Here is a 57,061-nt window from a genome sequence, read left to right as displayed (position 1 = left end):
TTGTTGCCTCAATGGTCAGTGCATAATCAAGTCGGTGCTTTGTCGAGCACCCGCTTAGGTGGTTACTCAAAAGCGCCTTTTGATGAATTTAACTTGGCATTTCACGTGGGTGACAGGCCAGATGATGTTAAGCGTAATCGTAGGTGCCTGGAGAATTTTCTTCCTGCAACACCCACCTGGGTCAACCAAGTACATGGCACGAACGTACTGGTGGTTGACTCGAGCACACCGATTGAGAACACATTCAGTGCAGATGCTTTATATACACAGATAAGAAAGCGACCTTTAGCAATCATGACGGCAGATTGTTTGCCCATTTTATTGGCAAGTCGTCAAGGTGATGAGGTTGCTGCTATCCATGCAGGATGGCGTCCACTGGCTGGTGGCATTATCGCAAATACGTTAAAGTGTTTTCGTGCTCAGCCAAGCGAGATAGTGGCTTGGTTTGGGCCTGCAATTGGACCTACTGCGTTTGAAGTGGGGGCTGAAGTAAAAGATGCCTTCATAGAAAAATTACCAGCACAAGCTCAAGCATTTGCGCCTAAAGGTGGACACAAGTTTCTCGCGGATATTTTTTTATTGGCTCGTATTCAATTAAATGCGTTGAATATAAACTATATTTATGGCGACGAACTTTGTACTTACAGTGATAGTGAGCAGTTTTTTTCATATCGCCGTGATGGGCAATGCGGACGCATGGCAACCGTGATCTGGCGCAAATAAATTCTCTTCCCTACTTGAACATATTCACCAAAGGACCCACTTAAAGAAGTAGTTTAGAATACTTAGGTGTGGAGTCTCATGCGTTTAGATAGATTTACTAGCAAATTCCAAAGTGCGTTGTCAGACGCTCAATCCCTTGCATTGGGTAGAGATCATCAATTTATTGAACCAGTCCATTTAATGTATGCGCTGTTACAGCAAACGGGTTCGAGTGTCAGGGCGCTATTTGCGCAAGCTGGTGTGAGTGCAGACGAGCTCAACACTAAGTTATCTCAGTCTATAGAGCGACTTTTTAAAGTTGAAGGTGTTGGCGGTGATGTACAGCTATCTAACAACCTGATTTCCCTTATTAATTTATGTGATAAATACGCACAAAAGCGTAAAGACAAATACATTTCCAGTGAAGTGTTTGTATTCTCAGCGTGTGAGGATAAAGGCGAATTAGGTGATATCTTTCGCGCCCTCAATATTACCCAAGACAAGGTTGAAAAAGCCATCAAAGCCATTCGAGGCGGGCAAAAAGTCGATGATCCAAACGCCGAAGAAACACGTCAGGCACTTGAAAAATATACAATAGATTTAACTGAGCGCGCTGAGCAGGGCAAATTAGATCCAGTGATAGGCCGCGATGATGAAATTAGACGTACGATTCAAGTCCTGCAGCGTCGAACTAAAAATAATCCGGTGCTGATCGGTGAGCCTGGGGTCGGTAAGACAGCCATTGTAGAGGGGCTTGCGCAACGTATTATCAATGGTGAAGTACCTGAAGGACTCAAGCATAAACGTGTGTTGTCTCTAGATTTAGGGGCATTGGTCGCGGGTGCTAAGTATCGAGGCGAATTCGAAGAGCGCTTAAAATCTGTGTTGAATGAGCTAGCCAAAGAAGAAGGCAGTGTAATTTTATTCATTGATGAGATCCATACCATGGTTGGTGCAGGTAAAACGGATGGTGCAATGGATGCGGGGAATATGTTGAAGCCAGCACTTGCACGTGGTGAGCTGCATTGTGTTGGTGCAACGACACTGGATGAGTATCGTCAATATATTGAGAAAGACGCTGCACTTGAAAGGCGTTTTCAAAAAGTCTTTGTCTCAGAACCTACAGTTGAAGACACAATTGCGATTTTACGTGGCTTAAAAGAGCGCTATGAATTGCATCACTCTGTAGACATTACCGATCCTGCAATTGTTGCCGCGGCAAATTTATCGCATCGTTATATTAGTGATCGTCAACTACCAGATAAAGCCATTGATCTTATTGATGAAGCAGGTTCATCTATTCGTTTGCAAATCGACTCTAAGCCAGAGCAGCTAGATAAGCTTGAAAGACGCATCATTCAATTAAAATTAGAAGACAATGCCTTGGCGAAAGAGAAAGATGAAGCCAGTCAAAAGCGCCGCACAGAGATGCAGTCACTAATTTCACAATTAGAGACTGAATATACAGAGCTGGATGAAGTATGGAACGCTGAAAAAGCTTCTTTACAGGGCACGCAAGTAATTAAAGCTGAACTTGAACAAGCTCGTTTGGACCTTGAGGTGGCGCGCAGAGCAAGTGATTTACAACGTATGTCTGAATTACAATATGGCCGTATTCCAGCGCTTGAGCGTAAGCTCGACTTAGCATCTCAAGCTGAAATGCAAGAAATGAGCTTGCTTAAAAACCAAGTGTCTGAAGATGAAATCGCGGAGATCCTCTCTCGTTGGACCGGTATCCCTGTGGCGAAGATGCTGCAAGGGGAGCGAGAAAAACTCTTGCATATGGAAGATGAATTACATCAGAAAGTAATCGGACAGGACGAAGCGGTTAATGCTATTGCTAACGCTATCCGCCGCTCACGTGCTGGTCTTGCCGATCCTAACCGCCCAATCGGTTCCTTCTTATTTTTAGGCCCAACGGGGGTGGGTAAGACTGAGCTGACAAAAGCGTTGGCTAATTTTATGTTTGATACAGAAGATGCCATGGTACGAATAGATATGTCTGAGTTCATGGAAAAACACTCAGTCGCGCGTTTAGTCGGTGCACCTCCTGGTTATGTCGGTTATGAAGAAGGTGGGTATTTAACAGAAGCAGTGCGCCGCAGACCTTATTCTGTTGTGTTACTAGATGAAGTAGAAAAAGCGCATCCGGATGTATTTAATATTCTTCTACAGGTGCTAGATGATGGTCGTTTAACCGATGGCCAAGGTCGAACGGTTGATTTTAAAAATACCGTTATCATCATGACTTCAAACTTAGGATCAGATGTTATTCAAGAGCAGGCAAGCAGTAATGATTATGCAGGTCTGAAAAACAAACTGATGGACGTGCTGACGACTCAATTTAGGCCGGAGTTCATAAATCGTATTGATGAGACCGTTGTATTCCATCCGCTGGTCACTGAACATATCAAGCAAATTGCACGGATCCAGCTTGATAAATTATCCAGCCGCCTAAAAGACAACGGGTATATGTTTGAAGTGAGCGAAAGTGCACTTGAAAAAATTGCACAGAGTGGGTTTGATCCAGTGTTTGGTGCACGGCCCTTAAAGCGGGCTATTCAACAGTACATCGAAAACCCATTGGCGCAAAGCTTGCTGCAGGGCGACTTTAGTGGGTTTAATGCGATTAAGGTTGATGTTAACGAGGATACAATTCAATTTACCGGTCAGTAATCAGTTTGTTTTGATGCGCGAATACATCTGATGATATTTGTTATGAACCCCCTAAAGAACACGATGAAGTTGTTTGGGGGGTTTTGCTTTGATATGTTAAATTCAATGGCTATTTAGTCGTTCCGGATGGCATAACGTGAATAAAAATTACAAACAGGCGGGTGTCGTACATTTTGGTCCTGCTGAGACACTTGAAATCAAGCACATTCCTAAGCCCGTACTTGAACACGGACAAGTTTTTATTCGTATTACCTCATCTTCTATCAATCCCATTGATGTGAAAACCCGTAGTGGTCTAGGTTACGTTGCACAGGCCAAAGCGGACGATGCTTTTTTACCATTAGGCTATGATGTACTTGGTGTTGTTGAAGAGATTAGTGAAGGTGTGAGTGATTTATCAGTAGGGGATTCAGTGTTGGGTATGGTGGGCTTCCCTGCAACGCCTGGGTGTTATGCAACGCATGTGATAGCACAGCATGAAGAACTTATTGTCGTCGATACGAAAGTTTCTGAAGAGTTAGCAGGTCTAAGTTTGGCGGGGTTAACAGCATTACAGTCTTTGGAAAAATTGGATGCAAATGCGGGTACCCTATTTGTTAATGCACCTACTGGAGGTGTTGGTCACTTGGCACTTCAGCTTGGAGCATTAAAAGGGTTTGATGTCGTTGCTGTGACAACGCGAAAGTCGCTGATTGAGTCGCTAAACTTTGATATCGCAGTTATGTCTTATGAAGAGTTTTTTAGCGAATCTAGGTCAGGGCAACTATTAGACTTGGTTGGTGGGGAACTTGCCTGTAAAATGTTATCAAACTTGATGACTGACACAAAGTTTGTGACTGTGCCTTCAATCACCAAAGATACAGTGATAAAGCATGGTGAATCACTTGGTGCTCAGGGGGAAGGAATTTTAGTTCAAACTAATCTGAATCACCTCAATGAGCTGTATAAAGCTGTCGCGTCGCAGCAAGTGAGTCTTGTTGTGAGCAAAAAATTTAAGCTAGATGATATTGCCATGGCTCATCGATATGTTGAGCAAGGCGAGCACTTTGGCAAAGTCATTATTGTGGCTTGAGTATTATAAATTTGCCCCCATTGAATGTGGCATAACTTAAGCTTGATCCGAGCCTCGAGGTATTTTTTTGAAACACACTAATTTAGATAGCAAGTTAGAAACACTTGCCAACACTGCGCTTGTCCCTTCTTTAACAAATATTCAGCGTGGTATTGAACGAGAAGCTTTACGGATCCAGCCATCCGGCGAAATTGCTAAAACACCTCACCCTGCAGGTGTTGGACACCCATTGACACATAATTCGATAACAACTGATTTTTCAGAGTCACTGCTTGAGTTTATTACTCCAGTCAGTACATCGGCTGAGCAAACGTTGTCTCAATTGAGAGATCTGCAAAAGTATACGCTGGCGAGTATGGGCGATGAAATGCTTTGGCCTATGAGTATGCCATGCTTTATTGAAGATCAAGATGATATTGTGCTGGCGCAATTCGGCAATTCCAATATTGGCAAAATGAAAACACTCTATCGAGAAGGCTTAAAAAATCGCTATGGAAGTATGATGCAAGCGATTGCTGGTGTGCATTTTAACATGTCATTTCCAGATACATTCTGGGGTGCTCTAAAATCCAGTGAGCGAGATGGTAGCTCGTTACAAGACTTTATTTCGAATAAATACCTTGGCCTTATTCGTAACTTCAAACGTGAACTCTGGTTGATCAGCTATTTATTTGGCGCATCCCCCGCGTTATGTCGGTCTTTTTTACAGGGAAAACAGAGTGAATTACCCTTTAAAGAGTCTGGTAAAGGGACTTTATATTTGGATAAAGGAACCGCATTGCGTTTGGGTGATTTGGGTTATACCAATAGTGCTCAGTCGTCACTTAAAGTGATGTACAACAGCTTGCCTGAATATGTGAAAGGGCTGCAAACAGCAATTCGCTGTCGATCTGACTTGTATGAAAACATTGATGATTATCAGACTGAAGCGCCTAAGCAGCTTAATAAGAATATTCTTCAGATAGAAAATGAGTTTTACTCACCAATTAGGCCAAAACGAAATGCGACCTCACAGGAAACGCCAACACAGGCGCTTGCTCGTGGTGGCATCGAGTATATTGAAATCCGCGCGCTGGACGTAAATCCGTTTTCTGAAACAGGTATTAGCTTGGAACAGATCCGGTTTTTAGATGTCTTTTTGACTTATTGCTTGTTAAAAGACTCACCCGAGATGGATTGGGATGAACAGCAAGTATCAGATCAAAATCTACAACGTGTTATTAGTAGCGGTCGTGAAACTGCCACACACTTACAGCAGCAAGATGCGAGTATTTCGATAAAAACGTGGGCTAAAAATATATTTGGTGATTTAGCGAAGGTTGCGGCACTTTTTGACAGCGCATATGGTAATAGAATCTACTCAGATACAATCGAGCGCCTAGCTACATGGGTAGACAATCCAGGTGATACTTTTTCAGGCCAAATCGTTGCGGCCTTAGTGGGGCAGGATACTGACTCTGCTGAACAAGCATTAGTATTGGCAAAGCAATATAAGCAATCACATTTACAAAGCGACTATCAGTATTATCAAGAGTCCGCTTTGAATGAACAAGTAACACAATCATTTTTGGATGAACAAGCGATTTGTAAAGCGGATAAAAAATCACTGAAAGATTTCTTGCAAGATTACTTCGAAAAGGCATAAAAAAACGCAGCCCATGGGGCTGCGTAAAAATATATCAGGGATGAAACAATGCTAAACTGCTGCATTCAAGTAGTATGACCGTAGCAAAATAAAAAAGTTCAGGCGAGTTCAAAAAAAAATGAGAAAAAAAATATTATTTTTACCACTGTTACTTGCATTAACGGGTTGTGCGACAGCTCCTCCGAAGCAACCTAATGATATTTGTAAGATTTTTGAAGAAAAAGACGATTGGTATTACGACGCACGTGATGCTCAAGAAAAGTGGGGATCACCAAAACATGTGTTAATGAGCATGATGTATCAGGAAAGCTCATTTAGGCATGATGCAGCTCCTCCGATGGAGTATTTTTTAGGTTTTATACCCATTGGTCGTGTTAGCTCAGCGTATGGTTATTCTCAAGCTAAGACCATGACTTGGAGTGATTATATTCGAGAAACGGGTAATTCCGGTGCCGACAGAGATGATTTCGAAGATGCGATAGATTTTATGGGGTGGTTTGTTTACAAAACTCATAAAGTAAATGGTGTGTCAAAATGGGACGCCTATGCGCAATACTTAAATTACCATGAAGGCTGGGGTGGATATCGGCGCGGCACTTACAAGCAGAAAAAATGGTTGATGAAAGTTGCGAATAAAGTGAAACACAGAGCATCTCGCTATGGTGCACAGCTTAAAAAATGTGAAGATGACTTAAATAAAAGTTGGTTTGAAAGATTGTTTTCATAGGGTAACCTTAACATCAGCATTAAAAAAGGGTTTAGCTTGAGCTAAACCCTTTTTTATTAAGCGTGCTTTTGAGGTTTTTGCTGAAGTGGAAAAATCTTCACTATTTTGATCATGTTTTCTTTTACTTCTATGACTTCCATTGGATAGTTAGCGATTTTCAAACTCAGTTGACTTTCAGGAATATCTTCCAGGTATTCAACAATTAAGCCACTAAGTGTTTTAGGACCCTCAGTGGGTAGCGCCCATCCCATCTCTTTATTTAGGTCTCGAATGTTAGCGCTGCCATCAACTAAAACAGAACCATCACTTTGCACTGTAACTTCATCACTGGGTGTAGGTGTTTGAGTCGTGGTAAAGTCGCCGACCACTTCTTCTAAAATATCTTCTAGCGTAACCAAGCCCTGAATGTCACCGTATTCATCAACTACAAGGCCTATACGCTCTTTGTTTTGCTGAAACTTGAGCAGCTGGGTATTTAGCGATGTGCCTTCAGGAATAAAGTATATTTCTCTTACTGCACGCAGTAGTGAAGGCTTATCAAACTGCTCTTTGGTTAATAAGCGCAGTGCATCGCGTGAGTGAATAAAGCCAACGGCATCATCAATTTGGTCACGGTATAAAAGCACGCGTGTGTGCTGCGCGTTTGTTAGCCGACGAGAGATATCTTTCCAGTCATCGTTAATATCAATGGCATTTATTTCGTTTCGGGGGATCATGATATCTTCAACGGTGACTTGCTCAAGATCTAAAATAGAAGTCAGCATGTTGCCATGGTTAGTAGGTAGCATGGCACTTGATTCGTTTACGACTGTTTTCAGTTCTTCTTTACTGAGACTATGCTCTTCAATTTGTTCTGGTGAGACACCAAATAATTTAAGGATACCATTGGTAATGAAGTTTATAGTGCTCACGAAGGGGAATAGGAACTTTAATAAAATTTTGAGAATAAGTGAGCTCGGAAAAGCCACTTTCTCAGGGTAAAGTGCTGCCAGAGTTTTTGGCGTGACTTCTGCAAATATAAGGATTACCAAAGTCAAAACTAGGGTTGAGATAATAAGACCTGCATCACCAAATAGCCTCAGACCAATCAGTGTAGCCACAGAAGACGCTGCAATATTGACGAGGTTGTTTCCTAGCAGAATGAGTCCAATAAGGCGATCTGGCCTTTGAAGCAGTTTATCTACGCGTTTGGCAGATTTGTTATTCTCTTTAACTAAGTGTCTGAGCCTGTAGCGGTTAATGGACATGATGCCAGTTTCAGAGCTTGAGAAATAACCTGATATAAGTATCAGCACACCAAGTATCACAAACAAGGCGTTGGTAGATATGTCGTCCAACAGAGGATCCCTTTTTTACTTTCGAAAGGTTATTAAGCGTCAGCATAGAAGCAGAGTCAAGCTCGACGCCTAATTTTTTGTATTAAAATTTGTCTAAGATAACTTCTTGGATAAATCGGCTGCCAAAGTAGGCTAAAGTAACAATGCCTGATGCGCCGATAATTGCAAACACCACCGGTTTTCCACGCCAGCCAAACTTATGATGCCCTAGTGTCACAGCAGCAAAAATAGTCCATGCAATCAATGACAATACTGTTTTGTGGATGGACGCTTTATCAAACATACCATCTAAGAATACAAACCCAGCAATCAATGCCAATGTGAGTAGTCCGGTGCCGACGGTGAGTAGTTGATATAGCTGAGATTCCACTTGCATCAATGGAGGTAAGTGACTATTCATGATGGCAAGGTCTTTGCTTTTTAAGCGCTTATCAATAAAGTAAAACTGCACGGCATACAAGGTAGCGATGATTAAAATACAGTAAGCCAGTAGAGATAAAGAGATATGTGTGACTAAACCAATATCTACATTGATGTCATCCATAATGATGTGGTGCGGGATAAATAAACTGGCAATCAGTAAAATCGCCGCAAATCCATATACCACAGGTAACAACAATGTTGCGGGGAATTTTAAAGAGACCGTTGTAACAGAAACGACAATCACCCAACAGGTCAGCAGGGCAATATTAATGGTACTCAAATCTTGTCCATGCTGAGTAAACACAGAGTTCACCAATACCAGCATATGACTCAATATCGCCACCGTACTTAAAATGACGGTCAACTTTTGACTTGGGCCCTCTTTGTGGAATAAACGTGAAAGCACGTGTCCAGTTGCTAGTATGTAAAACAGGCTCGCCAATAATGACAAAATGATGATCATGAACTTTGTGTCTACTTTCGTGGTCCTTTTATAGGCTATTGTATTTTAAGCCTCGCCGCTTGCATAGACTTTGTAAAAAGAATCTTTGTATAACTTGAATACTGTATTAGTTGCGCGCATATCAGTATAATGTTGCGTAATTACGAGATAGTGGAAGCGATACATGTTTGAGAACCTCCAAGAACGCTTAGGAAAAACGCTTAAAAATATCAGCGGCAGGGGCCGACTGACCGAAGATAATATTAAAGAAACACTGCGCGAAGTGCGCATGGCCTTGCTTGAAGCAGACGTTGCACTGCCTGTAGTGCGTGAGTTTGTAAAAAAAGTAAAAGAGCGTGCTGTTGGTGTTGAAGTCACCAAGAGTCTAAGTCCTGGTCAGGTTTTCATTAAAATTGTTCGTGAAGAACTTGAAAAGGCAATGGGTGAAGCGAATGAAGAGCTAAACCTTAACGCTCAGCCACCAGCTGTTGTTATGATGGCGGGTTTGCAAGGTGCTGGTAAAACGACCAGTGTGGGTAAACTTGCGAAATTCTTAAAAGAGAAAAAGAAAAAATCTGTTTTGGTTGTGAGTGCCGATGTATATCGTCCGGCGGCAATCAAGCAGCTTGAAACGTTAGCACAGGAAGTCGATGTTGAATTCTTCCCAAGTGACATTTCACAAAAGCCAGTTGATATTGCCAATAACGCTGTTAGCCATGCAAAAAAGAAATTCATTGACGTAGTGCTGGTGGATACCGCTGGTCGCCTCCACGTTGACAGCGACATGATGGATGAGATCAAAGAATTAAACGCGGCAATTAATCCAATTGAAACGCTTTTTGTTGTTGACTCAATGACAGGTCAGGATGCTGCCAATACTGCAAAAGCGTTTGATGAAGCACTGCCTTTAACGGGTGTGATACTAACTAAAACAGATGGTGATGCACGTGGTGGTGCAGCGTTATCTATCCGTCACATCACAGGTAAACCGATTAAGTTTATGGGTGTGGGCGAGCGAACAGATGCGCTTGAACCATTCCACCCAGATCGTATCGCCTCGCGTATTCTTGGTATGGGTGATGTGTTATCACTTATCGAAGAAGTAGAAGCAAAAGTTGATAAAGATAAGGCAGCTAAGGTTGCAGAAAAAGTCTTTAAAGGTGATGGTTTCACACTGGAAGATTTTGCTGAGCAATTAAAGCAAATGAAAAACATGGGCGGAATGATGTCAATGTTAGAAAAGCTGCCTGGCATGAATAACCTACCCGATGCAGTGAAAGGTCAAGTCAATGACAAAACCTTTAATCAGATGGAAGCCATTATTAGCTCAATGACACCAAAAGAGCGTGCGCGTCCTGAAATCATCAAAGGGTCTCGCAAGAAGCGTATCGCTGCAGGGTCAGGTACTCAAGTTCAAGATATCAATAAGCTGCTTAAGCAGTTTACTCAAATGCAGAAGATGATGAAGAAGATGAAAGGCAAGGGCGGCATGATGAAAATGATGCGCGGCATGAAAGGCATGATGCCTCCAGGTATGTTTGGCGGCGGCGGTCCTAAGTTTTAATTAACTGAATCAAAAAAGGGAAGTGATGTCACTTCCCTTTTTATTTCATCAAGGCCTAATCTTGTTCGGCCTCAGAGCTAAGCGCTTTGCGTGCTGCCTTGGTCAGTCTAACAAGTTCCATTCTTACAGCTTTACTATCCATACACACGTTTTCGAACTGAACGTAGTAGTTTCTATCGTTGGCTCTGAGATAGCACCCATCAGGAACAATGGTTGTCATGATGACGTCGTCAGCTTGCACTTGGTGAATTAGGTTCAGCATAAGTTGGTTGGCATCAGCATGGTCGTCATTCATATGCTCTACCATGCGCTTTTCATCTTCTAACGTCCACTCTGGCTCTTGTGCACGCCATTCGCTTTCTTCTATCCAGAATATATGGCCAAATCCACCAATATAACGAACACGCTTTACTTCCATACGCCATAACTGAAAGTCATGGGCTTGGCGGTAAGATATGGCCTCAGGGTATTGACGCTCATAGCGCTCAAGTAATGCTTCTGACTCTTCAGCTGGCACCGGCGCTGCATCACCAACGACAGTGACTCGTGCGTGTGCATTTTGGTCACCTTGATCTGCAGCATCAAATACGGTCGCACACATGCGGCTATCTTCAGTAAGATTTCTTGAATGTTGTGCTATCCCTGCAATATAAAAAATCAGCCTACCTTGATTGTCCGTCATAAAAGGAGACACAGATCCAAAAGGATAGCCCTGTAGGTTTTTAGAAATGGTTGAGATCACACAGACAGATGACTGTCTTACTAAGGTGCGTGCTTCAAAAGCGGCTTGTTCACGCATTGGAGGCTCCTGTTAGCGGTTCTGAAAAAATCATAGGGATTTCAAAGCTGGGGTGCAAGTTAATTTGCATACCAGCACGGTATATAGGTTGCAACACTTCAGGGCGTAAGACATCCTGTGGTTTGCCGTCGTGATAGATGACGCCATGGTGCAGCAGTAAAATCCTGTCAGCATATAATGATGCTAAGTTTAAGTCGTGTAATACAGCAATGATGGTATTACCTTGCTCTGCAAAAGATTTCGCTTTGCTTAGGGTCATATGCTGATGATGCAGGTCCAATGCCGAGGTTGGTTCGTCCAGCAGCATCAACTTACCTGATGTTCCAGGCTTATGTGCATCAAGCTGCGCAATGCAACGTGCAAATTGCACACGTTGAAACTCACCGCCTGAGAGCACTGTCACATCTCTATCAGCTAACGCTTCAAGCGACAATTGTGCGACAATGTCATTGACAACTTCGGCCTGCGAGAGGGTTGTCTCATGATAGGGATAGCGCCCCATTGCAATCAGTTCAGCGGCATTAAAAGCAAAATTGACGCGATTATTTTGCAGCAGCATAGCGCGTTTGGTAGCAAGCTGCTGAGAGTCAAGTTGATTGATTGCTTGACCGTGAAGTAACACCTCACCTGAATAGGTCAGATCATCACATATTGCGCTCAATAAGGTCGATTTACCCGCGCCATTTTCGCCAAGTAAGACAATAAATTCTCCTTGCTGCGCTGTAAAAGACACATCGTGAATAATGCGTTTGTTACCGCGCGTAATCGCGATATTGTTACACTCAAGCATGTGCACCTCGCTTTTGCTTCACTAACTGGTAGATAAAAAATGGCGCGCCGAATAGTGCTGTGACAATACCAATCGGTAACTCAGAAGGTGCGACAATCAGGCGAGCTATCCAATCGGCAAGTAACATTAGTACGCATCCTAATAGCATGCTCAGGGGTAGCATTTTTCGTAGATCTGGACCCACTAATAAACGCGCGATATGAGGAACAACCAATCCAACAAATCCTATCATACCCGCCATAGCAACGGCACCACCGACACCAAGCGCAACGAGAAAGACGACTTCGGTTTTTAGGCGTTTCACATTAACACCTAGATGTCTTGCATCTCTTTCGCCAAGCATTAGCGCATTTATTTGGCGTTTCTTCATAATCAGCATGATGGTGCTGATGACAATAAGCGGGGCACCGTAAATCATTGCTGACCAACTTGCACCGCCAAGTGAACCCATCTGCCAATATGTCATCAGACGTAATGAGCTGTCGTCAGCAAAAAAGCTGAATAAGCCGATGATGGCCATGGCAATGGCATTAATGGCGACACCTGCCAATAGTAATGTCGTGATTTGAACTTGGCCTTGATGGTTGGCAAGGCGATAAATAACAGAAGTGATAGTGAGTGCACCTACGAATGCGGCAGGCGCGACCATGGCTTCATTAATAAAGCTGACTTTGGGGGCTAAAGCGATGACGGCAATGGCGGCGACCGCAGCGCCACCTGTGACGCCCATTAAACTGGGATCAGCTAGTGGGTTTCGACATAGTGCCTGCGTTGCCGCGCCACTGCATGCGAGCACGGAGCCAACTAAAATGGCGAGCAGCAATCGAGGCAATCGAATTTGTGATACCACACTCATTTGTAGCTCATCAATGTCCATTATCATGGTATCCGGCAATAACCAAGCGATTGGCATTTTCCAATCCCACCCAACAGGACCGCTACTGAGAGAGAGCCAAGCAAGGCCAAGCAGCAATAAGCCGCTCAACCAGTACCACTTTAAATGTTGATTTGAATTTAAAAGGGGAAGTGCGGTGTTGCTCATAATGCCTGCTTACGATGAAATGCGTCTAGTTTGGCTATGGCTTCAGGTAATCGAGTAGTCATACCGAGTGCCATTAGAGAATCCATAACTAGTAGACGACATTCCTTCGCAGCTGGGATTAAAGCAAGGGACGCTTGCTGACAAAACTTTTCAGGGCCGCCTGCGCCATAGACAACATGACTGGGGGCGACGATAAAGTCAGGGTTGCTGACTAATAGGGCTTCACGGTTAAATGGCTTAAACCCATTATGCACAGCGATATTTTCAATGCCTGTATAGTCGAACAAGATATCAGGTACTGTCTCTTTACCTGCGACCATCACGCCTCTTTCACCAGCAGAGAGAATAAATAATGCCTTAGTATCTGAGTGCTTAGGTTTGCTTGGTAGTTGCTTTTTTAAAGAGTTGATTAGCTGTGTCGCCTGAGATTGTTTATTGAGATCAGCAGCTACTTCGTTGATAAGTGAAAAAAGACCCTGAATATGTGTTGGCTTTTCATATAGTTTTAGAGGGACGCCTGTACTTTTTATTTGGGTGAGTACTTCAGGGCGACCAGCTCCCTCTAGAGTAAGGATCATTGTTGGCTTTTGCGACAAAATTCCCTCAGCTGCTAAATCACGATAATAGCCAACTTTTGGCAGGGTTGTCGCTTTTGGCGGCCAAGTGCTAGAAGTATCGACTGCGACGACAGATTCCCCCGCTTTTAATGCATAGACAATATCTGTAATGGTGCCACCTGCGATGACTAAGCGCTCTGCATTCGCAGCGAAGCTACTCAGCATCAGTAAAATACCAATATAAAGGGTATGTTTCATTGTTCTCTCACGTGTTAATTACTCGAGTGTTTGACTCAACACTGCGTTGACATAAGGCAGTTTGAGCGACTGATAAATCCCTTATGAGTCCGTGTATCCAATGGCGGTAATAATACATTCTCAAGAAACTAAAATCTACATGATTATAGAAATGCAAATAATTATCGTTTGCGATAGTTTAAAAATACCTTTATAGTGCACAGCGAAATTTATTCGTTCTTCCTGTTTGAGGTTAAAAGATAATGTTTAAACAAACTACTATTTCGCTAAGTATTGCAGCTTCACTGTTTGCTGCGCCAAGTTCAATTGCGGAGCAATTTGAGAAAGATAGCGAGGTTATCGTAGTATCAGGGTCGCGTATTGAGCAAAAGCTTGAAGATGTTGCGGGCTCCGTGAATGTTGTCACCGAACAAGAAATTGAACGTGAGTTAGCAGTGGACTTAAATAGTGCATTTAAGTATCAAACAGGGATCACAACTACGGGCTCAACTGGTGAAGCCCAAGCGCTCAATATTCGTGGTATTGGTGGAAATCGTGTCGTTTATGTAAAAGACGGACGCCGATTAAATGATGCTTATTCTGGTGGTGGCGGCCTAATCATTGGTCGAGGCTACTTTGATGTTGATAACGTAAAGCAAATTGAAATAGCAAAAGGCGCTGCATCATCTCTTTACGGCTCTGATGCACTTGGCGGTATCATTGTTATATCGACAAAAGACCCTTCTGACTATTTGTCTGGTGAAGACAGTTATGCTCAAGTTGGCGTAGGTTATTATGGTGTTAACTCGGAAAAGAGCGCCACGGCAACCTTTGCTAAGCAACTTAGTGATGTTAACGCTACATCTATTCAAGTTACGCGCAGAGAGGGTGAAGAAACGCAAAATTATCAAGAAAACCTCCCTGGTTTTGATTACACATCAAATGCGATATTGCTGAAGTCGGAGTTTAAATTGACTGACAGCGAGCGTGTTTTGGCGACGGTTGATTACTTCGACCAAGATAGTGAGCAAGTAATTACGGCAACTGAGTATGAAACAAAAGATGATAACGAAAGCCTCTCGTTGTCGCTAGAGTTTGATACTTCAACAGCGACAAGCTTGTATGATAATTTAAGTGCACAAGTTTATTACACTGACTTTGAACAAATCAGTCATCAGATCCGTGCAAATGATGGAAGTCGCAGCCGTATCGGGCCTTACACAGACTACAATGATTATCGTTTCGAGCAGTCTATTTTTGGTACGCGTTTAGTTCTAGATAAGAAACTAGAGTTTGGTTCATTATCACATCAACTTGTATATGGTTTTGATTATGATGGCTATGAAACATCAAGACCGCGTCTAAAAACCCGAATTGATGCACAAGGTAATAAAGTGCTTGATAATGAGGGGCAAAAAACATTCCCTGGTGCAGACACCACCATGTTGGGGCTTTTTGTACAAGATAATATTACTTTGTCTGATGCTGTTACATTGAACGCGGGCTTGCGTCTTGATAAATATGATATGGATGCAAAACAAAGCGAGCTTTATGAAGGTACAGAGTTTGGAGATATCAGTGAAACTGCGCTATCGCCAAAGCTTGGCTTAGTATATGCAGTTTCAGATAATTTGAACGTGGTGGCGCAATATTCTCGAGGTTTTAAAATTCCACCTCATGATCTAGCTTATCAAAGCCACGGTGTTGAGCCATTTTACCAGATTTTACCGAATCCTGATTTAGATCCAGAGACGAGTGACAGTATAGAATTTGGTGTAAAAGGTGGGTTTGACTCAAAGCAGTTTTCCGTAACACTATTTAATACTAAGTTTGATGACTTTATTGCAAATAAAGTAGTGCGTGTTGAACCTAGCCAAATACCTAACATGCCGCCTAAGACGTATTATCAGTACCATAATATTGGTGAAGTAGAGATTAAAGGGCTAGAGGCGAACTTTACTGTTTGGGTAAATGATAACGTTTCTGTAGATACTGGCCTTACATATGTACACGGTAAAGATAAAGAAACTAACGAATATCTAAGTTCAATTAGTCCTCTAAACGGCTTTGTAAAGACGCGCTATGAAATGGGTAGCTGGTCAGTTACGGCTGCGTTTAAAGCGGCTAAGCGTATGACTAAGGTTCCAACAGATGACAGCATTAAAACGGGGGGTTGGGGAACAGTCGATCTCTATGCTGAGTATGATTTCGGTAACCTTCGATTCAATGCTGGTGTGTTTAATCTGTTAGATAAAGAATATATCCCTTATGAAAGTGTTGCTGGGCAAGCGGCGGATGCGAACTTAGAGCAATACACACAGCCTGGACGTAATTTTGCGATCAATGCCAAATATACCTTCTAGGATGTAATGTCTCCCTGCGAGCAAGGTGTTCTGCGCTTTGCTTGAGCATTTAAACGGGTGTTTTCAACAGCATCCGTTTCTTTATTTTGGCGGGTACGAAGCCAAATGATGATTGCATTTTAGGTCCAAAGCGACCTAGGTATGTCAAGATTGAGAATTAAATCTAAAACATACTTGCATTGTTGAGAAAAACTCGTACAATTCCCCAGCTTCCCGTAGTGGGAAGTTTTATCTTATTAATGAAAACAGTCAATCTATGTAGAGGACGGTATGGTAACTATTCGTTTGCAACGTGGCGGCGCTAAAAAGCGTCCATTCTATCAAATCGTGGTTGCGGATAGCCGTTTCTCGCGTGACGGTCGTTTCATCGAGAAAGTAGGTTTCTTTAACCCAATCGCTTCTGGTCAGGAAGAAAAAATTCGTCTAGATCTTGCTCGTGTTGATCACTGGGTAGGTCAGGGCGCATCTCTTTCAGATCGCGTAGCTAAGTTAGTTAAAGACGCTCGTAAAGCGGCTTAATAGGCGTAAGTGTAACCATGAGTCAAGATAACACCTCGACACTCGTTGTCGGCAAATTAGGTGCCCCTTACGGTATTAAGGGTTGGCTTAAGGTGCATTCATTTACTGATGATCCCCAAGGGATCTTCGATTTCAGCCCATGGTTGATAGGGCAACAAGGTAAATGGCAAGCTCTTGAAGTGAGTGACTGGCGTCGCCACAACAAGGGTTTCATCGCTAAATTTGCGAACATTAACGACAGAGACGAAGCAATGGCTTTCACCAATGCTGAAATCGCAGTTAATAGTGAGCAGCTTCCTGAATTACCTGAAGGGGAGTTTTATTGGCGAGACTTAATTGGTATGACGGTTGTAACCAATAAAGGTTATAACTTAGGTCATGTCGATGACCTTATGGAGACTGGCTCAAATGATGTTTTGGTTGTGAAAGCAAACAAAAAAGATGCATTTGGTCAGACTGAACGCTTAATTCCATTTTTGACAGACTCTGTCATTATTGAAGTTAAGCACGATGAACGTGAAATTACGGTTGATTGGGATCCAGCATTTTAATGAGTGAACAGCAAAAACTTTGGGTCGGCGTTGTATCGTTGTTCCCTGAAATGTTTGATGCAGTTACTCAGCAAGGTGTAACTGGTCGAGCTGTGAAAAACGGTTTGATTGAGTTCAATTGTTGGAACCCAAGAGAGTACGCGACCGATAAGCACCGTACCGTGGATGACCGCCCTTATGGTGGTGGTCCAGGTATGTTGATGATGGTAGAGCCACTTGAAAAAGCCATTCTAGATGCAAAAGCTGCATCTGGTGATGGTGCAAAAGTAATTTACATGTCTCCACAAGGACGCAAACTAGACCAACAAGGCGCCGCCGAATTAGCGACGTCTGAAAAGTTGATTTTAGTTGCGGGTCGATATGAAGGTATAGATGAACGGATCATCGAGTCTCACGTAGACGAAGAATGGTCCATTGGTGATTTTATTCTCAGTGGTGGCGAATTGCCCGCTATGACACTTATTGACGCAGTAGCGCGATTGGTGCCTGGCGTGCTTGGTCACAATCAGTCTGCTGAGCAGGACTCATTTTCGGATGGCCTGTTAGATTGCCCTCACTATACTCGGCCTGAAACATTGGATGGAAAGCAGGTCCCTGCTGTATTACTCAGTGGGAACCACAAAGAAATTGCTAAATGGCGCTTAAAGCAGTCATTGGGCAGGACTTGGCTACGCCGTCCGGACTTGTTGCGTAACCTAGCTCTGACTGAGGAGCAAGCAAGGCTTCTTGCTGAATTTCAGCAAGAACATGAAGCTTGTGGCTAGAAGACAGTTACTCCTAGGAATGTGAGAAATAAAATGGCAAAAGTAAACCAAAATATTATTAAAGCGCTTGAAGAAGAGCAGCTTAAAAAAGACGTACCAGTATTTGGCGCTGGTGATACAGTAGTTGTACAGGTACGTGTAAAAGAAGGTAACAAAGAGCGTCTACAGGCCTTTGAAGGTGTTGTAATCGCTAAGCGTAACCGTGGACTTCATTCATCTTTCACTGTTCGTAAGATCTCTAACGGTGAAGGTGTTGAGCGTGTTTTCCAAACACACAGCCCACTGGTTGACAGCGTTACAGTTAAGCGTCGTGGTGCGGTTCGTCGTGCTAAGCTTTACTACTTACGCGAGCGTTCTGGTAAATCTGCACGTATTAAAGAAAAGCTTAACTAATACGCGCATACTACCTATGCTTAACAAACAGACCGCTCTATGCGGTCTGTTTGGTTTTAGACTTCATATATTCCAAAACAAAAAATAATACCCAACTCCTTCGTCTCATCTTCTTTTCTACCTAGTATAAAAACTCTGCGTTTGTACCCTACAATAGTATGAAGAAACAAATTGGCGCTTTCTTAATAAAATTCGTCCTGTTAGACTGGGTGTAATTTATTATTTACTGGTGTAAATTAAGGTTTACGGTATGGGAATGAGAGAAAACTTAAGCCTAGATGAGTTGCGTATCCAGATTGATCGTTGTGATAGCGAACTGGTTAGTTTACTCGCAGAGCGAAGGAGGTTGACCGAGCAGGTTGGCCAGATAAAGCAACAAAAAGGTGCAGCGTTGCATGCACCAGATAGAGAAGCTGCACTAATTGCCGCTCGGCGTCAGCAAGCTGAGCAAAAAGGCGTCAATCCAGAGTTGGTTGAAGATATTCTGCGTCGAATGATGCGAGAAGCTTATGAGAACCAGCAGAGTAAATTGGCATGTGCAGCACCACATTTGTCACCAATTGTGATTGTTGGTGGTCAAGGTGCGATGGGCCAGCTGTTTGCTAAACAATTTAAGCGCTCTGGCTACGATGTTAAAATCCTTGATAAATCTCAGCAGGCTGATGCACATTCAATTTTGGCGGGCGCAAAATTAGTCTTAGTCAGTGTGCCGATAAACAGTTTGGAGCAAGTGATAGCTGATTTACCACCATTAGATCCTGAGTGTATTTTGGCTGATATAACGTCTGTAAAGCAAAGCCCATTAAAAAGTTTACTGGATAAGCATGCAGGGCCTGTTGTTGGTTTACATCCTATGTTTGGTCCGGATATTTCGCATTGGGTAAAACAAACCGTAGTTGCTTGTCATGGACGTGATGAGAACGCATGCAGTGGATTATTAAAACAGCTGCAAATATGGGGGTGCCATATTGTGCCGATGGAAGCGAAAAAGCATGATCAAGCAATGCAGATCATTCAGGTAATGCGTCATTTAACAACGTTTGTTTATGGGCAATTCTTAGCAAAACAGTGCCACACTCTTGAAGAGCTGCGAAGTTGTTCTTCACCAATATACCAGTTAGAGTTGATGATGGTTGGCCGCCTATTTGCGCAGTCCCCGGAATTGTATGCTGATATCATGATGGCTCAATTTGAAGATGTTGAAGGGTTGCTAGCAAGCTATCAAGATACCTTTGCACAAACACTCCAGAGCTTAAAGCAAGGTGATAAGCAAGCTTTGATTGATGGCTTTGACAAAGCACAAACTTACTTCTCAGACAGTGCGCATACCTTCTTGGCACAAAGCCGAGGGATATTAAATAAAGCCAATGATGCAAAAGTACTGGATGAGTTAGCTTCTTAACACAAAAAAAGCGCTATCAACATAGCGCTTTTTTCGAGATTTCTCAATGAGCCTTTTGGTAACCTGTTTATTAAAAATATCTTTTTTAAATAGGGTCTACCGCTTTTAGCGATTCACTCTGGTAACAACCAAGTATTCTCACTGTCTGCGTATGTTCTTTTAGGGCTTCAAGTGCTCTCTGTACAACTGGATCTGCAATGTTTGCTTGAAGGTCAACATAAAACACTTCTTCCCAAGGGTTGCCTGGGACTGGGCGAGATTCAAGCTTCGTCATGTTGATACTGTTCTCTTTAAACACCATCAATGCATCGGCCAGTGAGCCCACGTGCTGCTTGGTTGCCATAATAAGGCTCGTTTTAGTGGGGATTTGAGTAGAGACTTGCAGTGGCTTTCTAGCAACAACGATAAAGCGGCTGTGATTCTCAGCTTGGTTAGCCAACTCACTCTTAATGACTTCTAAGCCTTGCGCTCGTCCTGATTGCGCAGAACCAATTGCGGCGCTTTGATCACATTCAGCGGCAAACTTAATGGCGCTCGACGTCGAGTCACAGGTTTCTTGAATGACATCTGTTAGGCTTTGCAAGAAGCGGCTACATTGTGTAAATGGTTGTGGATGAGCAAAGATTTTTTTCACATCTTTGAGCTCAGTTCCTGGCTTTGCGAGCAGACAGTGCTCTACGCTGTGTGTCACCTCTCCAACGATAGAGACTTGCGCATGCTGCATTAGATCAAAGACTTCGTTGATACTACCAGAGCTGGTATTTTCAATAGGAAGAATACCAAAATCAGCTTTGCCGTTTTCAACAGATGTGGTGATCTCTTCAAAGGACTGATAGCCAAGCTCTACGACTTTTCCGGGGCGACGGCTAAAATATTTGTGGCATGCAAGCTGACTATAAGAGCCCTGTCCACCAAGGTAAGCTACGCGGTGGGTGTCATTTACTGCATCTGGGTTTAAACTCTTTTGTAATAGAGCCTGCTGATTAAGAACGGAATCTTCTAGGATAACTTGGAAAACGTTGTTGATGTAAAAGGGATCGAGGCCCAATGACTTTCCGTAACTGATGAGCTTTTCGAGCAGTGACAGTTCTCGCTCTTCATCTCGAATCGGTTTATTGTTGTTTATCTTATACTCCAGTACTCCGTGGCTTATTCTTCTACGTTTAGCCAGTAGTACTAATAGCTCAGAGTCTATTTCGTTAATCTCTGTTCTCAATGCATTTAAAGTATCTTGCGTCATGGTCCTCACTCCCATTTTGCCAAAAAAAAAGCCTCCCAGTTAGTGGGAGGCTTAGCTATTCGTTTTTGCGCGCAAACAGTTAAGCCTCTTCACCTAAAGAAGCTAAAAAAGAAAAAATAGCGGCGCGCAAAAAAGTTCATAATCTGTTCGTTTTCATATTTCAGTGTTATCAATATTATTAACACAGATAATAAGACAATTACAACAAGGTATTTTAAATTATACTATAAATGCATTGGCTACGATTTGTGTGATCTGATATATTCAAGACACTATATGAAAAAAAACATAACAGGGTAAAGAGTTTATCGTGGGCAATCGTCGTCCTCCTTCGCGTTTTGGTACTAATTCTCTAAGTGTGAAATTATCAATTTTAATTTCCGCCGTGTGCGTTATCGCAGGCGTATTTGCTGCTGCGCTGATGCTCAAATCAGAAGAAAAGCACCTTGTTGAAGCAGAGTTTGTTCAATTGCAAGATCTTAGTGAGCAGATGCTTCAGCAATTCTCACAATATTTAGAGTTAAAGAAAAACCTTGCACAGCAGACCAACGTTGTGGTTTCCAAGGTACTATTACCACTTTCTGAATCAGCACTTGACATTGAACTACCGCTTACTTCTCTTGATGGCAAGGTACATAGCGTCGCCGCGAATGGCATGTCAGCTGCGTATATTCTAAAGGACGCCTTGTCAGATACAGACAAGGCGTTATTTCAAAAGTCCGAAAAGCTATGGAATACACTTTCACCAATATTGCTCCAAGACTTCTTTAACTTTTACATGTATACCACTGAAAATTTTGTGCGGATTGCCCCTCCCAATTCAGTGCTGTTAGATAGTGCACAAAACAGGCAAGCAAATATTCATGCGCAGCCACTTTTACGAGAAGAATTAAACCCGACCAGAGAAGCTGTTTGGTCTGATGTTCACCATGACCCTATATGGAATAAGTGGGTTGTTAGCATTCTCGTCCCGTTATATGAGGGGGATGTATACCGAGGTTTTACCGGCAGCGACTTAGAATTAGAAACCTTATTGTCTCACTTGCCAAAACCGACTGCCGAACAAAGTTATATTATTTTTGATAAACAGGGCAGAATAATATCTGCACCTAATTTGTTGGCACTCACTGAAAGCCCCGAATTATTGTCCAAAGATGTATTACCAAAAGCGATTCAACGTGTTGTAGACACAGCATTGAAGGTCAATTTACCAAGTTACCAAGATGAGTTTATTTATGACAAAGCGGGCCATATTGCAAACATAATGCATTTGGGAGAGCTCGATTGGTATGTAGGTATGTATAAACGCAGAGACACCGCGTTGTATGCCCTTGAAGAGTTGAAAGTTAAATTCTTTGGCTTATTCGTTTTGTATGCTGGTTTTGTAGCAATGTTGCTGCATCAAGTTATTTATCACTTGATTTTGAAGCGTATTAATCAGTTGGTAAAAGTGTTGATCAGTTTTGGTCGAGGGCAGTGGGATCATCCTAAGTTGACCGACAGCGATGATGAAATTGGTCTCTTAAATGCGTCATTTAACGATATGAGTGATGATATTAAAAAGCTCGTAAACGGCTTAAATCAGCGGATTAGTGAGAAGGAAATCGCAGAAAAAGCAGCTAATCGTCTTTCCAAGGCCGTGGCGTTTTCTGGTACTGGTGTGGTCATCACCAATGAACGCTTCAAAATAGAATATGTAAACCCTAAAATGGTCGAGATGACGGGGTTTTCAGAATCACACTTTTTAGACTCTCCGTTGCTAGGAATTATTTCGAATGAGATGGCAATCTTAATCGATGATATAGATTTTGACTTAAAAAGTCGTAACTATTGGCGTGGAGATACATTACTACAAAGCAGTAGTAATGAACAAATTTGGGTGAGTTTGAGCATATCCCCCATCAGAGAAAATGGTGGGCGGATCTCCAGTTATGTGGCGTCTGCACAGGACATCTCATTCGTCAAAGAAAGCCAAAGGAAGATGGAAGAGCTGGCGTACTTTGACACATTAACTGGTTTGGCAAATCGAACTTTTTTCCGTATGCAGTTGAGGAAGTCTATGGCGCTTGCGTCTCGAGGCCATTATGCGTTTGCGTTGTTTTATTTTGATTTGGATGAGTTTAAACGCATCAATGATACGCTTGGACATGATGCTGGTGACAGACTTTTGGTTGAAGTTGCAGATAGACTTAAGCAAAGATTACGAGCAGAGGACACTATCGCTCGTTTAGGGGGAGATGAATTTGCTGTACTGCTGAGTGGGATAAGCACGCGTGATAATGCAATGGATGTAGCGCATACGATTCAAAAAACGCTTGGCCAGCCCATTTCTTTAGGAAACAATGAAGTGATTGTCAGTGCAAGTATTGGTATAACGCTTGCCCCATTTGATAGCCAAGAGGAAGAGCAGTTACTTAAGCACGCAGACCTAGCGATGTATGAAGCTAAAGCAAAGGGCCGAAATACTTTTCACTTCTATTCACAAGAGCTAAATGCTGCCGCGAATGAGCGATTGCATATTGAAAATGAACTTAGACAAGCGATAAAAAGCCAGCAATTTTCTTTACAGTATCAACCACAAATAGATAGCCGAACGGGAAAAATATTAGGTTATGAGGCTTTGATCCGATGGAAACACCCAACTGAGGGCAATATTCCGCCAACCAAGTTTATCCCCATTGCAGAAGCGACAGGTTTAATCGTTGAAATTGGCACATGGGTGTTAAAGGAAGCTTGTCGCTTTTCTGCGGTGCTAAGATCCAAAGGGTATACCGCAGATATTGCGATTAACCTCTCTGCTCGTCAATTTAAAGATGCAAACTTAATCGACACCATCTCGCAGACATTGAGTGAAGTCGGTCTTTCACCATCAATGCTTCACCTTGAGTTGACTGAAAGCATGCTAATGGGTGACGTAGAGGCGGCAATTGAACAGTTGAAAGAGATGAAAAAGCTAGGAGTGTCTTTGTCAATTGATGACTTCGGTACTGGGTATTCATCTCTAAGTTATTTGAAACGCTTTCCTGTTGATGTGCTTAAAGTCGATAGATCATTTGTTAAAGATATTCCGCAGGATACAAATGATATGGAAATAACCGCAGCTATTATCGCAATGGCACAAAAACTGAGTATGAAGGTGGTTGCCGAAGGTGTGGAAACGGCAGAGCAGGTTGCGTTTTTACAACGTAATAACTGTCATATTGTTCAAGGCTATTATTATAGCGCACCGCTGACAGAAGAAGGGGTTTTCGCTCAAAACCCAGAAATTATGAAAGTTGCAGAGAGTTAACCCCCTGCAATTTTCACTTTAAACCCTTGTGAGACAAGCAGGCCTTTGAGTTTTTCACGGTCATCACCTTGAATTTCAATAACACCGTCTTTGACTGCACCGCCTTGACCCATTTTACTTTTTAGCTGTTTAGCTAATTTCTTTAGATCGTGTTCAGCAGGATCAATGCCGACGACCAGCATAACGCCTTTTCCTTTTCGACCTTTGGTTTGACGTTCGATACGAATATGACCATCTTTAAAAAGCTTCACTTCTTGCTGTGGCTGTTCGTCTTCTGGTTTAATCCGACCCAGCTCGGTAGAATACACTAAACGACCATCTGACATTGTTTACTCCAAACTAGTTACATTATTTTGGATACTAACAAAAAGTGTTTTATGTCGTTATATTTTTTTGGCGAAATTACGTAATCCGATTATATTTAAAACATAAAGATGGATAACAATACTAAATTTAGAGTAGGAGCTTGCAATGAGCCTGAGCAAAAATGCTTCAGCTGACGGAAAGACTTTAACAATTCAGATTAAAGGGAAGTTTGACTTCAATTTAGTACAATCATTTCGCCAAGCTTATGCTGAAGTGAATGATGAAACCGAGAAAGTCGTTGTCGATTTGCGAGACACAGATTATATGGATAGCTCGGCGCTCGGCATGTTATTAAATATGAAGAAGACTCTAGGGGATTCGGTGGGCAGTATACAGATTAGTAATTGCCGACCACAATTAAAAAAGATATTGCAAATTTCACGGTTTGATAAAAAATTTGAAATTGATTAGCAGAGCTAAATTAGCATGCTTATTTTAGTGGTTGATGATCAACCCCTTAATTGCAGGCTGCTGACAGCCATGCTTGAACAGCAGCACTACGATGTGCTGGTGGCAAATAATGGTAAAGAAGCACTGGCATTGCTGCATCAGCACGAAGTGGATATAGTGCTGTTAGATGTGATGATGCCAGTGATGAATGGCTTCGAAACAGCACCTAAAATAAAAGAATACGCAGGAGATGTGTATTTACCCATCATTTTTATTACTGCTCTTGAAGATCATGCCAGCTTTGAAAAGTGTTTGAGAGTAGGCGGCGATGACTTCATTCATAAACCCTTTGATAGAATTATTTTATCCGCAAAAATACGTGCACATGCACGTACTAGGAAGCTAAGCAAAGAAGCTCACGAGCAGAAGAAGCAACTAGAGTATCACTACAATCAAACGGAAAGAGAGCATGAGATAGTGGAGCATATTTTCCGCAATGCGCTTTCTGGTCAAGAAAGGTTTGATAGGCTCTGTGACTTTCACTTATCCCCTGCATCTATGTTTAACGGTGATATGTTTCTAATGGCAAAAAGCCCAATTGGTGGTTTTTATTGTTTGTTAGGGGATTTTACAGGCCATGGTCTTGCTGCAGCAGTTGGTGCACTGCCAGCGTCGAGAATATTTTACACTATGGTGCAAAAAGGGATGGCGGTAGGCGATATCGCGACTGAGCTGAACAGCTCTTTGTATACTTTATTGCCAGGTCATATGTTCTGTGCTGCTGCGATTATTGAACTAAGTTCTTCAGGTAAAAATATATCAGCTTGGCTAGGTGGGTTACCCGATGTGTATTTAGTTGATGAGGGTGGCTGTGTTTTAAAAACCGTTGAATCTCAACATATGGCGTTAGGGATACTCGACGATGATGAATTCGAGAGGACCATACTGCACTTTGAAGTGGAGAAGGGCACTCGGCTCGTCATGGCAACTGACGGCATTATTGAGAGTGAAGGGCCTGATGGAGAGATGTTTGGAGAAGGGCGTTTCATAGATACGTTGCAAAGTACGCCCGCAATCACCACACAAGAGGTCATTGATAAAGTGCGTAACTATGCGCAGCATGCGGAGCAACAAGATGATTTGAGCATTGCAATTATCAATTGTTTGCCGGCGGAGTTAGAGCATTCAGGTGAAACGCATTATTCATCACTTCCTTTTGAGGTTGCTGTCTCCTTGGATGCTGAGCAAATGAAAGTGACGGATCCTGTTTTGGAGGTGGTGAATGTGCTTAGCAATGTTGAAGGGGTGGATGCACACCGCTCGAACATCTTTTTGCTACTGTCAGAGGCATATAATAACTCTTTGGATCACGGGGTTTTGGGGATCAGTTCAGAGTTAAAAAATCAAGAAGATGGATTTTTAGAGTACTACACACAGCGTGCGGAAGCATTGTCTAAACTCAATGAAGCTTCCATTGAGATTGCAGCTTTTTATAGTCCTGAAAAGCGCTCAATCACCTTTGATATCAAAGATTCAGGCAGAGGCTTTTCTCAGCCGGAGTTGCCAAGTGATAGTACATTATCCAATGAGCATGGGCGTGGTGTGCAGCTGTTGTCAGAAATTGCTGATAGTGTTAGCTATAATCGAGTTGGCAATGAAGTTAAATTGGTTTATTCACTAGATTAAGCACCTACCTATAATTGCTTCTTAATATTGAAATTATTTTACGATATCCCCTTTCTTTTAACACCCAACTGTAAAAAACATGCTTGTTTCTATAGTCAAAGGAGCATTTGCGTGTTAAATTGCGTTTAGATATATAGATGTTTGGATGGCTAAATGGTTTCTGCATACTTAGATAAAACACAAACTTCCCTTGAGCATACACTTGTTCAATCACAGCTTGATGCATTAGATGAATATTTAGCATCTCATTATGCTCAAACGGTATGGTCTTATAAAATACCAGAACTCGGTGAAGGGGGGAGTTGTAGCTTATTTGGTCATTTACAAGAAGTGCCATTTGAATTGGAAACAATCATAGAGCGCACACAAGAGAATGATGTTTTATTGTCTAAACTTCAAACAATCGTCGAGTTTGTTACTAAAAAAACAGGCGTGGAATGGTTTGGTATTTATCAGTCAAGACAAGTTGACGGTGAAAAACAATTACTTAAGCTCGCGTACAATGGAGCACCTAGTCGTCCATTATTTCCTATCAATGAGCAGTTTGCGGCAACATCAAATAATATCCAGACGGTACTTTCTGAAAAATCTCGTATTATCAATAATATTCCTGAATATATTGCGCAGGGTGGTGAATATTATACGTGCGATCCAAAAGTGCAAGCTGAAGTCTGCATACCTTTATTAAATGACAAGCTTGATTGTATTGGGATCATTGATGCAGAAGCGTTTAGTAAAGAGTTTTTTACTGCTGACAATTTATCTGTACTCGTCGCAGCTTGCATGAAAATAACGCATTACCTTCCCGAGTAACAAGGCTCGTGTTCTTGTTAAATTGTGTTAGTATTATGGCAACTATAACCCCCACAATTGCTACGTAATATCGAGTTAAATACTTAGATAAATTGGAGGCGAGTTTGCAAAAAATGTAAGTGACTTTTCGCCCCCTTGTACTTTAGTGCGTATCAATTTTAATAGGAATAAAATAAACATGTTTTCAGAACTAAAACCATTACCAACCGATCCTATTTTGGGCCTAATGGCAGCTTATAAACAAGACGATAACCCTAACAAAATTGATTTAGGTGTTGGTGTATATAAAGATGAGCAGGGTGCTACGCCAGTTTTAAAAGCAGTTAAAAAAGCAGAAGCATTTCGTTTAGAAAATGAAACAACAAAATCATATATCGGGTTAGCAGGTAATTTAGATTTTTGTGCAAAGATGGAGCAGTTACTATTAAGCGATAGCCACACAACACTACTTGCCAATCGTGTTCGTACGGCTCAAACACCAGGTGGTACTGGTTCGCTGCGTGTTGCTGCTGAATTTATCAAGCGTTGTAATAAAGATGCAACGGTTTGGGTAACGACTCCAACATGGGCAAATCATATTAGTTTGTTTGAAGCAGCTGGTTTAACGGTGAAAGAGTACCCGTACTACGATTATGAAAATAAAGGCCTGCTTTTTGACGAAATGATTGACACATTAAAGCAAGTACCAAAGGGCGATGTTGTTTTAGTACATGCATGTTGTCACAACCCAAGTGGTATGGACTTAAATGCTGAGCAATGGCAAATTTTTGCAGATCTTGCTAAAGAAGTGGGTTTCACTCCACTAGTAGACATTGCATATCAAGGTTTTGGTACAAGCTTAGATGAAGACGCAAATGGACTTCGTCTATTAGCACAGACTGTAGAAGAGATGATTATCTGTTCTTCATGCTCTAAAAACTTTGGTCTTTACCGTGAGCGAATCGGTGCATGTTCGATCATTTCAAAAGATGCAGCGAATGCGGATGTTGCAAACTCAGTATTGTTAAGCGTTGTTCGTAGCATTTATTCAATGCCACCTGCACATGGTGCTGATATTGTAAATACGATTCTATCGAGTGATGAATTAACGCAGCAGTGGCATCATGAGCTTGCTGAGATGCGTGATCGTATTAATGGTCTTCGTAGCCTTGTTAAAGATAGCCTTGAGCAAAGAAATACAGGCCATGACTTCTCTTTCATTGAGCGTCAGCATGGTATGTTCTCTTTCTTAGGTATTAATAAAGCGCAAATCGATCGCCTTCGTGAAGAGTATTCAATTTATATTGTGGGCTCTAGCCGTGTAAATGTTGCGGGCATTAGTCACAGCAATATTGATTATTTTGCAGATGCAGTCGCAGCGGTATTAAAATAATACTCAGTTGATTTAACGCAGACTAAAACGCCGAGCTATATTGGTAGCTCGGCGTTTTTGCGTTTTTGGATCGAATAAGCAAGTAAAGAGATTAAAGTGTTATGCTTGCTTAATAGCCGTTACTTTGTCGTCACTGTCTTCCTCAGCTTTTTTAGCTGATTTTTTTGGCTCTTTTTCTGCTGATGGTTTAGTGCCTTTAAGCACAGAGATAAAGTCGTCTTTATATTTTGCCATTTCGAGTGCTAAAGACTCTACTTGTTGTTCACTAAGCGGAACATCTACCTTATCCAGCATCCCTTCAAGCGCCTCTGCCACATCCAGCATTTTATCGTAGGCATCTGCCTCTTTTTTGCTAGTAAATGTCATTCGCTCTACTCCATTTCTTTCAACCACATACTTTACTATAACAGCCATAATCACCCTCCATAAAACACTGTTTTTTTATACAGTAAACTGTATTTGATATTATTGCAACTCATAGGTGTTCAATTAGACGATCCATATGAAAAAAATACAATGAAAATATTAGTAAGCATTTTACAACAGTAAGAGAGAAATCCTATGGTTAGATAGCTTATTAAGAGTTATGAGCTTTTTTAAATTAACAAGATTTTAAGGATAAATTGAATGTTAAAGTACGGATTGAATATTGGTATTTTTTTGGCTTTTATAATATTTTTTAATGTCGCACAGGCACAGGCACAGGCACAGGCACAGGAGGTAGATCAATTTGTTCAACCGGTGTTACAGATCAATGTAAATACGGCCGAGGTTGAAGATTTAATGCAGTTACCGGGGATTGGCAAAGCAAAGGCACTGGCGATCGTTCGCTCTAGAGAATCAGAAGGGTTGTTTTTTGATATTCAAGAGCTAGGAAGAGTAAAAGGCATAGGGAAGGGGTTGATTAACAAAATTCAAGCCCATGTGGTTTTAGAGTAAGCGTAAGGTGGTGCAGAGCCTATTTTTGGCTCTGCTTAAATTGTGATAATGCCTGATCTAAATTTTTAAGAGCAAATTGTACCTCAATAGGTGCTGTGAGTAATGGGTATGCAAGACCTGCAACAAGCAATACTGGTAGGAGTGACCAGCCTTCGAAGTAAGCCAGCGCCATAAACAAAGGTGTTAATAAAGCCAGTTTACATATCGCCAATATGACCTTACTTTTAGCAGAGAGCAGCGAAAGTGATATTGCCTTTACTTGCTGTTTTTCACGCAGTGATAATGAAGAAAGTTCAGGTATTTGGCTGAGTCTAAAAATCATATTTCTCTCAATGTTACTTCTTAAAAATAATGAATGGGGCAAATAGCAAAAAGCTGATTGCGTAAATAGCAAAGACCACTTCCATCCAGCCTGGCATAGATAACCCTGCAAAAGACCAATCTATACTTGAGCAGCTGCCGGTTACAGCAAAAAATGATGGGATCCATTCATGTAAGGGCACAGGAAAATTAGGCTCAAAAGCGCATGTAAACGCGAAAGGGTCTGTGGTCGTTTGCATGTCTAAGTGTTCACGTGCAAGTAGCCATCCCAATATGGCGGATATTCCCCAGCCAGCGGTCGCTATCAATCGAACAACGTAATTTTTATTACCACAAAGACCAATTAAGGCTGCGATCAAAACCCCCAACATTGCTGTACGTTGATAGATACACATCACGCAGGGCTCTAACCCCATGACATACTGAAAGTATAGTGCAACGATTTCGAAAGTAAGTGCACTTAAAAACAATAAGCCCCAAGCTGTGGTGGTACGAGAAAAACTCGCGAGTCTATCAAACATGTATGTCTCCTTTTTTGCCCGCTATTATGGCTATCTAGTGTGAATGCTTCAAGCAATTTACTTGCTAATATCAGTCATGCTGAGGCAATCTAATTGTTGGTTTGTACCTAAGCATTTTTTGAAAGTGATATTACAATCCCTTCATTAGTCATTATTCTCCAATTTAAGTTCCCTATTTATATGGCGTTTCATTTCACCAGTTTGATTGGGTAATGAAGACAATGTGAGGGGGATTTTTATATGATGAGCTAAAAGCGGGTTGTCTTTATTTGATTGGTTTTTTAGCTTTAACTCTAATAACTATCCCTTCAATGTACACTTGCGCTTGTTACTTTATATCCATCTGGTACAATCAGTAGATTAACGAGTTGCAGTATCATGCTGCGCCTGCTACCTAGTGTCGCTTGCGCTGAATGTATCTTGCCTTTGGTTGTAATTTAAGTGGTGCAAAATGAGAATTTTTAAAGCCAAGAGCCCAGCGGGATTCGCTGAGGAATATATAGTAGAATCGATTTGGAATGGGGAGTTTCCGCCTGGGTCAATATTACCGGCTGAGCGTGAACTGTCGGAGCTGATCGGTGTAACTCGTACAACCTTGAGAGAAGTATTGCAACGATTGGCGCGTGACGGCTGGTTGACGATTCAACATGGCAAGCCTACACGAGTGAATAATTTCTGGGAAACATCGGGGCTAAACATTTTAGAAGCGCTTGCTCGTCTTGATGAAGATAAGGTGCCTGAACTCACTGATCAACTATTGTCTGCGAGAACAAATATCAGCGCGATTTATACTCGTGCAGCAATTAAGCTGAGTCCAGAAAAGGTCATTGAGATTTTGGCACAGTACTCTGAACTGCCGGACACGGCAGAGGCGTTTGCAGATTATGATTATCAGGTACATCATCAACTGGCTATTGCTGGTGGTAATAAAATATATGTACTTATTTTGAATGGCTTTAGAGGTCTTTATTCGAAAATCGGTTGTCATTACTTCTCTGAGCCAAAGATTCGTAAATTGACCAGAGATTTTTACTGCGACTTAACAGCATTGGCTGAACAAGGTGATTACGACAGAGCAATTGCACTTATTCGTAAATATGGCCACCAGTCAAGTGAGCTATGGCAAGTCATTCGTGCCGACATGCCAAATGACATTATGGATTAATGAGTTAGAAGCGCCCCGCAAGGGGCTTTTTTGTGCCTAAATATTGCCCTCATCGAATTTTTAGATTGTACCTATCGGATAATTCGATTGTTATTTTTCTTCAGAGCTGAATAAACTTAGGCAAATTTTTTCAAGGGGTTGTTTTTCGTAAACAGCGCCTCAATAATTAGAATCAAATTACAAAACGATTTGTATATTGGAACTAAACCTAACTATTTGGAGAAAACAATGGGTGTATTAGTTGGCCGTCAGGCTCCTGACTTTACAGCAGCAGCAGTACTAGGTAATGGTGAAATCGTAGATAGCTATAATCTACATGAGCGTATCAAAGGTAAAAAAGCGGTTGTATTCTTTTACCCACTAGACTTCACTTTTGTTTGTCCTTCTGAGCTTATCGCTTTCGACAAGCGTTTCGAAGAATTCCAAAAGCGTGGCGTTGAAGTGATTGGTGTTTCAATCGACTCTCAATTCTCACACAACGCATGGCGTAACACGCCTGTTAACGAAGGCGGTATTGGTCCAGTTAAATATGACCTAGTTGCTGACGTTAAGCATGAAATCTGTCAAGCATACGACGTTGAGCACCCAGAAGCTGGCGTTGCTTTCCGTGGTTCTTTCCTAATTGACTCTGAGGGTAACGTACGTCACCAAGTAGTTAACGATCTACCTCTAGGTCGTAACATCGACGAAATGCTTCGCATGGTTGACGCACTAGCGTTCCACGAGGAGCACGGTGAAGTATGTCCTGCAGGTTGGACTGAAGGTAAATCAGGTATGGATGCAAGCCCAGAAGGTGTTGCTAAGTTCCTATCTGAGAACGAAGGCGAGCTATAATTAGCAACTTCGTACATCTTTTAAAACCCGCCTTGTGCGGGTTTTTTATTTTCATAAATAGCCACATCATGAGGGACTCTCCTCGAACCACTTTTGACTGATCATCTTAATGGTTTCTATCGAAAAATACGCCAGCAATAAGCTCACTACTGGCATTGCTAATAAGCTAATCAATGTTACTTCACTAAACATATTAGTTGTCCTTTTTAGCCTGCACTGTTTCAGGCTGGTCGATTTCGATGTCCTTATTGGTACGGATTAAACTATCTACTAGTGCCTTTTTTGTGTTTATTTTTAATTCTACTAAGCTCGACTGAATGTTTTCACTCACTCGACTTTGTACATCGCTTAACATATCACTGGTAATCGAGTTCGCGTTAGCTGAAGCAGACAGACCAATAAAAAGGCTAGTTGTAAGTACTTTAGTAAATAAGTTCATGCTGTTGTTCCCTTTGATTGTTTAGACGTAATAACTATTACAAAGGTTGTGCCAGCTTAAATTTATTTTTTAAGTGGTTGATATTGCTTGCTTTTAAGTTCTTTGGGTGGTTGGCCAAAACTGAGGCGTGGTCGATTTGGCCAAGAGAAGTAGTATAATTAACTAATTTATGGTTAATTTTGTTCTAACATTTGGTAGATGAGCTGTTTTACGATATTGGGTTCAAAAGGCTTATCACACATTGCATTAACACCTGATTGCGCAACATTTGCTAAATGTGTTTCATTGGCCTCAGAAGTTACCATTAATACAGGCACATGGGCATGTTCATCGGAGCGGCGGATTGCTTCTGTGAGCTCCTGTCCGTTGACTTCTGGCATATTGAAGTCCGTAACAATGAGATCGAACATGCTCTCTTGTAATATATCTAATGCTTGTGCACCATTTTCAGCTTCACTGATACGTGTTGCCCCAAGGTTTTGCAGTACACGTTGAATGTGGTTTCGAGCCAACATAGAGTCATCCACGACCAAAATACGCAAATCTTGAATATCGTATAATTCGAGCTCTAGCTCTTGAGGGGATAGTAAGTCCAAAGTGGCATTAATTGCCTTGCCTAAGTGCTCTTTGGTAAAAGGCTTTGGTAGAATAGCTACTACACCAGATTGCTTGTAGGCTTCGAGTTGTTGCCGGCGAGTTTCACTGGAGACTAGCATAAACGGCAATTGATGTTCACTGAAGTGTTCATGAACATGATCAAGCAAGGCCAATGCGTCTCCATCTGCTAAATAAAGTGTACAGATTATGAGATCCGGTAAGTTCTGATTGAGTGCGTCTATGGCGCTGGAGACCGAGTCGGCAAAGTCAATGTTTTGCACGCCTTCATCTTTGAGCTCTTTGGCAATAATCTTTCGTTGGGTCACTGACGGTTCGACGAGTAAAATTGTCAGATCTGTACTAAGTAAGTCGTTCATTTTAAACCTGAGGATAAAAACAGAAACTAAATGTACACCTGCCAGTACAATTGATTTACCTAATAATCGGGTTTTCACATTTACTGACTGCGCGTGATTGAGGCTAATATAGCGTATTTGTAAACAACAGGCTAGTTTGGTTGGTGCTTGCGTTAATGGTTGTTAACTTTTATCTACGAAACTCTAAATTTTGTGGCAAATCGACTAAAATTAATATTGCGCCTTTACCGCCATACTCCAATGGTGCTTGGTGCATAGCAAGTACATCGGGATGCTGTACTAAGTAATGAGGGACCTTGTGTTTCAAGATACGTTCGCCAATACCGTGCACAATGCATGCGCAGCTCACATGCTGCTTTTTACAAGCGTGAATTAGTGCTGCGAGTTCATCTTTTGCTGTTTCTTTATTCATACCATGCATGTCCAGGATGAGCTCGGGTGCGTAGTCCCCACGACGTAATTGCTTGGCAAGGTACTTGTCGGCACCGGGTCTGACAAAATTGATGGTGCCATGAGTATCTATATCTGGTACGTATTCGTCTGAAAAGTAGAACTCAGCCTGATGTTGTTTTTTTTGCTCCGCAATTACTTCACCTTTGAAACGGGTCGCTTTACGTTCGTGCACCACTGTGTCTTGTTTTAGTGGCTGTGTTCCGGAAATTGCATCACGGAATAAATCAAAGTCATCAGAGGCCATAGCTACTTCAGGGTATTCTCTAGTCATTCGTGCATTTTAAATAAAAAAAGCATAAAAACCTAGTCTAAAAACCGCTACAATGCCGCTATAAATAAAGTGTGAGAATTATCATGAGTGAATTAGCAATAACCAATGAAATCGCCCAAGAGGCTTACGAAGATCTGGTAACTATGCAAGATTGGCTACGTTGGACGACGAGTCAGTTTGTTGCGAATGGGCTTTTTTATGGCCATGGTACCGATAACCCGTGGGATGAGGCGGTGAATTTACTCTTGCCTACACTCAACTTGCCAATTGATGCGCCAAAAGATTTGATGCAAGCAAGGCTGACAGGAACCGAGAAAAAGCGCTTAATTGCAGTCATAAAATTACGTATTGAGCAGCGTATGCCCGTACCTTACCTCACCAACCAAGCGTGGTTTGCAGGTATGCCGTTTTATGTGGATGAACGTGTATTGGTGCCTCGTTCTCCATTTGCAGAATTGATTACCCAACAGTTTCAGCCATGGGTTCAAGCCCCAGAAGAAGTGACTCGTATTTTAGATATGTGCACGGGCTCAGCATGTATTGCCATTGCACTGGCTAAGCACTTTGAGAATGCGCAAGTTGATGCAGTAGATATCTCATTTGATGCATTGGCAGTGGCAGAGATGAATATTCATGATCATATGATGGACGACCGTGTATTTGCGATACAGTCAGACGTCTTTAGTGGTGTACCGGGTCAAAAATACGATTTGATCGTTGCCAATCCACCATACGTGGATGCTGAAGACATGGCGGATCTCCCTGATGAATTTCATCATGAACCTGAATTAGGCCTAGCGTCTGGTGATGACGGTTTAGATGTGACTCGAGTACTGCTGCAAGATGCTGCTGAGCATTTAACGGAGAACGGTATTCTATTTGTCGAGGTGGGTAATTCTATGGTACATATGGAAGCATTATATCCAAATGCACCATTTACTTGGCTTGAGTTTGAACACGGTGGTTTAGGCGTGTTTATGATCAGTAAAAAAGAACTGGTAGCATACTTTAACGATTAAACTTTGCTGTATATTGCCTGCTCATGGAATACATTCATTGGCAGCTTGATGCGGCAAAGTGTGACAGTGATAATCATTGTTAGAATTTGGGGGGATTGACTCCCATTGAGGCTTTAGGCCAAAACCGTAACGAGGAATGAGGAAAGTTAATGGCAGGCAATAGCATAGGCCAGCTGTTTCGGGTTACAACCTTCGGTGAAAGCCATGGTACAGCGCTGGGTGGTGTTGTAGATGGTGTTCCGGCGGGACTTGAAATTAGCGAGGCTGATTTACAGATAGATCTTGATAGAAGAAAACCTGGACAAAGCCGCTATACGACGCAGCGTCGTGAAGGGGATGAAATTAAAATTTTGTCAGGGGTGTTCGAAGGCAAGACAACGGGCACCAGTATTGGATTGTTGATTGAAAATACCGATCAACGCTCCAAAGACTACAGCAAAATTATGGATGTGTTCCGTCCAGGACATGGTGACTATACATATTGGCATAAATATGGTCATCGCGACTATCGTGGTGGTGGACGTTCATCTGCGCGTGAGACTGCAATTCGTGTCGCAGCGGGTGGTATTGCAAAAAAATACCTCAAGCAAGTCCATGGTATTGAGGTTCGCGCTTGCCTATCGCAGCTTGGGCCAATTAAAGCTGAAGTGTTTAAATGGGATGTGGTAGAGCAAAATGCCTTTTTCTTCCCTGATGAAAGCAAATTAGACGCTCTGGATGAATACATGAGAGACCTCAAAAAGCAAGGGGATTCGATTGGTGCCAAAGTGAAGGTTGTTGCTGAAAATGTGCCTGTTGGTTTAGGTGAACCGGTATTTGATAGATTAGATGCTGAGCTTGCACATTCCCTAATGAGCATTAATGCCGTTAAAGGTGTTGAAATTGGCGATGGCTTCGATGTCGTTGAGCAGAAAGGCTCAGAACATAGAGATGAATTGACACCAGATGGTTTTGTCAGCAACCATGCCGGTGGTGTACTTGCTGGTATTTCTACAGGTCAGGATATCATTGCCTCTATCGCTTTAAAACCAACTTCGAGTATCACTGTACCTGGGCAGAGTATAAATACCGCGAATGAGCCGGTGGAGATGGTGACTAAAGGCCGTCATGATCCGTGTGTGGGTATTCGTGCAATTCCGATTGCTGAAGCGATGATGGCCATTACAATTATGGACCACCTACTTAGGCAGCGGGGACAAAACCCACATGTTGAGGTACCCCAAGGCCCAATACCTGCTCAAGTAAAATAAGAAAAGGCACCATGTTGGTGCCTTTTTTCATGCGCTATCGCATTGCTATAAGTGTGTCATTAGTTACCTTGATTCATTTGCGTTAACTTATCACCAATGGGTTTAGAGAAGTTATACCCATCATATTTATCCCAGTTGATAGACCAGGTCATCACACCCCCAAAGCTGGGGTAGTTAAACGCTGGTTTAATAGTACCGCAGCTAAGACCTTTAGTGAGACAGTCTAACGCAGCGATGATGTTGGCAGTAGGCGCTTGGCCAGAGTTGGCCGATTTAGGCCCTGAAGGTAATCCGATAGCCACTTGGTCGTCTCTTAGCGGGGCAAAGCGTGTACCATCGGCTAAGTCAAACCCTTCGATGAGCATTTTAGCGTGTGCGACCATCATGTTTACAGAGCCTTCTGGTGCGCTGCCTGGCTCGTATGGATTAGGTAACCCGCCGTTATTGTAAAGTTGCACATGAAGCAGATCTAACGTATCTCTGAGCGCGTCAATCAGCGGGATATAAGCGCCCCAAATACCTGTGTAAGCTATCATTCCGCCATGTACATAAGGGTGTTCAGGAGCCATTGTAAGCACCATATTTCCACCCATATTTTGCTCAATTTGCTTAAGTGCACGTGGTAGGCGAGCTTGTATTTGGGAGCCATGCACCAAATTAGAGCCACTTTCCAAATCAATATCTAGACCGTCAAATCCCCACTCTTGAATGATGTTAGTTAAACTAGACACAAATTTTGCTTCATCAGCATCTGTGTTGAGCGTGATTGTACCTTCCGCGCCACCCAAGCTTAGAACAAAGATTTTCCCTTGCGCTTGTAGCGCTTTCATATCGGCTTTGAATTGCATAGGGTCAATCGGTGGACAGTTAGAGCGAATATCTTTTTCAAATGGTTTGAAGTGTACCGTTCCATCAGAGTTTCGGTCATTTTCTGCAAAAGCAATATCAATAATATCCCATGCAGGAGACATTTGTGCTAGTGGGATAGGGCAGCCAGCTGGATTAACAAAGTTATGCCAATAACCTATCAGTTTATGTGTTTTACCAATTGGCTTATCGATGACGTTGATAGTTGTACCTGCGCTAGTTGCTTGGTTACCTGCACTGTCTTTGGCAATGGCTGTAAGTGTCTGATTGCCAAGTACTGCTGGTGTATATGTCCATGTATATGGTGATGTTGCATCACTACCTAGCAACATGCCATTGGCATAAAAATCAACGCTGCTGATTGTGCCTGTCAGTGCTTGTGCCTGGGCAGTGAGGTTTACTGCATCACCTATCACATATTGGGTACCTGCGGTAGGTGAGGTTAAATCAACTACAACTGGCTTGTCTGTAATATTCACTTGTACCTGTTGAGTACCAACATTACCTTCGTTATCTGTCGCATTGGCAGATAAAGTAACAGCACCGAGCATTGTAGGCTGCCAATTAATAGTCGCAGTTCCGTTAGTAAAGCTACCTAACAAGGTTTGGTCGGCGTAGACATCCAATTGTGTGACAGTGCCGTCCGCGTCACTCGCCGTAACTTTAACTTCACTGGCTTGTCCTTGCAGTAAAGTACTATTTGGTTGCGGGGATACAAAGCGAATTTCAGGTGCGATGGCACAAATGCCTAAATCACTCCAAGCATCAGCCCAGTGTTGACCTACACCCGGCTCGTACGCCCACTGAGCATTCGAGCTACACCAACCGCTAACATCACAGCGGTATTTTCTATTGTTATGTGAGACAAGCTCACCATTTTGGTACGCTTGGCCTGCTTGGTATGACTTGAGTCCTGCACACCCGCCCTGTGAAGTCGAGGCGACTTTGATGTTCACGATGGCATCGCTGGAAGCGTTTTTATCATCGTTTGCCGAGATTTTTATTTGCACTTGCCCGGTGACATCACTTACCCAGTCATAAGCAATATTGCCGTTGGCAAATGTGGCAACTTCAGTATTATTGATAGATATTGATGCGCCGGCAACCGAACCATCTGGATCGGTTGCAGTTGCTGCAATCCGCACAACGTCACCGAGTGTATACTGATCATTATTGCCCGGTGAGTTCAGCTCAATGGCTGGAGGCGTATTGCTATTGGCATCTTTAACTTCAATGTTAACCGAACTTGTTTGGCTTGCACCTTTATCATCAGTCGCGACCGCTGATACAACATGTGGGCCCAATTGAGCGACCCAATTGACTTGGTACGGTGCTTGATTGTCAAACCCAACGGAGACATCATCGATAAAAAACTCGACTTGGCCAATCGCGCCGTCTGGATCAGATGCGCTGGCGGATAAGACAACGCTGTCATTTAATTTGAAAACACTCCCTTGAGTGGGGGTTAACAAGGCCACTTCAGGGCTTTGATTATCACCGCAAACACCTAAGTTTTTCCAAACCCGGTAGTCTCCAGAGTTTTGCTGAGGGCTTTCATTTTGGCTATACCATCTAGCTTCGAAAGCACTATTTAAATGCTTGATTTGATCTCCAGCACGATAGACCTCGGTTGCTTGCCAAATGGCCAAGCCTGTGCAGTTTGCAGCTAGGATTTGCATGCTTGATAGCAGCAGTACGCTACTACCGAGCAAGCAGCTCATATTGCTTTTTCTCATTGTTTTTCTCCTTTTACATGTTGTATGTTTTGTAAACAAAACGTATCCAGCATAGAACTATGTTAAGGGTTAATCAATGGCTTTTTTGTTTTGGTGAACTGTGTAATTGCAGTGAGTCAGTGGTATCAACCACTGACTCACTGTGAGCTTAATCTAGCTTTGATGCATTTGATTTAATAGTGATAACACGCTGAGGAAATGGAATTTCGATATGCGCATCTTTGAAGGCTTGATAAATAGCCTGATTAACATTGAGCTTGTTTTCAATTAAAGAAATTGTGGGTGTCCAATATCGGTAGCTTATGATTACTGAACTATCTGCAAACTCCTCAATACCGACTTGTGGCGCTGGATCTTTAGCCACATTATCTTCATTACTCAGGATGTTTTTGATCACTGAAATTGCTGTATCGGCGGAGGCACTATAAGCGATACCTATTTGGCCTTCTACGTGCGAATAATTAAAAGAGTTATGCAAGACTTCACCAATGATATGTTTGTTAGGTACGGTTATTTCGACTTTCTGCTCATTGATTAAAATAGTATGACCGAGCTCAATTGATTTCACTTGGCCGCTGACTCCTTTAATTGAAATTGTGTCGCCAACGACGAAAGGGCGTGTTGCTATCAGCGCAAGGCCAGCGCCATAATTTGACAGCATACCTTGTACAGCAAGACCCGCACCAAGCGAAGCGGCACCAATTGCCGCTACAAACGGCGTGACGCTGATGCCAATTTTGCCTAATGCAATGATGATGAACATGGTCACCACGATGACCTTGACTACATTAGATACAAAGTTGGTTAAGGTAATATCAATGTTGTGCCTAGCCATGAGCGTATGCGTTGCACCCGCTAATTTTTTGGCCAGCCACAAACCAAAGACGATGATGAATATAGCCGCAAGCAATTGCATACTATAGGTGAGCAAGTACGTGCGTATCATGTCGTAGTATTTCTCAAACTGGGCGATTTCTTGCTCTATCAAGATAGGCTCCTTGATGTATAGTGTGAGTGAGTTAACTGGTTAAGTGATTGAGTATAGTAAATAGTACAGGCACCCAAAAAGCACTGATGATGGCACTGAGTATCATTGCGGCAGAAGCGAAAGCACCAGCTAGAGGGTGGTGCTCCATGGCTGCGGCCGTACCAATAGCATGACAGCTGACACCGAGAGCGATCCCTCTTGCTTGCGGTTGGGTGACATTGAATAGTGACAGGCTATAAACACCAAATACACCACCAAAGACGCCTATCAAAATAACCATTGCTGCCGCGATGCTGGGTAAACCACCTAAAGATTCTGTAATGAGTAATGTAATGGGAGTAGTGACAGATAAAGCCATCATGGTACTGGTCAAGACATCGTCTGCATTAAGCAAAACACATAATATAAACGCGATGAGTGTAGACAGTGAAATACCAGCAAAGGCACAAAATGTGAGCAAGGCAAAAACCGGTTTTATGTATGTGAATTGCTGATATAGCGGGTAAGCAAGTGCAACAACTGCTGGCTCTAAGAGCCAATCAATAGGCATACTGGCTTGAAAGTAATTGTCATAGTTCCCCCCTAAGATGAGCAGCAAAGCACTAATGATTGCGATACAGATCAACACAGGGTTAAGCAGTGGACTTGGCCAAGTGAGGTAAACTTTTCTTGTGGTCAAAAAAAGTAAAGTTGTTAAAGCGCATATCAGCAGGCTAATCACGGTACTTACCTTTTGCTGCAAGTTTGCCTACGCAAAACAATAAGATTAAAGGAAGTAAGGTAAGTAATAGGCCTATCAACAATATATGTTCAGTGAGTATAGAAATATAACTGATAAAGCCAACTCCAACAGGAATAAAAAATAGTGGTAAATATTTGATTAATATCTGGCTTGTTGGGGCAAGTTTCTCTGGGCTCACGATGTTAAATTGAAGTAGTAGAAACAATACTATTAACCCCACCAAAGGAGCAGGGAAATTAAGCCCGGTTAATGCGATGAGCATTTTGGCACTATAGAGGCATATAACAATGTAGAACATGCCGAATAGGTAATGGAATATTTGCACTGGTGATTTATTAATAAGCGTTTGACAAAGAGCGATCTATTTCCACTTTGCACGTTTAAAATAAGGTTTACTATCACTTCCTTTTACACCATTTTTCATGGCGATACGAGTGTTTTTTGTGCATAGCAATTTAATTTGATACCAGGTTTCAAGAAACAACAACCTTCTCGATGGGGGATGATATGCGCGATTATAGAGTTGCTTGATTGCAGCCAAAGCATCGGGAGAGTGCTGACGTAAAGAGTTAATCTGTTGCTCAATGTAGTCTATTGGATTGTCATGAACCACTGTTACAAGGCCATACTCCTTAGCTTGATGTGCGTTTATGCGCTCGGCACTCATTGCCAAGAGCAGAGCGTTATCTTGGTTAACATAAGAAGGTAAAATGATACTGGTGCCCATATCTGGACAAAGCCCCCACCTTGACTCCATGATTGCGACTTGCGTATTTGGTTTAGCGATCCGAAAGTCGGCGCCAAGTGCGATATGTAGCCCGCCACCAAGGCAGTTACCTTGTAAAATGGCATAGACAGGAACAGGTAAAGTACGCCAACCTAACACGACACGCTGTACCAAGTTTTGGTTACCTGGGAGCAATTTGATTAACAGCTTGAATATATGACTTGGACGTTTGATAACACTTTGTACATCGAGTCCAGAGCAAAAGTGTTCACCTTCACTTTGTATAATCACGGCTCTTATTTGACGATTAGCACGAACCTTGTGAATAATTTGGTCAAGCTGCTTGAACATTTCAAATGACAGGGCGTTTTGTTTTTCTGCGCGTTTTAGTGTGACCCACGCAATATTTTCGATAGTCTCGAACTGCACCATAATAGCTCCATTTTTATTATTTTTATTCTTCAATAAAATTTTAGAGTAAAAAGTCTAACTTTTCTAGTTTGTGGTTTTATTGGGTACATGCAGGGTCCGCATATAAATTTATACCTAATTTAAGCTAATTTTGCTGTATATGTAACTGCTATTTGGCGTTAAATTTATTTAATACACCCTATCCGTGTAGAAAAAAAATTGATGATTTTGGTATTATTAACTGGCTTATTTAGTTAGGGGTGAGGATATGAGTGCAAGACTAAGCAGTATTGAAGAAGTAACACATCAGGCATATGACATTTTTCTTGAGCTGGCGCCGGATAACTTATCTCAAGAAGACATTGATCTCTTTAATGAGCATAGAGAAGAGTTTGGTTTCATCGAAGAGGCTGATGTTGACGATAGCTGGCAAATTATAGTTGCGTTTGAGCAAGAGGCAGAGAAAGCCCATTTTGTACAAGTCACAATTGGAATCGAATTTGAAGATGGTGACGAAGTGTTTGCTAAAGTTTTGATAAGCAGAGATTTAGATGCACCATTTTGCCATGTAGTCTGGAAGCAATCATAAAGAGCTAGTTGTTTAGTGAAAAAAGTGAAGTTACTTTTATTGATGTCTGCTTTTTGTAGTTTGCAGGCATTTGCAGTTGATCCGTTTGAAGATTTTCATAAGTATGGCGAGCTGTCAGAAGAAGAGATCCATGAACTACATCAAGGTGAGTTTTTGTATGGAGATATGGAGTTCGGGTTTATTGCGAGCAGTGGTAATACAAAAAACTCGTCATTTAAAATAAAAGGCAATGTTTATCAAGATTTTAAATATTGGCGCAATCAATTTAAAATAGATGGGCATTACGCAGACGAAACGGATACTGAAACAGGCATCGAAGACGAAACTGCGTCACGTTATTTCGTATCCGCAAAAACAAGTTATAAATTTGGCGCAGATAACGAATCGTTTTTTGTTTACGGTGATTATGAAGCAGATCAGTTTAATGGCCGAGAATATACCACCACATTTGTTGTTGGTTATGGCAATCGCTTGTTTGAAGGGCGAAAAAATACGGTCGACTTTCATTTAGGGCCGGGTGTGCTTGTTTATCGTGTTGATGATGAAACTGAGTTGCTTCCTCATGAGGAAAGAGTTGAAAGAGGGCATTTGTTGCGCGCTTCACTACAATGGGAGCGTAATATTTCAAAGCGAACTCGATTTAATCAAGATTTTAGCTATGAAGAATCTTTATCAGGTTTGGGATCTCGAGGCATTTCGGAAACGGCATTGATAAGCCAAGTAATTGAAGGTCTATCGCTTAAAGTTTCTTACACATACAGGTATAATTCTGCGCCAGAAGAAGATAAACGTAAAGTAGATACCGAACTCGGTGTAACGTTTGTATATAGTTTTGATTGAGGCAATATGTATCAGAAGACGCAACTCGCATGGGCAATTTGGGGTATTTTAGCTTGGTTAAGTACTTTTGTCGTTATAGGGCTAGTTTTACTAGGCGCAAACGTAGGTGTCATTGCATTTGGTGCAATCTTATTAGCAGTGGCTGTGGCATTTTATGGTTTAACCATTAAGGTTGATACTGAGCAACAGCAGTTGAGCTGGTGGTTTGGGCCGAAAATAGCCAAGAAAACAATTCACTTTGATGATATTGATGAAGTGCGTGCTGTGACTAATTCGTTTCGCCATGGTATTGGTATTCGTATTTCTCACGATGGATGGGTGTATAGTGCATCTGGCTTTAAAGCGGTAGAAGTTAGTATGTCCGATGGTACCAAGTATCGCTTAGGTACATCAGACCAAGCAGGGTTGCTTGAGGCGATGAAAGCCAAAGTAAAGCATGATAATGAAGAGAAAGGCGCCTAATAGGCGCCTTTTTTAGTGGTCGTGGCCACAGCCGTCGGGGCTGTGAACATGGCCATGTGCCAGTTCATCAGCGGTGGCTTCACGCACTTCTAATATTTCAACATCAAAGTGCAGAGTAAGCCCTGATAGAGGGTGGTTCCCATCAACGATGACTTCTTCACCTTCTACTCCGATCACGATGACTGCTTGTTCACCTTCATCTGTGGTTGCTCGAAATTGCATGCCCACTTCGACGTCGATGCCTTCAAACATGCTCTTTGGCACAGCTTGCGTTAAGTTATCATTGCGTTCACCATAACCTTCCTCAGGCTTAACAGTGACGCTGACTTTGTCACCAGCTTGCTTGTCGATCAAAGCATTTTCCAAGCCCTCAATCAAAAAACCTGTACCAATAATAAATTCAAGCGGCTCTTCATCAAATGTGTTGTCAATGGTATTTTCATCGTCATCTAAAACAGCATAATGCATTTTCACCACTGCATTTTGAGCAATTTTCATAGTGTTTCCGTTAGTTATCTTCTATAGAGTATGGTAATGCCTTAATGGCTAGCGATACTGAGTCGTTATCTTTGGGTCTCAATATTGCTGAATCTTCTAAATCATTTGGTAAGACTGCCAATGCATAATAGGTTTTTGTTATTGAGTCGTATGCTTGATGAATAACCTTACCGGCTCTGCGCCAATTGTTTTCCTCTAGTTGCATTTCAAGGTCTTTAATATCTAAAGGGCTTTGTGATTGGCCTTGTACGATAAACATAGCACGCTTATTTTTGCCGAGGTAGCGCATTCGAGCGACTGTTTCTTGACCAGTATAGCAGCCCTTTTTGAAGCTAATCCCATTTAGTGCTTGCAGGTTGACCATCTGCGGTACGAATTCATCTATTCCGTGCTCACCTAGCTGTGGTTCACCCGCGAGAATATCACGGATCTGAAAAGCGCTCGGATCGGTCTCAACAGTAAGCACTTCAGGCATAGTCTCAGCACTATCAAAGATTAAGATGAGGCTGCCATCATTTAGTTTCAGGCCTTTTCCGGCTGCGAATTGACAGGCATTGCTGTCAGCATCAAATTCTAGTCCAAGGGTCTCACACACTTCAATTGCCGCGTCATTGAGTACACCAAAACATTTATGATCGGTAATGTTAATGTCTACTTGTGCAAATACACCATATTTACTCAATTCGCGACATGCCACTTCAACTTCAGGTTCTGATCCAATTAAACAATAGGCCTCATTGAAACGAAAAACACGCAGTGCTGCCCACAGCTTACCTTTTGGGCTGCAGTGGCCTGTCCATAGGAAGTTGTTCTCTTGGACTAGGTTAATATCTTGAGTTACTTGTCCATGAAGGTAGCTAAGTTTTTCTTGCCCGGTTACTGAGAGTAAGCGAAGAGGGAGTTGGTATACAGTGGCCATCAAGCTGATCCTGAGTAAATAGTTTCAATAATGTTACCTGATAAATGGGTGCTGAGATAGGTAAAACCAAGATCAAATGACAATAATTCTTAATAATGACTATCCGCTGTACAGTGTTGCGCTAGCGCAATAGAAAGTCGAACACATTTTCCTGATTGGCGAGTATCGGTTATACTGCCTAACGTGATGTATTTGTGTTAAATAAGAGGTATTTGAGCAATATGGAACAATTGTATCCAAAACCCCGCATTAAGTGGGCCTGTCGACGTGGCATGTTAGAGTTAGATGTATTGCTTGAGCCATTTGTTGATGAGGCTTATGACCAGTTAAGCGATGCGGATAAGCTTGTCTTCCAACGATTGTTAGAGGTCGAAGACCCAGATCTGTTTGCGTGGTTTATGGGTCATGAAAAATGCCCTCATCCAGACCTAAATAATATGGTGCAATTCATTCTTGATAGAGTCCGCGTATAGTATCTCTTTTCAAAGCAATATATTAGACCGCAAAATACTTGTGGTCTTTTTTATTTGTCTCGCATTTTTTCTGTGTCTAATTGCGCCATCACTGTGGTGGGGTAGCGTAATACTGAGTTACATTGGTTATTTGCACGCCCTCAAACACTCGATCAAAGTTATGCCGGCATCAGGTAACCTAGTGTTACTTGAGAAAGATGCTTGGATTCAGATATCGCAACAAGATGCGATTTTTGAAGGTGTGATAAGACATGCACAACGACATGCAACGTTTTTGATCTTTGAGATACACAGTAATTGTGGCAAAAAGCGCAGGCTTGTATTTGTAGATAATGCAATGGACTCAGTAAGTTGGTGTCATCTGAATCGCATTGCATTGCAGACAAACTAGGTTATGGTTCTAATATTGTTGGCTCGGGTTTGTCGTGTTGTTCAGGGTAATCTAACGTATAGTGAAGCCCTCGACTTTCCGTTCTTGCTAATGCGCTGCGAATAATGAGCTCAGCAACCTGAACTAAGTTACGCAGTTCTAATAAGTTATTACTGACTCTAAAGTTGGCGTAGTATTCATGAATTTCTTGCTGCAATAACTCCACACGCCTTAATGCACGCTCTAGTCGTTTTGTTGAACGGACGATACCGACGTAGTCCCACATAAATAATCTGAGTTCGTGCCAATTGTGCGTGATCACAACTTCTTCATCAGAGTCGCTTACTTGGCTTTCGTCCCAAGGAGACAAGGCAGTGGTTTCTGGCTGTGTGTTAATATTCGACAGAATGTCCTGCGCAGCAGCATGTGCAAAAACGATGCACTCAAGCAGGGAATTGCTTGCCATACGATTTGCTCCATGTAACCCGGTATAGGCAACCTCACCAATGGCATATAAATTAGCGATGTCAGTTTTGCCATTGAAATCTGTCATTACACCACCGCATGTATAATGGGCTGCCGGTACAACAGGAATAGGTTCTTTGGTGATATCCAAGCCAACACTCAAGCATTTCGCGTATATGGTAGGGAAATGTTCGATAATAAAGTCTTTATTTTTATGAGAAATATCCAAATAGACACAGTTTGCGCCTAAACGTTTCATTTCATAATCTATCGCTCGCGCAACAACATCTCGTGGAGCAAGCTCTTCTCGGTCATCAAAATCTGGCATGAATCGTGTGCCATCAGGGCGTTTTAAATGTGCGCCTTCGCCTCGCATTGCTTCTGTGATCAGGAAGTTTTGTAATTTAGGGTGGTATAAACTTGTGGGGTGGAACTGATTAAATTCCATATTGGCCACTTTACATCCGGCACGCCATGCCATTGCAATACCATCACCGCTAGATACATCTGGATTTGAGGTATACAAATACACCTTACTTGCACCACCTGTCGCCAAAGCAACGTATTTTGCAGCGATAGCTTCTACACAATTATGCTTTCTGTTGTAAACGTATAAACCTTTAACCCGTTTGTCTGATGGTGTTTTACTTGTGATAAGGTCGATAGCATTATATTGCTCTAATACTTCAATGTTATTATGTTCAAGAACGCGATCAACCAAGGTGGTTTGGACTGCTTTTCCGGTTGCATCTGCAGCATGCAATATTCGCCGGTGACTATGGCCCCCCTCACGGGTTAAGTGATAGCGCTCTTTGCCCTTACTATCAAATTCCATGTCAAATGGGACACCTTGTTCTATTAGCCACTTTAAGCACTTTTTGGCATTTGATGCTGTGTAATGGACAGCTTCTCTGTCACATAAGCCACCGCCAGCTTTTAGGGTATCTTCAACATGAGACTCTATGCTGTCATTTTTTTTATCAAACACAGCGGCAATACCACCTTGCGCGTAAAGTGTTGAGCCTTCTTTTAACGCTCCTTTACTAATAACAGTAACTTGGCAGTGATTAGCCAAAGAAAGGGCGAGGCTGAGTCCGGCTGCGCCGCTACCGACAATAATAACATCTGTCTGATGCTGCATTTTTTTCTTCATGTTAGTGATTCTTAGCTTTTAAAGTTTCATTACAACTACAAAGATAGCGTCTATCATATATCAATAACACGCGTTCATACCAAATAAAAAGCGTAGTTGTATATCGTCTACGACGAAGTAATACGGAGTATTTTAAAAAAAATATTAAAAAAACAGAACTTTTTATTCATGGTGGAGTCAGACTAGCTGTAAAATGATGGCAACACTGCGCGAATATAAGTAATAACAAAGAGGAGTACCGGCTCGAATGAACGAGCAGGATTTGGATTTAGAATTAGTTAGAAAAGTTCAGCAAGGAGACAAAAACGCTTTTAACCTGCTGGTTGCCAAATATCAAAATAAGGTGGCGGCGTTGATATCTCGATATGTATCTAACTCTGGTGATGTAGCCGATGTGGCTCAAGAGGCTTTTATTAAAGCGTATAGGGCGTTACCGAATTTTCGCGGTGACAGTGCTTTTTATACTTGGTTGTATCGAATTGCAGTGAACTGTTCTAAAAACTACTTAGTGTCACAGGGGCGTAAAGCGCCTGCGAGTGATATTGATGCTGAAGAGGCAGAAGTGTACGACGGTGCAGATCAACTTAGATCCAACGCGTCACCTGAAAGCTTGCTTCTCAGTGATGAAATTAAAGCGGTCATCTTCAAGACGATTGAAGAGCTGCCTGATGACTTGAAAACGGCGATAACTTTAAGAGAGATCGAAGGAATGAGCTACGAAGAAATCGCTGTGGTAATGGAGTGTCCTGTAGGTACAGTCAGGTCACGAATTTTTAGGGCACGTGAAGCCATTGATAAAAATATTAACCCACTCATAGGTAAAGATTAAATGACGCAGTCAAAGTTTGATGTAAACAATGAGCAAATGACGTCTGAGATATTGGATGCAGAACGCAAACTAAATGCAGAGAGTCAAGCTCAATTAAATGCAGACAAATTTGTTCGTTACTCGCTGATAGGCGATGTGATGAGACAAAAAGAGCAGGCGACACCTTGCATTGATATCACAGCAAGTGTAGCGGCGGCCATTGCAGAAGAACCTGTTTACAATATGACTGATGATGTTTCGCAGCCGGCGCAACAGAAAGAAGAAAGTAATGTAGTACAGATGTCATTTTGGCGTAAACCATTATCACAAGTCGCGATCGCAGCGAGTGTTGCTTTGTGTACAGTTGTGGGTGTGAATAACTTTATGCCGCAAAATGGCATTGATACACATGCACCTGTGTTACAATCTATGCCTTTAACAGGCTCTGTTTCACCAGTGAGTTTATCATCGGAGCCCGCGATGCAGTCGGCTGAGCGTGGTGTAAGAGAGTTACAAAAACAGCGCATTGGTGCACTGGTATTGGAGCATCAACGCCAATCTAGAATGGCCCATGCCTTGTCAAAAAATAGTAAGCAAGCAGATAAGGTTAACAAAGAGGAACAGTAAACCTTGATTAAATGGCTCGTGGTTTTACTGGGTATATTATGTAGTACCCAGATGTACGCCAATGAAAACATAAATGCACGGCAACTTCTTAAAGATATGTCACTGGCTGTGCAAGAGCGTAATTTTGACGCCTCCTTTGTCGTGGTGAAAGGTAAAGGCATGGAGCCATACCGATGGTTACATGGTCAAGTTGAACAAACTGATCTAGAAATCTTAACCCTATTAAATGGTGCAGGTCTTGAGGTTGTGCGAGTTGACGATGTGGTCACGTATTTTGAACCTCAAACTGAGCCATACTCTCTTAGCACCGATGTGATTGACGGTCCAATTCCAGAAGCTTTGCTTCGCGATATTGGTGCGCTTGACCACAGTTATGACTTTGTATTAGGTGGAAAAGAGCGAATTGCAGGGCGGCCTGCTCAGCTAATTAGATTAGTAGCCAAAGATGAAACTAAATATAATTATTGGTTGTGGGTAGACTTACAATCTGCATTACTTTTGAAAGCTGCCTATGTGAATCAGCGCGCTGAGGTTTTAGAACAGTTACAGTTAACACATATTTCAGTCACGGAAAAACCAGCTAGTCAATTGTTAGATCTTAAAGAGAAGAAGTTACCCACGCCAGTTACCGCCACGGCTGATATAACACATGTGAAGCAGCAAAATAATTGGCAAATTGGTTGGCTGCCAAATGGGTTCCAGCTGTTAAAGTCAGATAGGCATAAGCTTGATTTAAACAATGAGCTGGCGGATTACTTTTTGTATTCTGACGGGCTAGTTGAGGTCTCTGTTTTTGTTCAGCGACCGCTGACTGGTCAGCGTGCCAGTGGCGCATTGACGTCAGGTGCAACAACTGTATATGTACATAATGCAGGGGCATTTGATGTATCTGTCGTTGGCAAAGTCCCCGTTGAAACGGCCAAATCTATCGCAGAATCAGTAAAGCGTTCTTTATGATTGAACAAACACTCACCGTGTCTGAGTTAAAAGGAAACACAGCTTGGCTGATCTCAGAACAAAAACCAGCATGTGAGGGCTGCAATGGTAAATGCGGCTCTCAAGTTTTTAGCAAGCTTTTTGGTACCCACAGAAAAGCGTTCCCGCTCTCTATTTCTCAGAAATTAAGTGTTGGCCAAAAGGTTAAATTGGCGCTCGATGACAGCAAGGTTGTCCAGCACGCGCTTTGGGTTTACCTATTGCCTTTGATCATGGCATTTATTGGCATGTTCAGCGCTTTACTTCTTTTTTCTTTGTCAGAACCGGGGCAGATTGGCTTTGCGGCTTTTTTTGCGCTTTTAGGCTTTTTGGTAGCAAAAAAGAAGGGCCAAAGTCTAAAACATGAGGTAAAAGTGATAAAAATTTATCCAATTAGCCTTCCAGTTACGCAAATAGATGGTGATTAGGTCAAATAAATTGTAAAATCGTCGTTTAATCTCTATTTGTGAATAACAGAAGTTTAGAATCCAGTATATGAAGCATATCCGTAACTTTTCAATTATAGCCCATATAGATCATGGAAAATCGACACTTTCGGACCGCTTAATCCAGGTATGCGGTGGCTTGTCAGACCGCGAAATGCAGCAGCAAGTACTGGATTCAATGGAACTCGAGCGTGAGCGCGGTATTACGATTAAAGCGCAAAGTGTTACCTTGAACTATACAGCACAAGATGGCGAAACTTATCAGTTAAACTTTATCGACACACCAGGACACGTTGACTTTACTTATGAAGTATCGCGTTCTTTAGCTGCCTGTGAGGGAGCACTGTTGGTTGTTGATGCAGGTCAAGGTGTAGAAGCGCAAACGCTTGCTAACTGTTACACAGCAATTGAAATGGACTTAGAAGTCGTTCCAATTTTAAATAAAATTGATTTACCTCAGGCTGATCCACTGCGTGTTGCAGAAGAGATCGAAGAGATTGTAGGTATTGATGCATTAGAAGCTGTCCAGTGTAGTGCAAAAACAGGTTTAGGCATCGATGCCGTCCTAGAAGAAATTGTAAAGGAAATTCCTCCACCAGAAGGAGATGTGAATAAGCCGTTACAAGCTTTGATCATCGACTCATGGTTTGACCCTTACCAAGGGGTTGTATCACTTGTACGTATTAAACATGGTCAATTACGTAAAGGTGAAAAAATTAAGATTATGTCTACGGATCAAGTTCATATCGTAGATAAAATTGGTATTTTCACACCAAAGCAAACTGAGACAGGTGCACTAACAAGTGGTGAAGTTGGTTTTATCATTGCGGGTATTAAAGACATCCATGGTGCACCAGTTGGTGATACGATAACGCTTGCAAAAACGCCAGCAGAAGAGACTCTGCCGGGCTTCCAGAAAGTGAAGCCGCAAGTGTATGCAGGTATGTTCCCAATTTCTTCAGATGATTACGAGAACTTCCGTGATGCACTGAATAAACTGAGCTTGAACGATGCCTCTTTGTTTTTCGAGCCTGAAAACTCTACTGCATTAGGCTTTGGTTTCCGCTGTGGCTTCTTAGGTATGCTTCACATGGAAATCATCCAAGAACGTCTAGAGCGTGAATATGATATGGACCTTATAACCACTGCGCCAACGGTAGTGTATGAGGTTGAAACAAAAGATGGTGTAATTCAAATTGATAACCCGTCAGATTTACCGCCAGTCAATGACATCATAGAGATCAGAGAGCCAATTGTAGAAGCGAACATCTTGGTACCACAAGAGTACTTAGGTAACGTAATTACGCTATGTATAGAAAAACGTGGTGTACAAACTAAGATGAGCTATCACGGTAATCAGGTTGCAGTAACTTATGAATTGCCTATGGCTGAAGTGGTAATGGACTTCTTCGATAAATTGAAATCGACTAGTCGTGGCTTCGCATCGCTAGATTATAACTTTAAGCGCTTCCAAGTATCTGACATGGTTCGCTGTGATATTCTCATTAATGGTGATAGAGTGGACGCACTTGCGATCATTGTACACCGTGAAAATTCACAAAGCCGAGGCCGTCAGTTGGCTGATGCTTTGAAAGAGTTAATCCCAAGGCAGATGTTTGATATTGCGATTCAGGCTGCAATTGGCAACCACGTAATTGCCCGTACAACAGTGAAACAGTTACGTAAAAACGTAATTGCGAAATGTTATGGTGGTGACGTGAGTCGTAAGAAAAAGCTATTACAAAAGCAAAAAGAAGGTAAGAAACGCATGAAGCAATTAGGTAACGTTGAAGTACCGCAAGATGCGTTCCTTGCAATATTAAAAGTAGGTAAGTAACAGGAATTATTATTTATGGCAGGTTATTTTTCGGTCTTTCTCGTGCTGTTGACTTTGGGATCGGGCCTGATCTGGTTAATAGATCACTTAGTGTATGCACCAAAACGTAAGGAACGTATTGCGCTTGCTCAAGGCGCTTCAGAGCAGCCTTTGGACCAAGAAGTTATCGACCAGATAGCGCCTGTGCCTGCCATAACTGATAGTGCAAAGTCTATCTTTCCAATGATTGCGGCAATTACAGTGTTTCGATCATTTATTTTTGAACCGTTTCAAATTCCGTCTGGTTCAATGATGCCAACGTTGTTGGATGGAGACTTTATTTTGGTACAAAAGTTTGCGTATGGTATTAAAGACCCGGTATGGCGTTCTCAGCTAGTTGAAGTTGATGATCCAGAGCGTGGTGATATTGCCGTATTCAAATTCCCGTTGGACGAGCGTATTGACTTTATCAAGCGTATTGTCGGTTTGCCTGGTGATCGTATTGTTTATCGTAATCGTCAGCTTTTCATTCACCCCAAGTGTGAAGAAGGCGAGCAAAGCCGAAATGGACTAGCGTGTGGTGAGTTTAACAAGATTGACGTTGAGATAGTTAATCGCGATGAATTCAAGCAAGGCACTATGCCACTAGTACGTTTGACAGAATCTCTACCTAATGTTGAACATGATATTTTAATTAACCCGAAAGCACTGGAACTGTCAGAGCGTTATTACCAGCAACCTGGTACTCGCCGAGACGAGTGGGTCGTTCCAGAAGACAGCTATTTTGCTGTTGGCGATAATCGTAACAATAGTCAGGACAGCCGCGTATGGGGCTTTGTTCCTAAAGAAAACTTAGTTGGAAAAGCTGTATTCATCTGGATGAGTTTTGATTTTGAGAACGGTCCAGATAGCTTATTGCCAGGCTGGGTTCCAACAGGGGTTCGTTTTGAACGCCTAGGTAATATTCAGTAACAATGAAAAAGAACGTCACAGAATTATATAAAAAGATAGGCTACGATTTTGCAGATCAAGCTTTGCTTGAACAAGCAATGACGCATCGTAGTCACAAAGGTCAGCATAATGAACGCCTAGAATTTCTAGGCGATTCTATTTTAAGCTTTGTTATTGCAGATGCTTTGTATCACAAGTTTCCAAAAGCACGTGAAGGTGATTTGAGCCGTATGCGTTCAACTTTGGTCCGTGGACAAACACTTGCAGAGTTTGGTGTTGAGTTTGGCTTGGGAGATTACCTAAGGCTTGGTCCTGGTGAGCTCAAAAGTGGTGGCTATCGCAGAGAGTCAACTTTGGCTGATGCGGTAGAAGCGATTATTGGCGCGGTGTTTTTAGATTCAGACATCGAGACCTGTAAGACGCTTGTACTTAAGTGGTATAAAAGCCGTTTAGAAGCTATCTCGCCAGGGCATAATCAGAAAGACCCGAAAACGTTGTTGCAAGAGTACTTGCAGGCGAGAAAGCTACCATTACCTGCCTATCAGGTGATTGATACTAAAGGGCAAGCACACAATCAGACATTCACGGTTGAGTGTACTGTAAAGGGTATGGATAGTATTATTTCTGTGGGTAGTTCACGCCGTAAAGCTGAACAGAAAGCCGCAGAGCAAGCATTGAAGATTTTAAAAGATGAATCCTAACACCCATTGCGGCATGATTGCGATTGTTGGCCGCCCAAATGTAGGCAAGTCCACTTTGCTCAACAAAATTGTTGAGCAAAAGGTCAGCATCACATCTCGCAAACCGCAAACGACACGCCATAGAATTATGGGGATCCACACTGAAGATAACTATCAAGCTGTCTATGTGGATACGCCTGGCCTTCATATAGAAGAAAAGCGTGCAATTAACCGTTTAATGAACCGTGCTGCAAGCAGTTCAATCGGTGATGTTGAACTCATTATTTTTGTCGTTGAAGGGACGCTTTGGAACCAAGATGATGAAATGGTTCTAAACAAGGTAAAAGACAGTGGCCGTCCTGTCTTGGTCGTGATGAACAAAAGCGATCAAGTTAAAGAAAAAGAAGAGATTTTGCATCATATGCAATGGCTCAGTGAGCAGCATGATTTTGTTGGTATTGTGCCAGTTTCTGCGAAAATCGGTAAAAACATCGACATGGTAAAAGAAGAGGTTAAAAGCCGTCTTCCTGAATGCGAGTTTTATTTTCCAGAAGATTATGTCACTGACCGCTCGATGCGTTTTCTTGCTGCAGAAATTGTCCGTGAAAAGCTAATGCGCTTTATGGGTGATGAACTTCCTTATTCCGTGACTGTTGAAATTGAGCAGTTTAAATGGCAAGACAACGGTGTATGGCAAATTAACGCTCTGATATTGGTTGAACGTGAATCGCAAAAGCGCATGGTGATCGGTAACAAAGGCGAAAAGCTTAAAGTTATTGGCCGTGAAGCACGTCGAGATCTTGAGGACATGTTAGACAACAAGGTGTTCTTAGAACTGTGGGTTAAAGTTAAATCTGGTTGGGCTGATGACGAGCGTGCGCTACGAAGCCTAGGGTACGGAGAAGACTGATTGGATAGTGACTTTCGACAAGCATATTTGCTCCACCGACGACCGTATAGAGACTCGCAAGTGATGCTAAATATGCTCGTTGAAGGCATCGGTCAACTTTCTATGTTGGCTAGGATCAAAGGCAAACGTGCATTGCGTCAGAATGCATCCCTACAGCCTTTTACTTGTCTACTGATCCGCTATGCAGGTAAGTATGACCTGAAATATTTAAATGACTTTGAGATCCAATCTCCACCATTGATGTTTAAGGGCACAGATTTATACTGTGCTTTTTATCTTAATGAGCTATCCCACCGTATTATCCCTGTCAATGAACCGCTCGATCATGTATTTTGCTTGTATCAGCAACACCTCAAACAGCTCTATGGTATTGGGGAAAATATGACTATCGTTGCTCATGGAGCGTCGTCAAAAAGCCCTGCTAATAGTGAACAAATTGAGGCCATCTTGCGTAATTATGAGTTCCAGCTGTTGTATGAACTTGGGGTTGGTATCGAATTTGATTACGACGCTTTTGGTGCACCCATAGAAGAAACAAGTTATTATCAATTTGTGAGAGAGGTGGGCTTTTGTCCCAGTGATGACATACAGCGTAGTTTTTCAGGTGAAACCTTGCTTGCTATCGCACATGGAGAGTACAGCTCTTTGCTCTCTAGAAGGCAAGCTAAAGCATTAAGCCGTTATTTATTAAAACCTTTGCTAGGTAGTAAACCACTTAAAAGCAGAGAACTTTTTCAACCAAGGTAGAGTAATGAAAGATATTTTATTAGGTGTCAATGTTGACCATATCGCGACGTTAAGACAAGCTCGTGGCACCAGTTACCCTGATCCAGCCCATGCCGCGGCTGTGGCTGAGCACGCAGGTGCAGATGGTATCACAATTCACTTACGCGAAGACCGTCGACATATTCAAGATAGAGATGTGTACGTAATGGCCAAGACCATTCAAACACGTATGAACCTTGAAATTGCCGTGACAGATGAAATGTTAGATATCGCCTGTGAGGTTAAACCTGAATATGTTTGCCTTGTGCCTGAAAAGCGCGAAGAGTTGACAACAGAAGGCGGTTTGGATGTCATTGGCAATCAGCAGAAAGTGGCCGAAGCGGTTGAAAAGCTGAGCGCAGCTGGTATTAAAGTGTCTTTGTTCATCGATGCGGATAAAGCACAAATCGACGCGGCGAAAGCGACAAACGCGCCTTACATTGAAATTCATACAGGTGCTTACGCTGATGCAAAATCAGATAGTGAACAAGATGCA

At 42.2% G+C, this 57,061-nt stretch carries 59 protein-coding genes (2 of these 59 only partly in view); 37 read left to right on the top strand and 22 right to left on the bottom strand.

The annotated features are described in order from the left end of the window. The 5 genes from pgeF to S4054249_RS15885 form a co-directional block, all read left to right on the top strand. A protein-coding gene (gene pgeF, locus S4054249_RS15905; protein ID WP_046354722.1) for a peptidoglycan editing factor PgeF crosses the window boundary here: on the top strand, positions 1-723 show its 3' portion. Its footprint begins 3 nt before the window's first position; the window shows 723 of its 726 coding nt (coding positions 4-726); its start codon lies off the left edge, out of view; it ends in the stop codon at positions 721-723. A 78-nt stretch (positions 724-801) separates the two neighbouring features. Further along, the gene (gene clpB, locus S4054249_RS15900; RefSeq protein ID WP_046354723.1) at positions 802-3,378 is read left to right on the top strand and encodes an ATP-dependent chaperone ClpB; all 2,577 of its coding nucleotides are present in this window, start codon (positions 802-804) and stop codon (positions 3,376-3,378) included. Between the two features lie 136 nt (positions 3,379-3,514). Continuing rightward, a complete protein-coding gene (locus S4054249_RS15895; RefSeq protein ID WP_046354724.1) occupies positions 3,515-4,450 on the top strand; it encodes an NADP-dependent oxidoreductase in 936 nt (311 codons plus the stop codon). A 67-nt stretch (positions 4,451-4,517) separates the two neighbouring features. Further along, positions 4,518-6,095, top strand: coding sequence for a glutamate--cysteine ligase (gshA, locus tag S4054249_RS15890; protein ID WP_046354725.1), 1,578 nt, complete (start codon positions 4,518-4,520; stop codon positions 6,093-6,095). A gap of 118 nt (positions 6,096-6,213) precedes the next feature. After that, positions 6,214-6,822: a lipoprotein gene (locus S4054249_RS15885; RefSeq protein ID WP_046354726.1), complete on the top strand. Its 609-nt coding sequence runs from the start codon at positions 6,214-6,216 to the stop codon at positions 6,820-6,822. A 56-nt stretch (positions 6,823-6,878) separates the two neighbouring features. Here the strand turns inward: S4054249_RS15885 and S4054249_RS15880 are convergent, their stop codons facing one another. Together S4054249_RS15880 and S4054249_RS15875 are read right to left on the bottom strand one after the other, a co-directional pair. Next, the gene (locus S4054249_RS15880) at positions 6,879-8,159 is read right to left on the bottom strand and encodes an HlyC/CorC family transporter (RefSeq protein ID WP_046354727.1); all 1,281 of its coding nucleotides are present in this window, start codon (positions 8,157-8,159) and stop codon (positions 6,879-6,881) included. Positions 8,160-8,241: 82 nt separating this feature from the next. Beyond that, positions 8,242-9,045 (bottom strand): cytochrome C assembly family protein, encoded by an 804-nt coding sequence (locus S4054249_RS15875; protein WP_046354728.1) that lies wholly within the window; start codon positions 9,043-9,045, stop codon positions 8,242-8,244. A gap of 163 nt (positions 9,046-9,208) precedes the next feature. On the opposite strand from S4054249_RS15875, the gene ffh reads away from it, so the two are divergent. After that, positions 9,209-10,588 carry a signal recognition particle protein gene (gene ffh, locus S4054249_RS15870; RefSeq protein WP_046354729.1) on the top strand — a complete coding sequence of 460 codons (1,380 nt, stop codon included), beginning with the start codon at positions 9,209-9,211 and terminating at the stop codon, positions 10,586-10,588. A gap of 55 nt (positions 10,589-10,643) precedes the next feature. Here the strand turns inward: ffh and S4054249_RS15865 are convergent, their stop codons facing one another. The 4 genes from S4054249_RS15865 to S4054249_RS15850 are packed head-to-tail and all read right to left on the bottom strand — an operon-like array spanning position 10,644 to position 14,034. Then, the gene (locus S4054249_RS15865; protein WP_046354730.1) at positions 10,644-11,387 is read right to left on the bottom strand and encodes a HugZ family protein; all 744 of its coding nucleotides are present in this window, start codon (positions 11,385-11,387) and stop codon (positions 10,644-10,646) included. After that, positions 11,380-12,177, bottom strand: coding sequence for a heme ABC transporter ATP-binding protein (locus S4054249_RS15860; RefSeq protein ID WP_046354731.1), 798 nt, complete (start codon positions 12,175-12,177; stop codon positions 11,380-11,382). The genes S4054249_RS15865 and S4054249_RS15860 overlap by 8 nt, the downstream gene beginning before the upstream one ends. Further along, entirely contained in the window at positions 12,170-13,219 is a 1,050-nt protein-coding gene (locus S4054249_RS15855; protein ID WP_046354732.1) for a FecCD family ABC transporter permease, read from the bottom strand. Before S4054249_RS15855 ends, S4054249_RS15860 begins: the two co-directional genes overlap by 8 nt. Beyond that, positions 13,216-14,034: a heme/hemin ABC transporter substrate-binding protein gene (locus S4054249_RS15850; RefSeq protein ID WP_052960863.1), complete on the bottom strand. Its 819-nt coding sequence runs from the start codon at positions 14,032-14,034 to the stop codon at positions 13,216-13,218. The genes S4054249_RS15855 and S4054249_RS15850 overlap by 4 nt, the downstream gene beginning before the upstream one ends. A 242-nt stretch (positions 14,035-14,276) precedes the next feature. Here S4054249_RS15850 and S4054249_RS15845 point away from each other — a divergent pair, with 242 nt between their 5' ends. From S4054249_RS15845 to tyrA, 6 genes are all read left to right on the top strand, one after another. Beyond that, complete coding sequence (locus S4054249_RS15845; protein ID WP_046354733.1) at positions 14,277-16,376, top strand: TonB-dependent hemoglobin/transferrin/lactoferrin family receptor; 2,100 nt, start codon at positions 14,277-14,279, stop codon at positions 16,374-16,376. Between the two features lie 270 nt (positions 16,377-16,646). Continuing rightward, positions 16,647-16,895 carry a 30S ribosomal protein S16 gene (rpsP, locus tag S4054249_RS15840; RefSeq protein WP_023398624.1) on the top strand — a complete coding sequence of 83 codons (249 nt, stop codon included), beginning with the start codon at positions 16,647-16,649 and terminating at the stop codon, positions 16,893-16,895. A 17-nt stretch (positions 16,896-16,912) separates the two neighbouring features. Beyond that, a complete protein-coding gene (gene rimM, locus S4054249_RS15835; RefSeq protein WP_046354734.1) occupies positions 16,913-17,446 on the top strand; it encodes a ribosome maturation factor RimM in 534 nt (177 codons plus the stop codon). Then, entirely contained in the window at positions 17,446-18,210 is a 765-nt protein-coding gene (gene trmD, locus S4054249_RS15830; RefSeq protein ID WP_046354735.1) for a tRNA (guanosine(37)-N1)-methyltransferase TrmD, read from the top strand. Before rimM ends, trmD begins: the two co-directional genes overlap by 1 nt. A gap of 33 nt (positions 18,211-18,243) precedes the next feature. Then, the gene (gene rplS / locus S4054249_RS15825; RefSeq protein WP_046354736.1) at positions 18,244-18,603 is read left to right on the top strand and encodes a 50S ribosomal protein L19; all 360 of its coding nucleotides are present in this window, start codon (positions 18,244-18,246) and stop codon (positions 18,601-18,603) included. Positions 18,604-18,859: 256 nt separating this feature from the next. After that, positions 18,860-20,005 carry a bifunctional chorismate mutase/prephenate dehydrogenase gene (tyrA, locus tag S4054249_RS15820; protein WP_046354828.1) on the top strand — a complete coding sequence of 382 codons (1,146 nt, stop codon included), beginning with the start codon at positions 18,860-18,862 and terminating at the stop codon, positions 20,003-20,005. 85 nt (positions 20,006-20,090) lie between these two features. Here tyrA and S4054249_RS15815 read toward each other — a convergent pair whose 3' ends face one another. Then, on the bottom strand, positions 20,091-21,245 hold the full coding sequence (locus S4054249_RS15815) for a chorismate mutase (protein WP_046354737.1): 1,155 nt from the start codon (positions 21,243-21,245) through the stop codon (positions 20,091-20,093). 310 nt (positions 21,246-21,555) lie between these two features. Here S4054249_RS15815 and S4054249_RS15810 point away from each other — a divergent pair, with 310 nt between their 5' ends. Continuing rightward, positions 21,556-24,534 carry a bifunctional diguanylate cyclase/phosphodiesterase gene (locus tag S4054249_RS15810; protein ID WP_046354738.1) on the top strand — a complete coding sequence of 993 codons (2,979 nt, stop codon included), beginning with the start codon at positions 21,556-21,558 and terminating at the stop codon, positions 24,532-24,534. Here the strand turns inward: S4054249_RS15810 and yciH are convergent. Beyond that, complete coding sequence (yciH, locus tag S4054249_RS15805; RefSeq protein ID WP_046354739.1) at positions 24,531-24,860, bottom strand: stress response translation initiation inhibitor YciH; 330 nt, start codon at positions 24,858-24,860, stop codon at positions 24,531-24,533. The two genes, S4054249_RS15810 and yciH, sit on opposite strands and share 4 nt — an antisense overlap. Positions 24,861-25,005: 145 nt before the next feature. Between yciH and S4054249_RS15800 the strand changes: the two genes are divergently transcribed. From S4054249_RS15800 to S4054249_RS15785, 4 genes are all read left to right on the top strand, one after another. Continuing rightward, positions 25,006-25,311, top strand: coding sequence for an STAS domain-containing protein (locus tag S4054249_RS15800; RefSeq protein ID WP_039608683.1), 306 nt, complete (start codon positions 25,006-25,008; stop codon positions 25,309-25,311). A 15-nt stretch (positions 25,312-25,326) separates the two neighbouring features. Next, a complete protein-coding gene (locus S4054249_RS15795) occupies positions 25,327-26,976 on the top strand; it encodes an ATP-binding SpoIIE family protein phosphatase (RefSeq protein ID WP_046354740.1) in 1,650 nt (549 codons plus the stop codon). A gap of 153 nt (positions 26,977-27,129) precedes the next feature. Further along, positions 27,130-27,789 (top strand): GAF domain-containing protein, encoded by a 660-nt coding sequence (locus S4054249_RS15790; RefSeq protein WP_046354741.1) that lies wholly within the window; start codon positions 27,130-27,132, stop codon positions 27,787-27,789. Positions 27,790-27,967: 178 nt separating this feature from the next. Beyond that, entirely contained in the window at positions 27,968-29,161 is a 1,194-nt protein-coding gene (locus S4054249_RS15785) for an amino acid aminotransferase (protein WP_046354742.1), read from the top strand. Positions 29,162-29,260: 99 nt separating this feature from the next. Here the strand turns inward: S4054249_RS15785 and S4054249_RS15780 are convergent, their stop codons facing one another. Beyond that, positions 29,261-29,575: a YebG family protein gene (locus tag S4054249_RS15780; protein ID WP_046354743.1), complete on the bottom strand. Its 315-nt coding sequence runs from the start codon at positions 29,573-29,575 to the stop codon at positions 29,261-29,263. Positions 29,576-29,788: 213 nt separating this feature from the next. On the opposite strand from S4054249_RS15780, the gene S4054249_RS15775 reads away from it, so the two are divergent. Beyond that, positions 29,789-30,100, top strand: a complete 312-nt coding sequence (locus S4054249_RS15775; RefSeq protein ID WP_052960864.1) for a ComEA family DNA-binding protein — start codon at positions 29,789-29,791, stop codon at positions 30,098-30,100. Between the two features lie 19 nt (positions 30,101-30,119). Here the strand turns inward: S4054249_RS15775 and S4054249_RS15770 are convergent, their stop codons facing one another. Next, positions 30,120-30,422 (bottom strand): hypothetical protein, encoded by a 303-nt coding sequence (locus S4054249_RS15770; protein WP_046354744.1) that lies wholly within the window; start codon positions 30,420-30,422, stop codon positions 30,120-30,122. 13 nt (positions 30,423-30,435) lie between these two features. Continuing rightward, positions 30,436-30,942 carry a disulfide bond formation protein DsbB gene (gene dsbB, locus S4054249_RS15765; protein WP_046354745.1) on the bottom strand — a complete coding sequence of 169 codons (507 nt, stop codon included), beginning with the start codon at positions 30,940-30,942 and terminating at the stop codon, positions 30,436-30,438. A gap of 451 nt (positions 30,943-31,393) precedes the next feature. Between dsbB and fadR the strand changes: the two genes are divergently transcribed. Further along, positions 31,394-32,107 carry a fatty acid metabolism transcriptional regulator FadR gene (gene fadR, locus S4054249_RS15760; RefSeq protein ID WP_046354746.1) on the top strand — a complete coding sequence of 238 codons (714 nt, stop codon included), beginning with the start codon at positions 31,394-31,396 and terminating at the stop codon, positions 32,105-32,107. A 228-nt stretch (positions 32,108-32,335) separates the two neighbouring features. After that, the gene (locus S4054249_RS15755) at positions 32,336-32,941 is read left to right on the top strand and encodes a peroxiredoxin C (RefSeq protein ID WP_023398641.1); all 606 of its coding nucleotides are present in this window, start codon (positions 32,336-32,338) and stop codon (positions 32,939-32,941) included. A gap of 193 nt (positions 32,942-33,134) precedes the next feature. On the opposite strand, the gene S4054249_RS15750 is transcribed toward S4054249_RS15755, so the two are convergent. From S4054249_RS15750 to smrB, 3 genes are all read right to left on the bottom strand, one after another. Continuing rightward, positions 33,135-33,380 (bottom strand): hypothetical protein, encoded by a 246-nt coding sequence (locus S4054249_RS15750; protein WP_046354747.1) that lies wholly within the window; start codon positions 33,378-33,380, stop codon positions 33,135-33,137. 173 nt (positions 33,381-33,553) lie between these two features. Beyond that, on the bottom strand, positions 33,554-34,354 hold the full coding sequence (locus S4054249_RS15745) for a response regulator (RefSeq protein ID WP_046354748.1): 801 nt from the start codon (positions 34,352-34,354) through the stop codon (positions 33,554-33,556). Between the two features lie 169 nt (positions 34,355-34,523). Further along, a complete protein-coding gene (gene smrB, locus S4054249_RS15740; RefSeq protein WP_046354749.1) occupies positions 34,524-35,078 on the bottom strand; it encodes an endonuclease SmrB in 555 nt (184 codons plus the stop codon). 83 nt (positions 35,079-35,161) lie between these two features. Here smrB and prmB point away from each other — a divergent pair, with 83 nt between their 5' ends. Together prmB and aroC are read left to right on the top strand one after the other, a co-directional pair. Then, a complete protein-coding gene (prmB, locus tag S4054249_RS15735; RefSeq protein ID WP_046354750.1) occupies positions 35,162-36,097 on the top strand; it encodes a 50S ribosomal protein L3 N(5)-glutamine methyltransferase in 936 nt (311 codons plus the stop codon). A gap of 149 nt (positions 36,098-36,246) precedes the next feature. After that, positions 36,247-37,347, top strand: a complete 1,101-nt coding sequence (gene aroC, locus S4054249_RS15730; RefSeq protein WP_046354751.1) for a chorismate synthase — start codon at positions 36,247-36,249, stop codon at positions 37,345-37,347. 59 nt (positions 37,348-37,406) lie between these two features. On the opposite strand, the gene S4054249_RS15725 is transcribed toward aroC, so the two are convergent. The 5 genes from S4054249_RS15725 to S4054249_RS15705 form a co-directional block, all read right to left on the bottom strand. Next, positions 37,407-39,950: an Ig-like domain-containing protein gene (locus tag S4054249_RS15725; protein WP_046354752.1), complete on the bottom strand. Its 2,544-nt coding sequence runs from the start codon at positions 39,948-39,950 to the stop codon at positions 37,407-37,409. A 148-nt stretch (positions 39,951-40,098) separates the two neighbouring features. Then, entirely contained in the window at positions 40,099-40,938 is an 840-nt protein-coding gene (locus S4054249_RS15720) for a mechanosensitive ion channel family protein (protein WP_046354753.1), read from the bottom strand. A 31-nt stretch (positions 40,939-40,969) separates the two neighbouring features. After that, complete coding sequence (locus tag S4054249_RS15715; RefSeq protein WP_231103349.1) at positions 40,970-41,617, bottom strand: LrgB family protein; 648 nt, start codon at positions 41,615-41,617, stop codon at positions 40,970-40,972. A 34-nt stretch (positions 41,618-41,651) separates the two neighbouring features. Continuing rightward, positions 41,652-41,942 (bottom strand): CidA/LrgA family protein, encoded by a 291-nt coding sequence (locus S4054249_RS27320; RefSeq protein WP_046354755.1) that lies wholly within the window; start codon positions 41,940-41,942, stop codon positions 41,652-41,654. A 99-nt stretch (positions 41,943-42,041) separates the two neighbouring features. Next, positions 42,042-42,839 (bottom strand): crotonase/enoyl-CoA hydratase family protein, encoded by a 798-nt coding sequence (locus tag S4054249_RS15705; RefSeq protein WP_046354756.1) that lies wholly within the window; start codon positions 42,837-42,839, stop codon positions 42,042-42,044. A 247-nt stretch (positions 42,840-43,086) separates the two neighbouring features. Here S4054249_RS15705 and S4054249_RS15700 point away from each other — a divergent pair, with 247 nt between their 5' ends. From S4054249_RS15700 to S4054249_RS15690, 3 genes are read left to right on the top strand one after another with little or no spacing between them, the layout of a single operon-like run. Beyond that, positions 43,087-43,407 carry a DUF440 family protein gene (locus S4054249_RS15700; RefSeq protein ID WP_046354757.1) on the top strand — a complete coding sequence of 107 codons (321 nt, stop codon included), beginning with the start codon at positions 43,087-43,089 and terminating at the stop codon, positions 43,405-43,407. 42 nt (positions 43,408-43,449) lie between these two features. Then, a complete protein-coding gene (locus S4054249_RS15695; RefSeq protein WP_046354830.1) occupies positions 43,450-44,247 on the top strand; it encodes a DUF481 domain-containing protein in 798 nt (265 codons plus the stop codon). 6 nt (positions 44,248-44,253) lie between these two features. Further along, positions 44,254-44,709 (top strand): hypothetical protein, encoded by a 456-nt coding sequence (locus S4054249_RS15690; RefSeq protein ID WP_046354758.1) that lies wholly within the window; start codon positions 44,254-44,256, stop codon positions 44,707-44,709. Positions 44,710-44,721: 12 nt separating this feature from the next. Here the strand turns inward: S4054249_RS15690 and S4054249_RS15685 are convergent, their stop codons facing one another. Together S4054249_RS15685 and S4054249_RS15680 are read right to left on the bottom strand one after the other, a co-directional pair. Further along, on the bottom strand, positions 44,722-45,207 hold the full coding sequence (locus tag S4054249_RS15685) for an FKBP-type peptidyl-prolyl cis-trans isomerase (protein WP_046354759.1): 486 nt from the start codon (positions 45,205-45,207) through the stop codon (positions 44,722-44,724). A gap of 10 nt (positions 45,208-45,217) precedes the next feature. Beyond that, complete coding sequence (locus S4054249_RS15680) at positions 45,218-46,126, bottom strand: YgfZ/GcvT domain-containing protein (RefSeq protein ID WP_046354760.1); 909 nt, start codon at positions 46,124-46,126, stop codon at positions 45,218-45,220. Between the two features lie 221 nt (positions 46,127-46,347). Here S4054249_RS15680 and S4054249_RS15675 point away from each other — a divergent pair, with 221 nt between their 5' ends. Continuing rightward, positions 46,348-46,599 (top strand): succinate dehydrogenase assembly factor 2, encoded by a 252-nt coding sequence (locus S4054249_RS15675; RefSeq protein ID WP_039608706.1) that lies wholly within the window; start codon positions 46,348-46,350, stop codon positions 46,597-46,599. Between the two features lie 160 nt (positions 46,600-46,759). After that, complete coding sequence (locus S4054249_RS15670; protein ID WP_069953170.1) at positions 46,760-46,990, top strand: hypothetical protein; 231 nt, start codon at positions 46,760-46,762, stop codon at positions 46,988-46,990. Position 46,991: 1 nt separating this feature from the next. On the opposite strand, the gene nadB is transcribed toward S4054249_RS15670, so the two are convergent. Beyond that, positions 46,992-48,587 carry an L-aspartate oxidase gene (gene nadB / locus S4054249_RS15665; protein ID WP_046354762.1) on the bottom strand — a complete coding sequence of 532 codons (1,596 nt, stop codon included), beginning with the start codon at positions 48,585-48,587 and terminating at the stop codon, positions 46,992-46,994. A gap of 247 nt (positions 48,588-48,834) precedes the next feature. Between nadB and rpoE the strand changes: the two genes are divergently transcribed. The 10 genes from rpoE to pdxJ form a co-directional block, all read left to right on the top strand. Continuing rightward, a complete protein-coding gene (gene rpoE / locus S4054249_RS15660) occupies positions 48,835-49,416 on the top strand; it encodes an RNA polymerase sigma factor RpoE (protein WP_046354763.1) in 582 nt (193 codons plus the stop codon). After that, on the top strand, positions 49,417-50,022 hold the full coding sequence (locus tag S4054249_RS15655; protein ID WP_046354764.1) for a sigma-E factor negative regulatory protein: 606 nt from the start codon (positions 49,417-49,419) through the stop codon (positions 50,020-50,022). It begins immediately after the preceding gene. 6 nt (positions 50,023-50,028) lie between these two features. After that, positions 50,029-50,979, top strand: a complete 951-nt coding sequence (locus tag S4054249_RS15650) for a MucB/RseB C-terminal domain-containing protein (RefSeq protein WP_046354831.1) — start codon at positions 50,029-50,031, stop codon at positions 50,977-50,979. Continuing rightward, entirely contained in the window at positions 50,976-51,425 is a 450-nt protein-coding gene (locus S4054249_RS15645) for a SoxR reducing system RseC family protein (protein WP_046354765.1), read from the top strand. The genes S4054249_RS15650 and S4054249_RS15645 overlap by 4 nt, the downstream gene beginning before the upstream one ends. A 67-nt stretch (positions 51,426-51,492) precedes the next feature. Beyond that, complete coding sequence (gene lepA, locus S4054249_RS15640) at positions 51,493-53,280, top strand: translation elongation factor 4 (RefSeq protein WP_046354766.1); 1,788 nt, start codon at positions 51,493-51,495, stop codon at positions 53,278-53,280. A gap of 15 nt (positions 53,281-53,295) precedes the next feature. Then, complete coding sequence (gene lepB / locus S4054249_RS15635) at positions 53,296-54,231, top strand: signal peptidase I (RefSeq protein ID WP_046354767.1); 936 nt, start codon at positions 53,296-53,298, stop codon at positions 54,229-54,231. A gap of 2 nt (positions 54,232-54,233) precedes the next feature. Next, a complete protein-coding gene (rnc, locus tag S4054249_RS15630; RefSeq protein WP_023398667.1) occupies positions 54,234-54,911 on the top strand; it encodes a ribonuclease III in 678 nt (225 codons plus the stop codon). Further along, positions 54,901-55,800: a GTPase Era gene (gene era, locus S4054249_RS15625; protein ID WP_039608715.1), complete on the top strand. Its 900-nt coding sequence runs from the start codon at positions 54,901-54,903 to the stop codon at positions 55,798-55,800. Before rnc ends, era begins: the two co-directional genes overlap by 11 nt. After that, a complete protein-coding gene (gene recO / locus S4054249_RS15620; protein WP_046354768.1) occupies positions 55,801-56,547 on the top strand; it encodes a DNA repair protein RecO in 747 nt (248 codons plus the stop codon). 4 nt (positions 56,548-56,551) lie between these two features. Continuing rightward, a protein-coding gene (gene pdxJ / locus S4054249_RS15615) for a pyridoxine 5'-phosphate synthase (protein WP_046354769.1) crosses the window boundary here: on the top strand, positions 56,552-57,061 show its 5' portion. It continues 225 nt past the right edge of the window; only the first 510 of its 735 coding nucleotides appear in the window; its start codon is at positions 56,552-56,554; its stop codon lies off the right edge, out of view.

The sequence above is a fragment of the Pseudoalteromonas luteoviolacea genome, assembly GCF_001750165.1.
Taxonomy (GTDB): domain Bacteria; phylum Pseudomonadota; class Gammaproteobacteria; order Enterobacterales; family Alteromonadaceae; genus Pseudoalteromonas; species Pseudoalteromonas luteoviolacea_G.
The sequence above is the reverse complement of the archived record's forward strand: the minus strand, read 5'-3'. Positions and strand labels throughout refer to the sequence as shown.

Excerpts from the sequence above, each read along its gene's own strand:
- clpB (WP_046354723.1), top strand. The coding sequence starts at position 802 with ATGCGTTTAGATAGATTTACTAGCAAATTCCAAAGTGCGTTGTCAGAC.
- S4054249_RS15885 (WP_046354726.1), top strand. The coding sequence starts at position 6,214 with ATGAGAAAAAAAATATTATTTTTACCACTGTTACTTGCATTAACGGGT.
- S4054249_RS15875 (WP_046354728.1), bottom strand. The coding sequence starts at position 9,045 with ATGATCATCATTTTGTCATTATTGGCGAGCCTGTTTTACATACTAGCA.
- ffh (WP_046354729.1), top strand. The coding sequence starts at position 9,209 with ATGTTTGAGAACCTCCAAGAACGCTTAGGAAAAACGCTTAAAAATATC.
- S4054249_RS15865 (WP_046354730.1), bottom strand. The coding sequence starts at position 11,387 with ATGCGTGAACAAGCCGCTTTTGAAGCACGCACCTTAGTAAGACAGTCA.
- S4054249_RS15860 (WP_046354731.1), bottom strand. The coding sequence starts at position 12,177 with ATGCTTGAGTGTAACAATATCGCGATTACGCGCGGTAACAAACGCATT.
- S4054249_RS15855 (WP_046354732.1), bottom strand. The coding sequence starts at position 13,219 with ATGAGCAACACCGCACTTCCCCTTTTAAATTCAAATCAACATTTAAAG.
- S4054249_RS15850 (WP_052960863.1), bottom strand. The coding sequence starts at position 14,034 with ATGAAACATACCCTTTATATTGGTATTTTACTGATGCTGAGTAGCTTC.
- S4054249_RS15845 (WP_046354733.1), top strand. The coding sequence starts at position 14,277 with ATGTTTAAACAAACTACTATTTCGCTAAGTATTGCAGCTTCACTGTTT.
- rpsP (WP_023398624.1), top strand. The coding sequence starts at position 16,647 with ATGGTAACTATTCGTTTGCAACGTGGCGGCGCTAAAAAGCGTCCATTC.
- rimM (WP_046354734.1), top strand. The coding sequence starts at position 16,913 with ATGAGTCAAGATAACACCTCGACACTCGTTGTCGGCAAATTAGGTGCC.
- trmD (WP_046354735.1), top strand. The coding sequence starts at position 17,446 with ATGAGTGAACAGCAAAAACTTTGGGTCGGCGTTGTATCGTTGTTCCCT.
- rplS (WP_046354736.1), top strand. The coding sequence starts at position 18,244 with ATGGCAAAAGTAAACCAAAATATTATTAAAGCGCTTGAAGAAGAGCAG.
- tyrA (WP_046354828.1), top strand. The coding sequence starts at position 18,860 with ATGAGAGAAAACTTAAGCCTAGATGAGTTGCGTATCCAGATTGATCGT.
- S4054249_RS15815 (WP_046354737.1), bottom strand. The coding sequence starts at position 21,245 with ATGACGCAAGATACTTTAAATGCATTGAGAACAGAGATTAACGAAATA.
- yciH (WP_046354739.1), bottom strand. The coding sequence starts at position 24,860 with ATGTCAGATGGTCGTTTAGTGTATTCTACCGAGCTGGGTCGGATTAAA.
- S4054249_RS15800 (WP_039608683.1), top strand. The coding sequence starts at position 25,006 with ATGAGCCTGAGCAAAAATGCTTCAGCTGACGGAAAGACTTTAACAATT.
- S4054249_RS15795 (WP_046354740.1), top strand. The coding sequence starts at position 25,327 with ATGCTTATTTTAGTGGTTGATGATCAACCCCTTAATTGCAGGCTGCTG.
- S4054249_RS15790 (WP_046354741.1), top strand. The coding sequence starts at position 27,130 with ATGGTTTCTGCATACTTAGATAAAACACAAACTTCCCTTGAGCATACA.
- S4054249_RS15785 (WP_046354742.1), top strand. The coding sequence starts at position 27,968 with ATGTTTTCAGAACTAAAACCATTACCAACCGATCCTATTTTGGGCCTA.
- S4054249_RS15780 (WP_046354743.1), bottom strand. The coding sequence starts at position 29,575 with ATGGCTGTTATAGTAAAGTATGTGGTTGAAAGAAATGGAGTAGAGCGA.
- S4054249_RS15775 (WP_052960864.1), top strand. The coding sequence starts at position 29,789 with ATGTTAAAGTACGGATTGAATATTGGTATTTTTTTGGCTTTTATAATA.
- S4054249_RS15770 (WP_046354744.1), bottom strand. The coding sequence starts at position 30,422 with ATGATTTTTAGACTCAGCCAAATACCTGAACTTTCTTCATTATCACTG.
- dsbB (WP_046354745.1), bottom strand. The coding sequence starts at position 30,942 with ATGTTTGATAGACTCGCGAGTTTTTCTCGTACCACCACAGCTTGGGGC.
- fadR (WP_046354746.1), top strand. The coding sequence starts at position 31,394 with ATGAGAATTTTTAAAGCCAAGAGCCCAGCGGGATTCGCTGAGGAATAT.
- S4054249_RS15755 (WP_023398641.1), top strand. The coding sequence starts at position 32,336 with ATGGGTGTATTAGTTGGCCGTCAGGCTCCTGACTTTACAGCAGCAGCA.
- S4054249_RS15750 (WP_046354747.1), bottom strand. The coding sequence starts at position 33,380 with ATGAACTTATTTACTAAAGTACTTACAACTAGCCTTTTTATTGGTCTG.
- S4054249_RS15745 (WP_046354748.1), bottom strand. The coding sequence starts at position 34,354 with ATGAACGACTTACTTAGTACAGATCTGACAATTTTACTCGTCGAACCG.
- smrB (WP_046354749.1), bottom strand. The coding sequence starts at position 35,078 with ATGACTAGAGAATACCCTGAAGTAGCTATGGCCTCTGATGACTTTGAT.
- prmB (WP_046354750.1), top strand. The coding sequence starts at position 35,162 with ATGAGTGAATTAGCAATAACCAATGAAATCGCCCAAGAGGCTTACGAA.
- aroC (WP_046354751.1), top strand. The coding sequence starts at position 36,247 with ATGGCAGGCAATAGCATAGGCCAGCTGTTTCGGGTTACAACCTTCGGT.
- S4054249_RS15725 (WP_046354752.1), bottom strand. The coding sequence starts at position 39,950 with ATGAGAAAAAGCAATATGAGCTGCTTGCTCGGTAGTAGCGTACTGCTG.
- S4054249_RS27320 (WP_046354755.1), bottom strand. The coding sequence starts at position 41,942 with ATGCTCATCGCATTAACCGGGCTTAATTTCCCTGCTCCTTTGGTGGGG.
- S4054249_RS15705 (WP_046354756.1), bottom strand. The coding sequence starts at position 42,839 with ATGGTGCAGTTCGAGACTATCGAAAATATTGCGTGGGTCACACTAAAA.
- S4054249_RS15700 (WP_046354757.1), top strand. The coding sequence starts at position 43,087 with ATGAGTGCAAGACTAAGCAGTATTGAAGAAGTAACACATCAGGCATAT.
- S4054249_RS15695 (WP_046354830.1), top strand. The coding sequence starts at position 43,450 with ATGTCTGCTTTTTGTAGTTTGCAGGCATTTGCAGTTGATCCGTTTGAA.
- S4054249_RS15690 (WP_046354758.1), top strand. The coding sequence starts at position 44,254 with ATGTATCAGAAGACGCAACTCGCATGGGCAATTTGGGGTATTTTAGCT.
- S4054249_RS15685 (WP_046354759.1), bottom strand. The coding sequence starts at position 45,207 with ATGAAAATTGCTCAAAATGCAGTGGTGAAAATGCATTATGCTGTTTTA.
- S4054249_RS15680 (WP_046354760.1), bottom strand. The coding sequence starts at position 46,126 with ATGGCCACTGTATACCAACTCCCTCTTCGCTTACTCTCAGTAACCGGG.
- S4054249_RS15675 (WP_039608706.1), top strand. The coding sequence starts at position 46,348 with ATGGAACAATTGTATCCAAAACCCCGCATTAAGTGGGCCTGTCGACGT.
- S4054249_RS15670 (WP_069953170.1), top strand. The coding sequence starts at position 46,760 with ATGCCGGCATCAGGTAACCTAGTGTTACTTGAGAAAGATGCTTGGATT.
- nadB (WP_046354762.1), bottom strand. The coding sequence starts at position 48,587 with ATGAAGAAAAAAATGCAGCATCAGACAGATGTTATTATTGTCGGTAGC.
- rpoE (WP_046354763.1), top strand. The coding sequence starts at position 48,835 with ATGAACGAGCAGGATTTGGATTTAGAATTAGTTAGAAAAGTTCAGCAA.
- S4054249_RS15655 (WP_046354764.1), top strand. The coding sequence starts at position 49,417 with ATGACGCAGTCAAAGTTTGATGTAAACAATGAGCAAATGACGTCTGAG.
- S4054249_RS15645 (WP_046354765.1), top strand. The coding sequence starts at position 50,976 with ATGATTGAACAAACACTCACCGTGTCTGAGTTAAAAGGAAACACAGCT.
- lepA (WP_046354766.1), top strand. The coding sequence starts at position 51,493 with ATGAAGCATATCCGTAACTTTTCAATTATAGCCCATATAGATCATGGA.
- lepB (WP_046354767.1), top strand. The coding sequence starts at position 53,296 with ATGGCAGGTTATTTTTCGGTCTTTCTCGTGCTGTTGACTTTGGGATCG.
- rnc (WP_023398667.1), top strand. The coding sequence starts at position 54,234 with ATGAAAAAGAACGTCACAGAATTATATAAAAAGATAGGCTACGATTTT.
- era (WP_039608715.1), top strand. The coding sequence starts at position 54,901 with ATGAATCCTAACACCCATTGCGGCATGATTGCGATTGTTGGCCGCCCA.